Annotated in this window: 50 protein-coding genes (1 of these 50 cut by a window edge); 23 read left to right on the top strand and 27 right to left on the bottom strand. The window is 57.5% G+C overall.

Features of this window, described 5'->3' with window-relative positions; all coding sequences use genetic code 11:
- Positions 1-39, bottom strand: the start of a protein-coding gene (locus IEW65_RS15990) for an ATP-dependent zinc protease family protein (RefSeq protein WP_188640453.1). 402 nt of this gene lie to the left of the window's left edge; 39 of the gene's 441 nt are visible here — the first part of the coding sequence; it begins with the start codon at positions 37-39; its stop codon lies beyond the left edge, outside the window.
- 52 nt (positions 40-91) lie between these two features.
- Entirely contained in the window at positions 92-1,144 is a 1,053-nt protein-coding gene (locus IEW65_RS15985) for a DUF3549 family protein (RefSeq protein WP_188640452.1), read from the bottom strand.
- Positions 1,145-1,429: 285 nt separating this feature from the next.
- Between IEW65_RS15985 and IEW65_RS15980 the strand changes: the two genes are divergently transcribed.
- Positions 1,430-1,762, top strand: coding sequence for a YqcC family protein (locus tag IEW65_RS15980; RefSeq protein ID WP_188640451.1), 333 nt, complete (start codon positions 1,430-1,432; stop codon positions 1,760-1,762).
- A gap of 108 nt (positions 1,763-1,870) precedes the next feature.
- On the opposite strand, the gene IEW65_RS15975 is transcribed toward IEW65_RS15980, so the two are convergent.
- The 6 genes from IEW65_RS15975 to IEW65_RS15950 all read right to left on the bottom strand — a co-directional run bounded on the left by IEW65_RS15975 (position 1,871) and on the right by IEW65_RS15950 (position 9,924).
- Positions 1,871-2,497, bottom strand: a complete 627-nt coding sequence (locus IEW65_RS15975; RefSeq protein WP_188640450.1) for an OmpW/AlkL family protein — start codon at positions 2,495-2,497, stop codon at positions 1,871-1,873.
- Positions 2,498-2,706: 209 nt separating this feature from the next.
- Entirely contained in the window at positions 2,707-4,206 is a 1,500-nt protein-coding gene (gene putP / locus IEW65_RS15970) for a sodium/proline symporter PutP (RefSeq protein WP_188640449.1), read from the bottom strand.
- 345 nt (positions 4,207-4,551) lie between these two features.
- Positions 4,552-7,743, bottom strand: coding sequence for a bifunctional proline dehydrogenase/L-glutamate gamma-semialdehyde dehydrogenase PutA (putA, locus tag IEW65_RS15965; RefSeq protein ID WP_188640448.1), 3,192 nt, complete (start codon positions 7,741-7,743; stop codon positions 4,552-4,554).
- A gap of 260 nt (positions 7,744-8,003) precedes the next feature.
- Positions 8,004-8,867, bottom strand: a complete 864-nt coding sequence (locus IEW65_RS15960) for an AraC family transcriptional regulator (RefSeq protein ID WP_188640447.1) — start codon at positions 8,865-8,867, stop codon at positions 8,004-8,006.
- Between the two features lie 27 nt (positions 8,868-8,894).
- On the bottom strand, positions 8,895-9,254 hold the full coding sequence (locus IEW65_RS15955) for a hypothetical protein (RefSeq protein WP_188640446.1): 360 nt from the start codon (positions 9,252-9,254) through the stop codon (positions 8,895-8,897).
- A gap of 262 nt (positions 9,255-9,516) precedes the next feature.
- The gene (locus tag IEW65_RS15950) at positions 9,517-9,924 is read right to left on the bottom strand and encodes a CBS domain-containing protein (RefSeq protein ID WP_188640445.1); all 408 of its coding nucleotides are present in this window, start codon (positions 9,922-9,924) and stop codon (positions 9,517-9,519) included.
- Between the two features lie 145 nt (positions 9,925-10,069).
- Between IEW65_RS15950 and IEW65_RS15945 the strand changes: the two genes are divergently transcribed.
- The 8 genes from IEW65_RS15945 to IEW65_RS15910 all read left to right on the top strand — a co-directional run bounded on the left by IEW65_RS15945 (position 10,070) and on the right by IEW65_RS15910 (position 16,390).
- The gene (locus tag IEW65_RS15945) at positions 10,070-10,639 is read left to right on the top strand and encodes a YqaE/Pmp3 family membrane protein (RefSeq protein WP_188640444.1); all 570 of its coding nucleotides are present in this window, start codon (positions 10,070-10,072) and stop codon (positions 10,637-10,639) included.
- An 86-nt stretch (positions 10,640-10,725) separates the two neighbouring features.
- Complete coding sequence (locus IEW65_RS15940; RefSeq protein ID WP_188640443.1) at positions 10,726-11,595, top strand: carboxylate/amino acid/amine transporter; 870 nt, start codon at positions 10,726-10,728, stop codon at positions 11,593-11,595.
- Between the two features lie 112 nt (positions 11,596-11,707).
- The gene (locus IEW65_RS15935; protein ID WP_188640442.1) at positions 11,708-12,640 is read left to right on the top strand and encodes an NAD(+) kinase; all 933 of its coding nucleotides are present in this window, start codon (positions 11,708-11,710) and stop codon (positions 12,638-12,640) included.
- A 1-nt stretch (position 12,641) separates the two neighbouring features.
- Positions 12,642-13,628 carry a metallophosphoesterase gene (locus IEW65_RS15930; RefSeq protein WP_188640441.1) on the top strand — a complete coding sequence of 329 codons (987 nt, stop codon included), beginning with the start codon at positions 12,642-12,644 and terminating at the stop codon, positions 13,626-13,628.
- Positions 13,629-13,857: 229 nt separating this feature from the next.
- Complete coding sequence (locus tag IEW65_RS15925; protein WP_188640440.1) at positions 13,858-14,709, top strand: rhomboid family intramembrane serine protease; 852 nt, start codon at positions 13,858-13,860, stop codon at positions 14,707-14,709.
- A 41-nt stretch (positions 14,710-14,750) separates the two neighbouring features.
- On the top strand, positions 14,751-15,035 hold the full coding sequence (locus IEW65_RS15920; RefSeq protein WP_188640439.1) for a YeaC family protein: 285 nt from the start codon (positions 14,751-14,753) through the stop codon (positions 15,033-15,035).
- Positions 15,019-15,882: a DUF2797 domain-containing protein gene (locus IEW65_RS15915; protein WP_188640438.1), complete on the top strand. Its 864-nt coding sequence runs from the start codon at positions 15,019-15,021 to the stop codon at positions 15,880-15,882. Before IEW65_RS15920 ends, IEW65_RS15915 begins: the two co-directional genes overlap by 17 nt.
- Positions 15,883-15,964: 82 nt before the next feature.
- Positions 15,965-16,390, top strand: coding sequence for a CopD family protein (locus IEW65_RS15910; RefSeq protein WP_039179477.1), 426 nt, complete (start codon positions 15,965-15,967; stop codon positions 16,388-16,390).
- A 21-nt stretch (positions 16,391-16,411) separates the two neighbouring features.
- On the opposite strand, the gene IEW65_RS15905 is transcribed toward IEW65_RS15910, so the two are convergent.
- Positions 16,412-16,870 carry a DUF2231 domain-containing protein gene (locus tag IEW65_RS15905; protein ID WP_188640437.1) on the bottom strand — a complete coding sequence of 153 codons (459 nt, stop codon included), beginning with the start codon at positions 16,868-16,870 and terminating at the stop codon, positions 16,412-16,414.
- Between the two features lie 37 nt (positions 16,871-16,907).
- On the opposite strand from IEW65_RS15905, the gene coxB reads away from it, so the two are divergent.
- From coxB to IEW65_RS15885, 4 genes are all read left to right on the top strand, one after another.
- Positions 16,908-17,969 carry a cytochrome c oxidase subunit II gene (gene coxB, locus IEW65_RS15900; RefSeq protein ID WP_188640436.1) on the top strand — a complete coding sequence of 354 codons (1,062 nt, stop codon included), beginning with the start codon at positions 16,908-16,910 and terminating at the stop codon, positions 17,967-17,969.
- The gene (gene ctaD / locus IEW65_RS15895; RefSeq protein WP_188640435.1) at positions 17,966-20,491 is read left to right on the top strand and encodes a cytochrome c oxidase subunit I; all 2,526 of its coding nucleotides are present in this window, start codon (positions 17,966-17,968) and stop codon (positions 20,489-20,491) included. The genes coxB and ctaD overlap by 4 nt, the downstream gene beginning before the upstream one ends.
- Before the next feature lie 4 nt (positions 20,492-20,495).
- Positions 20,496-20,852 (top strand): hypothetical protein, encoded by a 357-nt coding sequence (locus tag IEW65_RS15890; protein ID WP_188640434.1) that lies wholly within the window; start codon positions 20,496-20,498, stop codon positions 20,850-20,852.
- A 79-nt stretch (positions 20,853-20,931) separates the two neighbouring features.
- Positions 20,932-23,157: a heavy metal translocating P-type ATPase gene (locus IEW65_RS15885; protein ID WP_229755599.1), complete on the top strand. Its 2,226-nt coding sequence runs from the start codon at positions 20,932-20,934 to the stop codon at positions 23,155-23,157.
- Here the strand turns inward: IEW65_RS15885 and IEW65_RS15880 are convergent.
- A complete protein-coding gene (locus tag IEW65_RS15880) occupies positions 23,075-23,371 on the bottom strand; it encodes a winged helix-turn-helix domain-containing protein (protein ID WP_188640432.1) in 297 nt (98 codons plus the stop codon). The genes IEW65_RS15885 and IEW65_RS15880 overlap by 83 nt on opposite strands.
- 39 nt (positions 23,372-23,410) lie before the next feature.
- Positions 23,411-24,490 (bottom strand): PA0069 family radical SAM protein, encoded by a 1,080-nt coding sequence (locus IEW65_RS15875; RefSeq protein ID WP_188640431.1) that lies wholly within the window; start codon positions 24,488-24,490, stop codon positions 23,411-23,413.
- 159 nt (positions 24,491-24,649) lie between these two features.
- Between IEW65_RS15875 and IEW65_RS15870 the strand changes: the two genes are divergently transcribed.
- Positions 24,650-25,213: a cysteine hydrolase family protein gene (locus IEW65_RS15870; protein ID WP_188640430.1), complete on the top strand. Its 564-nt coding sequence runs from the start codon at positions 24,650-24,652 to the stop codon at positions 25,211-25,213.
- Positions 25,214-25,219: 6 nt separating this feature from the next.
- On the opposite strand, the gene IEW65_RS15865 is transcribed toward IEW65_RS15870, so the two are convergent.
- The 7 genes from IEW65_RS15865 to ptsP form a co-directional block, all read right to left on the bottom strand.
- Positions 25,220-25,600: a gamma-glutamylcyclotransferase family protein gene (locus IEW65_RS15865; RefSeq protein ID WP_188640429.1), complete on the bottom strand. Its 381-nt coding sequence runs from the start codon at positions 25,598-25,600 to the stop codon at positions 25,220-25,222.
- A 45-nt stretch (positions 25,601-25,645) separates the two neighbouring features.
- A complete protein-coding gene (locus tag IEW65_RS15860) occupies positions 25,646-26,920 on the bottom strand; it encodes a type II toxin-antitoxin system HipA family toxin (RefSeq protein ID WP_188640428.1) in 1,275 nt (424 codons plus the stop codon).
- The gene (locus IEW65_RS15855) at positions 26,917-27,174 is read right to left on the bottom strand and encodes a helix-turn-helix domain-containing protein (RefSeq protein WP_074210730.1); all 258 of its coding nucleotides are present in this window, start codon (positions 27,172-27,174) and stop codon (positions 26,917-26,919) included. Before IEW65_RS15855 ends, IEW65_RS15860 begins: the two co-directional genes overlap by 4 nt.
- A 247-nt stretch (positions 27,175-27,421) precedes the next feature.
- A complete protein-coding gene (gene pgi, locus IEW65_RS15850; protein ID WP_188640427.1) occupies positions 27,422-29,089 on the bottom strand; it encodes a glucose-6-phosphate isomerase in 1,668 nt (555 codons plus the stop codon).
- Between the two features lie 230 nt (positions 29,090-29,319).
- Positions 29,320-31,056 carry a PTS fructose-like transporter subunit IIB gene (locus IEW65_RS15845; RefSeq protein ID WP_188640426.1) on the bottom strand — a complete coding sequence of 579 codons (1,737 nt, stop codon included), beginning with the start codon at positions 31,054-31,056 and terminating at the stop codon, positions 29,320-29,322.
- A complete protein-coding gene (pfkB, locus tag IEW65_RS15840; RefSeq protein ID WP_188640425.1) occupies positions 31,053-32,024 on the bottom strand; it encodes a 1-phosphofructokinase in 972 nt (323 codons plus the stop codon). Before pfkB ends, IEW65_RS15845 begins: the two co-directional genes overlap by 4 nt.
- Positions 32,024-34,894, bottom strand: a complete 2,871-nt coding sequence (gene ptsP, locus IEW65_RS15835) for a phosphoenolpyruvate--protein phosphotransferase (protein WP_188640424.1) — start codon at positions 34,892-34,894, stop codon at positions 32,024-32,026. The genes pfkB and ptsP overlap by 1 nt, the downstream gene beginning before the upstream one ends.
- A gap of 237 nt (positions 34,895-35,131) precedes the next feature.
- On the opposite strand from ptsP, the gene cra reads away from it, so the two are divergent.
- A complete protein-coding gene (gene cra, locus IEW65_RS15830; protein ID WP_188640423.1) occupies positions 35,132-36,106 on the top strand; it encodes a catabolite repressor/activator in 975 nt (324 codons plus the stop codon).
- A 17-nt stretch (positions 36,107-36,123) separates the two neighbouring features.
- Here cra and IEW65_RS15825 read toward each other — a convergent pair whose 3' ends face one another.
- Together IEW65_RS15825 and pyk are read right to left on the bottom strand one after the other, a co-directional pair.
- Positions 36,124-36,600 (bottom strand): methylglyoxal synthase, encoded by a 477-nt coding sequence (locus IEW65_RS15825; RefSeq protein WP_188640422.1) that lies wholly within the window; start codon positions 36,598-36,600, stop codon positions 36,124-36,126.
- Between the two features lie 54 nt (positions 36,601-36,654).
- Positions 36,655-38,121 carry a pyruvate kinase gene (pyk, locus tag IEW65_RS15820; RefSeq protein WP_188640421.1) on the bottom strand — a complete coding sequence of 489 codons (1,467 nt, stop codon included), beginning with the start codon at positions 38,119-38,121 and terminating at the stop codon, positions 36,655-36,657.
- 246 nt (positions 38,122-38,367) lie between these two features.
- Between pyk and gap the strand changes: the two genes are divergently transcribed.
- Positions 38,368-39,372: a type I glyceraldehyde-3-phosphate dehydrogenase gene (gap, locus tag IEW65_RS15815; protein ID WP_188640420.1), complete on the top strand. Its 1,005-nt coding sequence runs from the start codon at positions 38,368-38,370 to the stop codon at positions 39,370-39,372.
- Positions 39,373-39,397: 25 nt separating this feature from the next.
- Here gap and IEW65_RS15810 read toward each other — a convergent pair whose 3' ends face one another.
- The 6 genes from IEW65_RS15810 to IEW65_RS15785 form a co-directional block, all read right to left on the bottom strand.
- Positions 39,398-40,429 carry a LacI family DNA-binding transcriptional regulator gene (locus IEW65_RS15810; protein ID WP_188640489.1) on the bottom strand — a complete coding sequence of 344 codons (1,032 nt, stop codon included), beginning with the start codon at positions 40,427-40,429 and terminating at the stop codon, positions 39,398-39,400.
- A 198-nt stretch (positions 40,430-40,627) separates the two neighbouring features.
- Positions 40,628-41,734, bottom strand: coding sequence for an ABC transporter ATP-binding protein (locus tag IEW65_RS15805; RefSeq protein WP_188640419.1), 1,107 nt, complete (start codon positions 41,732-41,734; stop codon positions 40,628-40,630).
- 66 nt (positions 41,735-41,800) lie between these two features.
- Positions 41,801-43,417 carry an alpha-glucosidase family protein gene (locus IEW65_RS15800; RefSeq protein ID WP_188640418.1) on the bottom strand — a complete coding sequence of 539 codons (1,617 nt, stop codon included), beginning with the start codon at positions 43,415-43,417 and terminating at the stop codon, positions 41,801-41,803.
- A 65-nt stretch (positions 43,418-43,482) separates the two neighbouring features.
- Entirely contained in the window at positions 43,483-44,325 is an 843-nt protein-coding gene (locus tag IEW65_RS15795) for a carbohydrate ABC transporter permease (RefSeq protein ID WP_188640417.1), read from the bottom strand.
- Positions 44,325-45,320 (bottom strand): carbohydrate ABC transporter permease, encoded by a 996-nt coding sequence (locus IEW65_RS15790; RefSeq protein ID WP_422822624.1) that lies wholly within the window; start codon positions 45,318-45,320, stop codon positions 44,325-44,327. The genes IEW65_RS15795 and IEW65_RS15790 overlap by 1 nt, the downstream gene beginning before the upstream one ends.
- A 14-nt stretch (positions 45,321-45,334) precedes the next feature.
- Entirely contained in the window at positions 45,335-46,606 is a 1,272-nt protein-coding gene (locus IEW65_RS15785) for an ABC transporter substrate-binding protein (protein ID WP_188640416.1), read from the bottom strand.
- A 474-nt stretch (positions 46,607-47,080) separates the two neighbouring features.
- Between IEW65_RS15785 and IEW65_RS15780 the strand changes: the two genes are divergently transcribed.
- The 7 genes from IEW65_RS15780 (at position 47,081) to IEW65_RS15750 (ending at position 56,550) form a co-directional block, all read left to right on the top strand.
- Positions 47,081-48,613, top strand: a complete 1,533-nt coding sequence (locus IEW65_RS15780) for a carbohydrate porin (protein ID WP_188640415.1) — start codon at positions 47,081-47,083, stop codon at positions 48,611-48,613.
- Positions 48,614-48,737: 124 nt separating this feature from the next.
- The gene (gene malT / locus IEW65_RS15775; protein WP_188640414.1) at positions 48,738-51,443 is read left to right on the top strand and encodes an HTH-type transcriptional regulator MalT; all 2,706 of its coding nucleotides are present in this window, start codon (positions 48,738-48,740) and stop codon (positions 51,441-51,443) included.
- A 201-nt stretch (positions 51,444-51,644) separates the two neighbouring features.
- Entirely contained in the window at positions 51,645-53,336 is a 1,692-nt protein-coding gene (locus IEW65_RS15770) for an alpha-glucosidase (protein ID WP_188640413.1), read from the top strand.
- On the top strand, positions 53,324-54,439 hold the full coding sequence (gene ugpC, locus IEW65_RS15765; protein WP_188640412.1) for a sn-glycerol-3-phosphate ABC transporter ATP-binding protein UgpC: 1,116 nt from the start codon (positions 53,324-53,326) through the stop codon (positions 54,437-54,439). Before IEW65_RS15770 ends, ugpC begins: the two co-directional genes overlap by 13 nt.
- A gap of 106 nt (positions 54,440-54,545) precedes the next feature.
- Positions 54,546-55,067 carry a DUF3455 domain-containing protein gene (locus IEW65_RS15760; RefSeq protein ID WP_188640411.1) on the top strand — a complete coding sequence of 174 codons (522 nt, stop codon included), beginning with the start codon at positions 54,546-54,548 and terminating at the stop codon, positions 55,065-55,067.
- Positions 55,068-55,192: 125 nt separating this feature from the next.
- Positions 55,193-55,816 (top strand): sigma-70 family RNA polymerase sigma factor, encoded by a 624-nt coding sequence (locus IEW65_RS15755; protein WP_229755595.1) that lies wholly within the window; start codon positions 55,193-55,195, stop codon positions 55,814-55,816.
- Positions 55,813-56,550 (top strand): anti-sigma factor, encoded by a 738-nt coding sequence (locus IEW65_RS15750; protein WP_188640410.1) that lies wholly within the window; start codon positions 55,813-55,815, stop codon positions 56,548-56,550. The genes IEW65_RS15755 and IEW65_RS15750 overlap by 4 nt, the downstream gene beginning before the upstream one ends.
- Positions 56,551-56,593: 43 nt before the next feature.
- Here the strand turns inward: IEW65_RS15750 and trkA are convergent.
- Positions 56,594-57,538: Trk system potassium transporter TrkA (trkA, locus tag IEW65_RS15745; RefSeq protein ID WP_188640409.1), on the bottom strand; the 945-nt coding region annotated here is incomplete at its 5' end.

The following is a 57,538-nucleotide window of genomic DNA, read 5'->3' as shown; positions in this document are numbered from 1 at the left end:
GCCGATGACAGCTTTGGCCTGATAGGGTAATTCCTTCACAGCGCACTCCTGACGGTATAAGAGAAACAAGACATAGTGATGACGGTTCCCGCTAGCCCTTTGGGTGGGGCTGCATGGACGACAAACGTACTTGAATGGCTGAGCCTGCCGCGGCATCACGCAGGGTCAGCATAACGGGTAGGCGCAGTCGAGGAATCAACGCAATATCCCGCACAACGGCGGCAAAGTGGCTGCGCTCATCCTCTGCCAACCGTTGTAAAAATAGTGGTAAGCGCTCGGCATCTTCCAGTAACGGCCAGCCGCGACCGGCGATGGCAGCCATTAAATCGGGTCCGCAGGCAGCAGGGTCGTTTAGCAAGTTGGTGTACCAGTCGCCAGCCAATGCCGCAGGAGAACTGCCGACTGCTCGCACGCAGGCACACAGTGTCTCTAAATCACCGCGACTAGCAGCCTGCTCGCCTCGTGCCCGCAATGCCTCTACCAGAGCTTCAGAAAGCGCCTGATGTTCAAGACAGTAGCAGAGCGAGTGAAGAACGCTTGTTGGCAGATCGGCAAGACGCATTGCCAGCGCATCGGCTGTCGGTGTGTCTAAACGGACGACATAATCTGCAATGCCCTGCAGCCCAAGCGCTTGCCAGTCGATTTCCTGTTGGCTGCTTAAGTAAGCTTCTACAGGCTCTAGATGCTGGCTGGCGGGCAAACCACTGGAATGGGTAGCTCGAGCATTGAGCATAGCCTGAAAGGTAATATCAGGCGTAAAGGCCAGCGGATTATCCTTCATTAAATGGTCTACGTCTGCTGTTTCTGTGCCGCTGAGCGCATTTGGGTCGGACGCCGCCGCATTGCGCCCTAGCGTTTCAAGCAAACGGTTGATAAAACCATCTCGTTGAGCGGGCGACAGCATGCCCTGCTCATCCAGCGGTAGTGCTAAAAACCAGATAGCAGGCTCTTCCATTGCCCCCAGGCGAAAGACGATGCCCAGGCGTGCTTGGCCTTGCCAAGGTTCTGGCCAGGCCTGTTCAGCGTTTTCAAACGCGCGCAACGTTTCCCTGGAGCAGGCAGTGACTCTGCGCCCCATATGGTAAAGCGACACCTCAGCGCCGCTGCGTGTAAAAAACTCATCAAGGGTGTTAATTGGTTGCATGACATCCTTCCGCATTTCAAGCCTGCACTCTACCTTGCTGCTTTGCCACTGTCAGCCGCAACCGCTGATTAATCCATGCTTTATTGCCTAAGTGGTTAAAAATTGAGCAACTTTGCGTAAGCCACGTGAGACTAGCGGTGGCGACACCTTTCCATAGTTTATCCACAGCCTCTTGCAGGTTTTCTGTGAATCGGTGAATAACTTCATTGAGCACGCCTGTGAGTGGCAACTTACCCACAGAGTTGGGATAATGAACGCTCACTATGACCAATCAATAAGGTGTTTATGAGCGTCCATCAACAGCTTCAAACCGCGCTTCTTGAGCTTGAAGCCGCCATGAAGGCCGCCGATCTGTGGCGTACGCCCACCCCGGAAGCGGCTGCTTTTGCCAGCCAGCAGCCTTTTTGTATCGATACGATGTCGTTGCCCCAGTGGGTGCGCTACGTTTTTGTTGCCCGTCTGAATGCGCTCATTGATGCGGACGCTGAGCTGCCCGCCAAATGTGACGTTGCCCCCGCGATGGCGGCGTATTTGATGCAGGAGAAAGTGCGAGCAAGCGACCAGCTGCTGGTAGTGAGAGCCGTGGAGCGCGTCGACAAGTTGGTTACCGAGAATTAATCAACGCCGTTGAGGTGTGGCCATACAACAATGCCCAGGGCGTGAGCACTGGGCATTGTTGTATGAGCGAGAGTAAGGGCTAAGAATAGTAGGGGTTAAGAGTAGGGGCTAGAAGCGGTAACTCAAGCCTGCCATGACGATCAAAGGGTCAATCGCAACGGTGCCAGCGGCTGCACCATTGATCGTGGCATCGGTATCAATATCTAAATACCAAGCAGCGGCATTAAGTGCCCAGCGGTCATCAATCAGTAAATCAACGCCCACCTGGGCGGCGGCACCCCAGGAGTCGTCTAGCTCAAGTTCGCCAATGGCTAAGCTCTCATCAGAAAAACGGGTGTAATTAATACCCGCGCCCACATAGGGTTGTACTTGTGAGGCAGTGCCGCCGAGGGGGTAGTACTGCAGTGTTAAGGTGGGCGGCAGGTGCTTTGTTGAGGCTAAGTTGTCACCGTTGAGCGCTATGTCATGTTCAAAAGGGAGGGCAGCCAGCAGTTCGACACCCACTTTGTCATGGAAGCGGTAGCCCAGGGTGAAAGCGAAGTCGGTTTTATCCTGAACGTCTACCGCGAAGGCACCGCCTGCTAGCGAGCCGTTGTCGCTTTTCGGTGCCACTTTGGCAACGCCCACGCGGGTAAAGAAATCGCCTGCGCCATAAGCAATGGCTTGGCTGCTGGCTGCCAAGGTGGCAGCGGCAAGCCCAGTGGCGAGTAGGGTGGGTAGTGATAAAAGGCGCATAGCGTCGCTCCTGACCGATAACGTGATGGGAAAAGGTTGCAGTGAACAACCATGCATCCAGTGTACCGAGCCAAAGAGTGGGCATTATTGACCTGGGGCAATAGGTGGTAGCCCTGCGATTCAGATGATTAGAAAACACGAGGAAGGCCGCGCATAAAAAAGGGCTCAGCGGTATTTCTCCGCTGAGCCCTTTGCATCACGCCGTTGTATTACGCTTCTTTGCGGTCAATATGCTTATATTCACCCGCGTCGGCGGTCATGCTGCTCACGACCAGAATGGCAATGAAGGAAGCGATGAAGCCAGGGATGATTTCGTAAATGCCTGGTCCACCCATGAAGGAGCCATTCCAGCCCAGGGTGATCCAGATCATCACGGTAACAGCACCGACTACCATACCGGCTAGCGCGCCAGCACCGTTGGTGCGCGGCCACATCAGCGACAAGATGATCAGCGGGCCGAAGGCAGCGCCAAAGCCTGCCCAGGCGTTACTGACCAGTCCCAGCACCTGGGAGTTTTCGTCAGAGGCAATAAAGGCTGCCACAATACCGACCAGCACTACGCATACGCGGCCTACCGCTACACACTGCTGCTCGGTGGCATTTTTGTGCAAAAACAAGCGGTAGAAATCTTCTGTCAGCGATGAGGAAGACACTAGCAGCTGGCTAGAGATGGTGCTCATGATGGCGGCCAGCAAGGCTGCATACAGGAAGCCGGTAATCAACGGATGGAAGAGCAGGTTGGCCAGAATGATAAAGATGGTTTCTGGATCCTGAACGTCAAGGCCATTGCGTACAGCGAAGGCCCGACCTGCTAAGCCTAGAGACACCGCCCCAATGAGTGATACCAGCATCCAGCCCATGCCAATGTTGCGCGCCATGGGTACATCCTTCTGCGAACGGATGGCCATAAAACGCACAATGATATGCGGCTGGCCAAAATAGCCAAGGCCCCATGTGACCGCTGACAGCCAGCCGATAAAGGTCAAGCCCGTTGTCCAGGAGAGCAGGGTGGGGTCAACGCTATTAAGCGTTTCGGAAGCTTGAGAGAAACCGCCGCCGCCTTCACCAAACAGCACGACTGCTGGCATGATGATCAGTGCCAGCATCATGATGCAGCCCTGCACGAAGTCGGTCATGCTCACGGCCAAAAAGCCGCCCACCACGGTGTAGATAAGTACGACACCCAAGGTGATGATAACGCCCATGGCGTAGTTGCTCATATCGCCAAAGTTATAGACGCCGGTGAACGCACTTTCAAACAGCTTGCCGCCCGCGACGAGGCCTGACGCGGTATAGACCGCGAAAAAGATGACGATCACGATCGCTGAGACCGTGCGAAGCGACAGCGCACGAGTCGGGAAGCGGTTAGCCAAAAAGGCCGGAATGGTAATGGCATTGCCGTAGTGAATGGTTTGTTCACGTAGGCGCGGTGCCACTAACAGCCAGTTAAAGAATGCACCTACCAGTAGACCAATACCGATCCAGGCAGATCCTAGGCCAGAGACGAACATCGCCCCCGGTAAGCCGAGCAACAGCCAGCCGCTCATATCCGACGCACCCGCTGAAAGAGCGGCTACTTGTGGGCTGAGGGTACGGCCACCCAGCATGTAGTCTTCGGAAGAAGACGTTGATTTGCGCATGGCATAAACGCCAATGGCGATCATGAGCGCAAAGTAACCAAATAAGCTAATCCAAACACCTGTAGCCATGAAACTTCTCCAGTTTGTTAGTACGGGCTACGCTACGTACAAAAGCGTCTGCGCTTGCTGACTTTTTTGTACAAGGCGAGCTCCGACAGGCTCTGCGCTGGCCGGTCTGCAGCGACCATGCGCAGCCTTGTTGTTGTTAACCCTGAGTCTTTATTCCACCGGCTGTGCGAGCGAAGTATCGCTAGTAAAGCCGTTAGAGAAGTAGTGGGTACGTGTGTGTGCAATGTTCCCTGTGCCCAAGTTGCGGCCTAAACAGGCCGCAAGTGTCAGGGCGATTGCTCTATTATTGTCAACCATGAGACGGTTCCTTTTCAGGAGTTCAGGTTAGTTGTGTTGATGAGCCGTTCACTCATCCCCTAGCGCCAGAAGCGACGCGTTGCCACCCAGAGCGGCGGTGTTGTTAGTAATCGTTTTTTCGGTCACAAACCGCTGCAGGTAGTGCGGCCCACCTGCTTTAGGACCGGTGCCAGATAAGCCTTGTCCACCAAACGGTTGAACGCCAACAACGGCACCGATGATATTACGGTTGATATACACATTGCCTACTCGAATTTTCTGCGCTATTTCAGCGGCAAAGGATTCGTTACGGCTATGCACCCCAAACGTCAGGCCATAACCCCGGCCGTTAATATCGTTGATGACCTTGTCAAGTTCGCGGGCTTTGAAGCGCACAATGTGTAACACCGGGCCAAACTGCTCGCGCGTCAGGGCATCAATGCTGTCGATGGTAAAGGCGACCGGCGGTACGAAGGTACCGTGCTGGGTGTGCTCGGCAGACATCGGCGTTTCGGCTACTAAGCGGTTCTCGCCTTTCAGCTTCTCGATATGCGCCATCAAGCCTTTGCGTGCGTCTTCATCAATGACGGGCCCCACGTCGGTACCCAGATCGCGGGGGTCGCCAATGCGCAGCTCGCTCATGGCTCCCTTGAGAATTTCAATCACGCGGTCGGCAACGTCATCTTGAAGGTAAAGCACCCGCAGCGCAGAGCAGCGCTGGCCAGCACTTTGGAACGCTGACTGAATGACATCAACCACGACCTGCTCGGGTAGGGCCGTGGAGTCCACGATCATCGCGTTCATGCCGCCGGTTTCCGCAATCAGCGTTGGCAGCGGCGCGTTATCGCGAGCGGCGAGGGCACGGTTAATGATTTGCGCTGTGTCGGTACCGCCGGTAAACACGACGCCTGTGATGCGCGGGTCAGAGGTCAGTACGCTACCGACAGTGGGGCCGTCACCCGGCAGCAGCTGCACCACATCACGGGGCATGCCCGCTTCATACAGCAGCTCAATGACGCGGTGAGCGACAATCGAGGTCTGTTCGGCAGGCTTCGCCAGTACCGTGTTACCTGCGACGGCGGCGGCAACAATCTGACCGCAGAAGATGGCTACCGGGAAGTTCCAAGGGCTAATGGCGGCAAAAACACCTTTACCGCCCATCATTAAACGGTTGGATTCACCGGTGGGGCCAGGCAGCTCAATCGGCTCGCCAAACGACTCTTCTGCGCGCATGGCGTAGTAACGGCAGAAGTCGACCGCTTCTTTGATTTCATCGACGCCATCGGTGAGCAGCTTGCCGCCTTCGCGAGAGCAGAGCGTCATCAGCTCCGCCATGTGCTCTTCCATTAAATCGCCTAACCGGCGCAGAATCGCTGCGCGCTCGGCAACCGGCGTGGCGTCCCAGCGGGGGAAGGCTTCCCAGGCAGCGTCGAGGGCTTTAGCTGCTTGCTCTTTGCTGGTCCACTGTACGCTACCAACAGTTTGGCGACGGTCAAAGGGCGAGGTGACACTATGCGTATTGGCGCTGTCATCAGCCACATCGAAGGCCAGCAGCGGTTTGGTGGGGTATTGCTTGTCCATAAACCCGCCCATCTTGTCCATCAGCGGGTAGTAGTGACTGCGGATGTTTAAGTTAACCCCACGGGAGTTACGGCGTTTCGGGCCATAAATGTCTTTAGGCAGCGGAATACGCTTGTTGTAGAACGTTTTTTGCTGGCGCAGAGTATCGATGGGGTGCTGGCACAGTGACTCTACCGGCACGTCTGGGTCGACAATCTGGTGAACGAAGGAGGAGTTAGCGCCGTTTTCCAGCAGGCGACGTACCAAGTAGGGGAGTAGATCCTTGTGGGCACCCACCGGGGCGTAAATACGGCAGTAAGTGCCTTTGGGAGCGCGCTCAAGGGCCGCGTCATAAAGCGCTTCGCCCATACCGTGCAGGCGCTGGAATTCAAACGGGCGGCTGTCGTGGTTCGCCAGTTCCAAAATGGTGGTGACGGTGTGAGCGTTGTGCGTGGCAAACTGCGGGAAGATCCGGCCACGGGTGTCGTCAGACAGCAGGAACTGCGCGCAGGCCAAGTAAGCCACATCGGTACACGCCTTGCGGGTATAGACCGGATAGCCATCGATACCCAGCTGCTGAGACTCTTTGATTTCGCTATCCCAGTACGCACCTTTTACTAGGCGTAGCGGGATTTCATCGCCCTGTTCATCGGCTAAACGATTGAGGTAGTGCAGTACCGGCAGCGCGCGCTTGGAGTACGCCTGAACGACCAAGCCAAAGTGGCCCCAACCCTTGACCGCGTCGCTTTGGTAAATCGCACGGAAGACTTCCAAAGAAAGCTCTAGGCGGTCCACTTCTTCCGCATCGATGGTAACGGCTACATCCAGCTCACGCGCTTTGGTGACCAGTTGAATAACGGTGTCTACCAGCTCCGCTAGCACTTGTTCGCGGCGGCCAAACTCATAGCGGGGGTGCAGGGCAGAGAGCTTGATAGAGACTGACGGCGCGGGGGTTTTGTCGCCCAGCGATTTGCACGCTTTGCCCACTTGCTCAATCGCACGAGCGTAGTCGTCAAAGTAGCGTTTGGCATCGGCGCGGGTGCGTGCGGCTTCGCCTAGCATGTCGTAAGAGTAGGTGTAGCCTTTGTTGAACAGCGGCTTGGAACGTTTCAGGGCTTCGTTGATATCACGGCCAAGCACGAACTGCTTACCCATGATTTTCATTGCTTCCATCATCGCACGGCGAATCACTGGCTCGCCCATACGATTAACCATGCGGTTAATAAAGTGAGCGGGCTGGCCCTCTTTAGGGTGGTCAAGCTTCAGCACGCGGCCGGTCATTAACAGGCCCCAGGTAGAGGCGTTGACCATCCACGATTCACTTTTACCCACGTGTGACTGCCAGTCGGCGGGGCCCAGCTTATCTTCGATTAAAGCATCGGCAGTGGCTTTATCTGGAATGCGCAGCATGGCTTCTGCGAGGCACATCAGCATCAGGCCTTCATGGGTATCCAGGCTGTACTGCTGCAGCAGCTCGTCGATGGTATCAACGGCGGTATCCATATTGCGCACGTCGCGCACCAGGGCTGCCGTGTTGGCCTCAATGCGCGAAAAATCGTCGTGATCAGCGTCCAGCAGTTTGATCAGTTCACTGACGTAAGTGTCTTCATTGACGATATAGTGTTCGCTAACACGCTGCATCAGCGTATCAAGGTCGGTTTGCCAGGTGGCAGAATCACGCATTTGTTTAGCATTGAGCATTGAGGCCCCCGTAAGACAGGTCTGAAACGAGCAACTTGAACGAATAGCTGAGTCAGCTAACGTTAAAAAAGTGATGGCAGGGCAAGTGCCCAGGCTGACGTTTGAATGTAGAGCTAGCCGTCGTTAGGTGTATGTCGTTTCCATGGCAAAACGTGTCAATTTCACGGCAAGCTATTGCTAATTACGACTTTAGTAGAGTTAAGAAGGCACCGCTAGCGGCAAACGGGAAGACTTTTTTACGTATCTTCGTTAGCGCGGCACTATTGAGATGAGAGCACGCCAGCACCCACGGGGGATGTGGCCGAGGATAACGCCGTTGAATGAGGCGTTGAACGACTGTTGGCATCTAACGAGGGGGTCACAAAGCCTTGGCGAAGCTGACGCGGTGAAGCCCCGTAACTGCGGCGAAATGCGTGAGACAGCGCGCTCTGATTGGCAAACCCGGTTTGAATCGCAATATCGGTCAGCGGTAAGCGGCTCTGCATCACTAGTTGGCGCGCTGCGTGCAGCCGTTGCCTGCGCACATACTGCCAGGGCGAGAGCCCGGTTTGCGCTCTAAAGCGTTCAGAAAAGTGTGCTTCACTTAGGCAAGCAAGCTTGGCTAGGTCCGCCACGCGCAGCTCATCGGCTAAGTGGCGGCGGATGAAGCGATCAATTTGAGTCAGGTCGATACGCCGTTGGGCTGTGCATCCTGATGCGCCCAAGCGCGCTTTTAATGAGCCTAATAGCGTGGCTGCTAAACGGTCTTGTTGGAAAGACGTCGTCGAGTTGTCAAATCCGCGGGCCAGTTCGCTTTCGACAAACGTCAAGTAGTGGCGTAGCGGGCTGTCTAAAGCAAAGAAACGCGGCGCATCAAAGAGTGCGACCAACTCCCGATGTTCACCCGTTAGGGCCGGAGCATCTTCTGGAAGGTCTAAAATAAGCTGGCGGTTATGACCATTTCCAGAGTAGTAGTGCTCATGGTTGGCTGGCACGATGCAGCCAGAAAAGGCGTTCACCCGGCCTCCAAGCCCCTCAATTTCAAACTCAGAAGAGCCACAGAGCGTAATCACAATTTGATGAAAATCATGGGAGTGATGCTTGGTAGCGCTTTCCAAGGGGATTTGACGAATAGTGCTTGGCATAGGGTTCTCCTCGTCGCTGCTGCTCTGTCAGCGCTGACGAAGCGCTGTGTGGGCCGCTAGATGGTCGCGCAGTGCTTTTAACTCTGCATAACCCTCTTGGTTGAGTAGCGGCTTGCCTTGAGCAATCTGCCAGCGTCGCCCATGAGTATCCATAAGATGCGAGGCACGACGGCGGACGTTGTCTAAATACTCATCATGACGAATAGGGTAGCCAATCAGTGTGTTCCACTCCGTCTCGCTGACCTTACTCTCCAGGGCTTTATCAAACAGCGAAATCAGATCCTTGGGTTCCGTGCGGTAGCGCGGTGTTCCTGCGCTCATGAGCACTAACAGCACGGCTCCCATTACCAGCACACAGACGCCAAACACCAGTAAGTAAAGTGCCATGTAAAGCTCCCAGCCGCATCAGGTTAGACGCCCGTTTACACGTCTATTGGAGAGTGGCTGTCTAGTATACGCCTGAGCCCGCAAAGACGAAAATTTTAACCTTTTGCGAACTTTTTCTGTGCGGAGTGTCTGAGAGTGTACAGGCAACATCGCGATAGCAGTCGCTAATAGTGTTGTTCTGGCTATTGTTTTCGATCCCTTGCTTCCGCTGCTTTTTCAAGCAGCGGTTTTTTTTGCCCGTGTGTTGAGCAGGTAAAGGGGGTTAATGGCGGCGGATGGTGAGCAGTGCTATCAAAATATCGCGCCGGGTGACGATACCCACCAGGCGCTGCTGTTCTACGACAGGGTAAATTTTGGGCTTAGCCCCCAGCATTTCTTGGGCCAAATCGGTAATGCTCTTATTAGGGGACGTTGTCAGGACATCTTGACGCATCAGCTCTCTGACGAGCGGTGCTTCGTCGTCATGATAGATGCTGTCCAGCACGCGACCCAAGACATCTTGTTCAGAGATAAAGCCAATTAAGCGGTCAGCCATATCCACCACTGGCGCACCCGGTAATCGGTGTAGGGCGAGCCCTTGCGCAAGGGTAGTGATGGATGTTTCTCCAGAAACACGGTAGCAGTCGCGGGACATAATATCGCGCACGGTATCCGGGATTTTTTTATTCATTGGAGCGCTCCTTAGCATGGTCGACAGGCCACAGCCGATTCTCTTACTGTAGGTGATTTAACTGACCCTGCTCTGCCCCCATACTGACGTTATTCAACGCTTTTCTGCTTTTTTAAACTCGCCTCAAACGTTGAGAGGAACCGTAATGGACGCTCGTGAATATTTAAATCGTAAAGGCGTGGGCATAGAACGAGACCCTGACAGGCCGAATACGCTAGAAGAGAAAGCCTGGGAGCGTGCTCGTGGCTCTGGTCATCAACGCCCTAAATCAGGAACACCCCACGATTGGGAAGATTGGGAACGCCACCACGATGACTTGGCAGAGGGCGCAGAGACCCTAGAGCAAAAAATAGACAAAGAAGCCCATCGCAAGGCGCTAGAGCGCGAAAAAGCCCAGGCTGCCCAGGCGAAGGCTGCCGTTGAACACTATACGCCACCGCCAATACAGGCTGACACCGCAGTGAATGCTGCAGAAGCAGAAGAAGTAACAGCCGTAGAAGACAAGACACCGTCATCTTCAAGGGCAGCTACAGAGCTTGCGGCAGAACCCGACACGCTTAAGCTCGCTTATCGCGCATTGGCCGTATTGCTGCCGCCTTTAGCGGTGGGCTTAACCGAAGGCGGTGCTCAGCGCGTGCTCATCAGTGCTGTATTAACGCTAATCGGCTGGTTACCCGGCGTTATTTACGCGTTCATTTGGCTGAAAAAACGCTAAAGGCCATCGGAGACGTTTGGCCCATTGGCAGAGGGCGTTAAAGGCGTATAATTCCCGTCAACTATCTTATTTCCTGAGGTTTACTGATGGGCTACTTGGTCGGCGTCACGGCGCTCTGGGCGTTCTCCTTCTCTTTAATTGGTGTTTATTTGGCGGGGCAGGTAGACAGTTACTTTGCCGTGCTGGTGCGCGTTACGTTAGCGATGCTAGTGTTTCTGCCTTTTTTACGTCCAAGCCTGCTGCGCGGGAAGCAGCGGCTGGCATTGATGGCACTGGGTGCGATTCAGTTAGGCGTCATGTACACCTTCTTTTATCACTCGTTTTTACTGCTCTCTGTGCCGGAAGTGCTGCTATTTACCATCTTTACACCCGTGTATATCGCGCTGCTTGATGACCTGATGTTTAAACGTTTCACGCCTATTTATCTTATCACCGCCATTTTGGCGGTGATTGGTGCTGGGGTGATTCGCTATGACGGGATTGATAGCGGCTTTTGGTTAGGCTTTATGGTCGTGCAGGGCGCTAACCTGTGCTTTGCCATCGGCCAAGTCGGCTACCGGCGTCTCGCGGCAGACCTACCGCCCACCTTGGCATGGCATAGTGTTTTTGGCTGGTTCTTTATTGGTGCCATGCTGGTGGCGTTGCCCGCGTTCTTGCTGTTTGGTAACAGCGCTGCGTTACCCTCCACGTCGGTGCAGTGGGGCGTGCTTGCGTGGCTGGGGCTGGTCGCCTCCGGCGTGGGTTATTTCGCCTGGAACCAAGGAGCGACTAAGGTGGATGCGGGCACCTTGGCCATTATGAATAATGCGCTGGTGCCAGCGGGTTTGGTGGTGAACCTAGTGATTTGGAACCGCGATGCGGATATAGGGAAACTCCTGCTGGGGGCGGCCATTATGGGCGCGTCGCTTTGGTTGAACCATTGGTGGCTGCAACGCCGTAAGGCGGCGGTCGCCTAAGTTAAGCCGCTGATTTTTACCGGCGCGTTAGGCTCAGCTCTACCGCGCCGGGTGATTTGCTCGATACCGCCTTCCTCTCCATAATGTGGGCTAACGCTAGCGAGAGTCGCCCATGTCTAACAATTCATCGCCAGGCTCCACCTCCGGCAGCCTTCGTCAACCAGCCAAGCCTTTCAAGACGATTGGCTTGATTGGCCGCTTAGGCAGCGACAAAGTTGTCGACTCGCTCAAACGATTGGTTCGTTATTTAACGGAACATGACTACAAGGTCCTCATTGAAGACCGCACCGCCACTGCGCTGCCCCAGCACGGATTGCCTGAAGCAAGTCGCCGAATGCTAGGCGAACTGTGTGATTTGGTGATTGTGGTGGGAGGGGATGGCAGCCTGTTAGGTGCTGCTCGTACGCTATGCCGCAGCGGTACGCTTATTTTAGGCGTTAACCGTGGGCGGCTGGGGTTTTTGACCGATATCTCTCCTGATGAACTAGAGACCCGGGTCGGTGAAGTATTGGCCGGGGAGTTTGAGGTTGAAGAGCGCTTTTTGCTAGATGCAGTGCTTTATCGCAATGGGGTCGCCGTAGGCAGTGGCGATGCGCTGAACGAAGTCGTTGTGCATCCTGGTAAAGCGGTGCGCATGATTGAGTTTGAGCTGTTTATAGATGGGCAGTTTGTCTATAGCCAGCGCAGCGATGGGCTAATTGTGGCCACCCCCACCGGCTCCACGGCCTATGCGCTCTCTGGTGGTGGGCCGATTATGCACCCTAAGCTGGATGTAGTGACGCTGGTGCCCATGTTCCCGCATACGCTCTCTAGTCGCCCCATTGTGATTGATGCGGCCAGCGAAATACGTATTCATATCGGCGAAACCAACCAGACCTACCCTCATATTAGTTGTGATGGACAAACCCGAGCGGTCGCTAAACCAGATGATGTGCTCGTCATTACCCGTAAGCCGGAGCGCGTTCAGCTTGTGCACCCTATAGGGCACAACTTCTACGATGTGCTGCGCAGTAAACTCGGCTGGAGCCATCGGCTAGGGGATTGATATGGAGGGGTATGATTTAATTGGTGATATTCATGGCTGCGGCGCTACTTTAGCCGCGCTGCTGGAAAAATTAGGCTATCACCAGCGAGGAGGTGTTTATCGCCACCCGCGACGCAAAGTGATTTTTTTAGGCGACCTGATTGATCGCGGGCCGCGTATTCGCTTAGCCGTCACCATCGCACGGCGTATGGTGGAGGCGGGCGAAGCGCATATTGTGATGGGTAACCACGAGTATAATGCGCTGGCCTATACCCATCCTGCGCCCGCTGGCAGTGGAAAGCGCTGGCTGCGAGAACATACACCACGCCACAACCGCATTATTCAAGATACGCTCGATCAGTACCGTGACCATACCAACGAGTGGGAAGATACGCTGGCCTGGTTTAAGACTATCCCACTCTTTTTAGAGCTGGACGGCATTCGAGTGGTACATGCCTGCTGGGATGATGCGCTGATAGGACAGCTCAAACAGCGTGCGCCAACTGCGCAGATGGATAATCAGTTTTTGGTGGAATCCACCGATCCCACCTCCGAAGCCTATCGAATCCTTGATCGACTCACTCGGGGCCCCCACATCCCGTTACCGAAAGGTGTGGCCATTCACTCTGGAGATGGCTTTACGCGGCAAAGCTTTCGTGCCCATTTTTGGTCAGCGAACCCGCAACAGTGGGGCGATGTTGTCTTTCAGCCGGATAACCTACCCGGTGATTTAGAAACGCGCCCACTCACGGACGTTGAGCGTCAGCGGCTTAGTTATTACGGCCCGGAGCAGCCACCGCTATTTATTGGCCACTACTGGTGCGAAGGAATTCCTGCCCTGCCCGCCGTTAATATTGCTTGTTTGGATTATAGCGCCGTTAAGTTTGGCCGCTTAGTGGCTTACCGTTGGAGTGGAGAGGCTCAGCTTAACGCCGATCATTTCGTCTGGATTCAAGTACCTAAAGAGGAGCGCGCGCTTCCAAAGCCGTGGGAAATTGACTTTGACTAAATGCGTTTCGATAAAATTACATATGGTTACATAATTTTTGCAAAACTGCTGAACTAACCCTGTTGCCGGCTATCAGAGTAAGTGTTCCCTTGAATGATCCCTTGCTTTTATCCGGCGGCCCCCTCCGCCGGATTTTTTTGTTTATCCGTTGGCAAAACGGCGCTTACGCGCACTACCACGTGGTGCGATATAACGTGGCGCACCCAAACTTGGATAAAAGGGAGATGCCATGCATCCAGTCATGCTCTTGCCCACGGGCGCAGATACGCAGTCACTGCGCAAAGCATTATGGCACTACCGCATTGGCCACCGGATCACTGACGAAACGGACGGCCAGCTGCTCTGGGTGGCCGACCCTCGTCAGCATGACGAATTACGTGCTTTGGTTGGCCGCTGGGAGCGCGGTGAGCCATTGATTCTCGATGAAGCTAGGCCCCAACGGCCTCGCGCAAGCCACAGCCTTGCTGCCAACCTACGCCGAGTGCCAGTGACGGCGCTCATGATAGTGATTAGTGTGGGTGTGTTTGCGTTAACCGGTGTTTTTGGTGATCTGTTAATCGTGGCACTGACCATCGTGCCGGTGGGGATTGCTGGCGGCCAGTTGGTGTATGGCTCGCTGGCAGACACCGTGATGGGAGGGCAGGTGTGGCGGCTGTTATCGCCTGCATTTCTACATTTCGGTTGGATGCACCTGATCTTCAACCTGATGTGGGTGTGGTACTTCGGGCAGCAAATCGAGCTGCGTCAAGGCAGTAAAATGATGCTGCTGCTACTTTTGGTGGCCGGTATTGGCGCGAACGTTGCTCAATATGTTACTGGCACGGTGCTATTTGGTGGTATGTCTGGCGTAGTGTATGCGCTGTTAGCGCACGTGTGGCTGATGTCGCGTCGCGCCCCGCAGAGCGGCTTCTTTGTGCCACAAATGCTGGTGATTTTTATGCTGGGGTGGATGGTCTTCACCATGACCGATATTGCTGGCACGGTCGGATTTGGCAATGTTGCTAACGAAGCCCACTTGGGCGGGCTGCTCGTGGGGCTTGCCACAGGCTGGTATTATTCTTCCAAACGCCGCAAAGCCTAATGCCACTAATTGAAAAGCAGCCAACGTGAGAGGTGCTAACCGTGAGCGATATGACCTTCGATAAAATGATCAATCAGATGACGCCTGCCATTTACGAAAGCCTGAAGCAGGCAGTCTCGCTGCGTAAATGGCCCGATGGCCGACGCCTAACGCCGGAGCAAACCGAGCTGTGCTTAGAAGCGGTCATGCGCTATGAAGCCGAGAACAATGTGCCTGAAGAGAGCCGCGTCGGATATTTAGAGCGGCGCACCTGTGGGGCCGGTGCAACGGGAGCTGGCGTTAGCCCTGAAATGGCGGGCCTGGCCCGGGATGCGACGCGTGACTGATTTGTTTTCGCCAACGTTAACCCCGGTGAAAGGTTGTCTGCAAAAAATGGCGACAGCGCTGCCCAGCCGCCAAGAGGGTCAGGTGGTTTACCATCTGCGCGCCGGCGAGCATCGGGTGGAGCTGAATGCACGTATTGGCTCACCGATGCGCCTCTTATGGAGCGGTGCCATTGCCTGCACACACTGTGGGCGGGCAACCAAAAAGAGCTTTGCGCAAGGCTATTGCTACCCGTGTTTTAAGCGCTTGGCTCAGTGCGATACCTGCATCATGAAGCCTGAGACGTGCCACTACTACCAAGGCACCTGCCGCGAGCCAGAGTGGGGAGAAACCCACTGTTTTCAGCCCCATATCGTCTATCTTGCCAACTCTTCGGGGCTGAAGGTGGGCATCACCCGCAAAACGCAGATGCCTACCCGCTGGTTGGACCAGGGCGCTATTCAGGCGTTGCCCATTCTGGAGGTCAATACGCGGCAGCAGTCAGGCATGGTCGAAATGTTGTTCAAGGAGCAGGTCGCCGACCGCACCAACTGGCGGGCCATGCTGAAAGGCGATGTGGCCACACTGGACCTCTGTGCTGAGCGCGACCGTCTATTGAGCGCACTGGCCGATGGGCTGGCGCAGCTGCGCCAGGTGCACGGTGAGGATGCCATTCGTGAACTGGATGAAACGCCTCACCACTTCCACTACCCAGTAGAGACGTTTCCACGCAAAGTGGTGTCGCACAATTTTGATAAGCAACCACAGGTAGAGGGTATCTTGCAGGGCGTGAAAGGGCAGTACTTGATACTGGATACCGGCGTGATAAATCTTCGTAAATTCACGGGTTACGAGATTATCGTTAGCTAAACGCCTAGCCAGAGTGGCCAGTGTTGTCTAAGGTTAACGGAGTTATTTCTCCCCCTGCCCAATGCAACGCAAGGAAGCCGCAATGCCCTGGCTAAAATTGCTTCATATTGCCGCACTGGTTATCTGGTGCGGTTCGCTGCTTTACTTACCTGCGCTGCTGAGTCACGCCCTTCAGCTGCGCAAGGACGCTGGTTTTGCGCAGGGTTCACCGCCCATGCCGCGCTACTTCTACAACTCCGTTGCCACCCCTGCCGCGCTACTGGCCATTGCGTCGGGCACGCTACTGTTTCTGCTCCACGGGCTAATGGGTGGCTGGCTGATCTTCAAGCTGGCCGCGGTGGTGGCTATGGTGGCCGCTCACGGCTGTTTTGGCTGGCTGATTCTGCGTCTGGAAATGGGCATCTATCGCGGTGTGAAACCCGCCAACCTGCTGGCGTTGCTGCTGGCAGTGGCGGGTATTCTGGCCGTGCTGGGCTTCGTGCTGGCCAAACCACTTGATTGGAGTTAGCCGATGCCCATGCGCAGGTGGTTAGTCGACATCCACGCCCACGGCGTGCTCGTAAACCAGTTGGCCGCCCAGCCAGCCGGCCAGCGCAATCAACCCCCCCGTAAGCAGCGATACCGCCAACCCCCAGGGCAGGATTGCTTCGGGTTCGTTGAAGCGCAGCAGCCAGTTGAACGACGCCAGCGAAAGCATCACCACCGCCACGATGGCGTGGCTCCAACCGGTAATCAGGCGTCGTATGCGCGACACCGTCACCAGATCGATGATGCCGGCTATCGAGGCGATCCAGCCGCCAAAGGCGCCGACGCCCGCCAGCCACAGGCCGCTGCGTATCCAGAAGGGGTCCTCGGTATACCAGTAGGCAAAGTCGCTTGCTACCAGGGCCATCAGGGCAGCAACAGGGAAGTGAATCATCACGGGGTGCAGCGGGTGGCCAGCCAAAGAGGCTCGGCTTTTGATCGAACGTTGGGGAGTTGGCGCCATGGTCACTTCCTGTGGGCAGACTAAAGGGAAACAGCAGATGAGGGAACGTAACAGCAATATAGCCTCGCCCAACATTCAACGCGCAACGGGTCGGCGGGTCAACCGAATAGCCGTTTTGGCGGTGCTGGGGCTGGCCTTGTTGACCGCCGGCTGTGCGGGCGATAAGTCCATTCTAGACCCCGCTGGGCAAGCTGCACGAGATGTTGCCTTGATTTGGTGGATCATGTTGACCTTCAGTGCCGTGGTGCTGACGGTGCTCACGGGGCTTTGGCTGTTTGCCTTCAGGCCCAGGGACGTCACCCGCACGCCTTCTCAGGAGCGGCGGGTGGCTCGCCACTGGATTCTGGGGGGCGGTATCCTGCTGCCCGTGGTCAGCATCGTGGCGCTGCTCGCCTTTGGTGTGCCTGCCGGTCAGCGCATGCTGGCCATTGGCGAACCCGGCGAGGTGATCGAAGTCATCGGCCATCAGTGGTGGTTCGAAGTGCGCTATCCCAATGCCGAAGGCGGCGAGGTAGTCACCGCCAACCATCTGGTGATGCCGGTCGGCGAGCCAGTGGATTTCCACGTCACCAGCGCCGATGTCATCCATGGGTTCTGGATTCCGCGCCTGGGTGGCAAGGTTGACATGATTCCCGGCCGGGAAAACCGCATTCGTCTGCAGGCAGACATTCCCGCCGTCTTTGGTGCCCAGTGCGCCGAGCTGTGTGGCGTGGCGCATGCCCATATGCATCTATTCGTCGAAGCCTTGCCCCGGGAAGAGTATGACGCCTGGCTGGCCGAGCGGCAGCGAGACGCTCTGGCAACAATGGCGACGGCCAATGCTACCGATGACGAGGCGCGCAGCGCGTTCATGACCCACTGTGCCAGCTGCCATTCGGTGGCCGGGGTCAGTGATGGCACGCTGGGGCCCGACCTTTCCGACGTGGGCAGCCGAGCAACGCTGGGCGCTGGCGTGATGGCCATGGACGATGGCGCCATCAGCCAATGGCTGCACCATCATCAGACGTTGAAGCCCGGTAACCTGATGCCGTCCCACGCTGATATCGACACGGACACCCTGGACAGCCTGGGTGCTTGGTTGGAGACCTTGAACCCATGAGTAGCGTTAGCCAAAAAGCCATTGAGCAGGACCCGCAGCAGTTGCATGAAGACCTGCACGATATTTGGGGTAATCCCAAAGGGTGGAAGGCACTGACTATCGTCAACCATACGACGCTGGGCCTGCGCTTCATGATCACCGGGATGGTGTTTTTCCTGATCGGCGGCATCCTGGCCATGCTGGTGCGTACCCAGCTGGCCATGCCCGATCAGGACTTCATGTCGCCGGATATCTACAATCAGGTCACGACCATGCATGGCACGGTCATGATGTTCCTGTTCGCCATTCCCATGCTGGAGGGGTTGGCGATCTACATGATCCCCAAGATGATCGGCGCACGGGACCTAGTGTGCCCCCGGCTCACCTCGCTGGGCTACTGGTGTTACCTGTTTGGCGGCATCATTCTGACCTCCAGCCTTATTCTGGAAATGGCTCCTTCCAGTGGCTGGTTCATGTATACGCCGCTCAGTAGCAGTGAGTTCTCCCCTGACCTTGGCCCTGATTTCTGGCTGTTGGGTATTACTTTCGTGGAAATCTCGGCACTTTCTGCCGGGGTGGAAATCGTCGTCTCTATCTTGCGCACACGTACACAGGGCATGGCGCTGCATAAAATGCCGCTGTTTGCTTGGTACATCCTCGCCATGGCGCTGATGATCGTGGTGGGCTTCCCGCCGCTGATTCTGGCCAGTGTCATGCTGGAGCTGGAGCGCGCCGTCGGCATGCCGTTTTTTGAAGTCGCTGGCGGAGGTGACCCGATCCTATGGCAGCATTTGTTCTGGCTGTTCGGGCACCCTGAGGTCTACATCATTTTCCTGCCTGCGGCGGGGATCATCTCGACGCTGATTCCTGTCTTTGCCGGAAGGCCCATCGTGGGCTATGGCTGGGTAGTCTTTGCCATTATTGTCACGGGGTTCATCAGCTTCGGCCTGTGGGTTCACCACATGTTCACGGTGGGCATTCCCCAGCTGGCGCAGGCCTTCTTCTCGGCGGCCAGTATGCTGGTGGCGGTGCCCACGGCCATTCAGGTGTTCGTGTGGCTGGCCACGCTATGGCTGGGCAAGCCTAAAATGAAGCTGCCCATGTTGTGGGTGCTGGGCTTTCTGATCATCTTTGTCTGCGGTGGTTTAACCGGCGTCATGCTGGCGCTGGTGCCGTTCAACTGGCAGGTTCACGATACCCACTTCGTGGTGGCGCACATGCACTACGTGCTGGTGGGGGGCATGTTCTTCCCGCTGATTGCCGGGCTCTACTATTGGCTGCCGCTGTTTTCCGGACGCATGCCCTCTGAGAATTTGGGCCGCTGGGGTTTTTGGCTGACATTTTTGGGCTTCAACGGCACCTTCTTGATCATGCACTGGACCGGGCTTCTGGGGATGCCGCGCCGCGTCTACACCTACGACACCGGCATGGGCTGGGATATCTATAACCTGCTTTCGTCGGTCAGCAGTTTTGTCATGTCTGCAGGTATTGCCATGGTGCTGCTGGATATTGCGTTACATTTCCGCTTTGGCAAACCCGCCAAGCAGAACCCCTGGAACGCCGATACGCTGGAGTGGGCCAACACCATGCCACCCAGTGCTTACAACTTCGTCAGCCTGCCCAAGATCGAAACCCGTCACCCCTTGTGGGATGACCCGAACCTACCTGTCACCATGGCGGAAGGGAAGCACTCGCTGGCGGTCGCCACCCACGGGCGGCGTGAGATGTGGGGCACCGACCCTATCTCCGGCAAGGTGCGTGAAATCATTCACCTGCCGGGTAACTCCTGGTGGCCTCTGTTTGCTGCCATGGCGCTGGCGGTGGTGTGTATCAGCCTGCTGGTGCGGGTCTATGCGCTGGCCGGTGTCTTCGTGCTGATTGCCGGGGTGTTCCTGCTGCGCTGGTCCTGGGAGAACGGCGCGCACCCTAAGGCCGCGCCGGATGCCAATGTGTCGCCCGGTGACCCGCCGCTGCACTCTCGCACCATGGATGGCCCGGGTGTGTGGGCCATGGGCACTTTTTTGATTGCCAACGGCTCGTTCTTTCTTTCTTACCTGTTCGGCTGGTTCTACCTGTGGACCGTCTCCCCGGAGTGGAGCATGCCTGACGTGTCGCCGCTCTCGCTGTCGGGCCTTGTGGCCGCAGGCTTGGCCATCACGGCAGGCTATATGGTGATGGTTAAGCTGATCCGTGGGCTGCGCCGCCAGCAGGATGCCGGGCTTGCCAGCGGCTTTTATCTAGCCGGTACGCTGGGGGCCGTGCAGGTCGCCCTGACCACCTGGGTGATGCTGGCCGCCGATTTGGCCCCCACCGAGACCACCCACGATGCCGTGCTGCTGTTGGGTCTGATTTATGCCCTGTTCCACGGCGGGCTTGCGGTCGTACTGACGGTCATGCAGGCGCTGCGGGTGCGCTATGGCTACGTGGGCGCCCATGCGCCGTTCGAACCTGCTGTGGTGGTACAGCTGTGGCGCTACAACGCCGTGGTCTTCTGGATCCTGGTGGGCTCGCTCGCTGTGTTGCCCCGCGTGATAGGAGGTTAATGCCATGTCACCTTTACTCGAGCGCTTGAGGTTGACGCATCCTATCCACTTCGTGGTGGGCTTGACCGTGTGGTGCATTTGGTTCATCGCCGTTTATGGAGGCCACGCCGTGGCCTGTGAGGTGGCGGCCCCTGCTACGGAGCGTGGCGTGTTCACGCTGCTCAATGGCTGGATGCTGCTGCTGAGTATTGTCACAACCGCTCTGCTGGCGGCGCTTACCTGGTGGTGCTGGCAAGCTGGCCAGCTCCACCAGGGGCGCGCACGTTTCAATGCCGTGGTCTCGGCGGGGCTGTATCTGTTCTCGGCGCTCAGCGTCGTGTTCGTGGCGCTGCCGATCATAGGCATTCCGCCTTGCGTGTAACGTGGCCTTGAGCGACGCATCGACCGCGCATGCGGCCCAACCTGACGGCCCGGAAGCACCGCTGTATACGCTGCACGGCATGTGGTGCACCAGCTGTGCGCTGGCGGTGGAAGGCGCGCTGAGGCAGCAGCCAGGCGTGCGGGACGTTAGCGTTCACTACCCGACTGCCACCGTGTGGGTGAAGGGTGAACCTGAGGCGACGGCGCTGGAAGCGCTGTCGCCCAAAGTGGCGAGGCTGGGCTATCGCCTAGCGCCGCTGGAAGACCTGCAGGACGCCCATGCTCGGCTGGAGCAGGAAAGCCGTTATTTGACTCTGCGCTTGATCGTCGGCTCGGTGTTTGGCATGTGGACCATGCTGGCCTCGCTGCTGATCTACGCTGGGGCCATGCCCACGGCCGCGCTGGAGAGCGTGCTGGCCTGGGTGTCGGGTGCCTTTGCGATACCCGTGGTGAGCTATGCCGGGCTGCCTTTTTACCGGGCGGGCTGGCGCACATTGCGGGCAAGGCGGCCCGGCATGGACGTGCTGGTGAGCCTGGGCGTCCTGGGGGCCGTGGTGGTATCGCTGAGCCTTCTGTGGCGTGGCTCGGTAGAGGTCTATTTCGATACGGCGGTGATGCTGATCGTTCTGCTATTAGTAGGGCGTCTGGTCGAAACGCTGTGCCGTCAGCGTGGTTTGAAAGCCTTCGACGCGCTGGCGCTGCCCGATACGTCGGTGTGGATACTGCATCAGGGGCAGGCCCAGGAAACCGCCATCGAGGAGGTCACGCTGGGCCAGCGCATCGCCGTGGCACCGGGCGACGTGTTGCCGCTGGATGGCACTCTGGACACCGACGGCTGGCTGGACACCGCCACGCTTTCCGGTGAAAGCCAGCCGCGCTTCGTGCGCGCCGGGCAGCCAGCGTATGCAGGCTGTCGCTTTATCGGAAGTGGCGGGCAGGGCGGCTCGCTGGAACTGACCGTGACCGCCACGGCGGGCCAGCGGCGAATGGACAAGCTGTGTGACCAGATGCGTCGCTTTCAAACGCAAAAAGGCGAGCTGCACACACTGGCCGAGCGGTTTGCCGCCTGGCTGAGCCCCGCAGCGCTGGTGTTGGCGGCATTGACCCTCCCAATTGCCTGGCTGATGGGCGTGGGGTGGGACGAGGCGAGCGTGCGCGCGCTCTCGGTGCTGGTAGTGGCCTGCCCCTGCGCCGTGGGCCTGGCCGTGCCGCTGGCAAGCCTGGCGGGCAGTAGCCAGGCCACCCAGCAGGGTATTGCGCTGCGCGACCCTGCCGCGCTGGAAGTGTTGGCCAAGGTGCGCTCGGTGGCGTTCGACAAGACCGGCACCTTGACCCAAGGGCAGCATCGCGTATTGCATGCGATGCTGCGTGATGGGGAAGACGAGGAACCGTTCCGCCAACAGCTGGCCGTGGCGGTCAGGCAGAGTGAGCATCCGCTGGCGAACGGACTGCGCCACTGGGCAAGCGGTGCCTCGCAGGCTCAGGTGGAGGTGCATGAAACGCCGGGGGCCGGGCAAACCGTCACCTTCGCCGATGGCCACACCTGGTGGCTGGGCAGCGCAGCGTGGCTAGCCCAGCAGGGCAACGAGATTCCTGGCGATGCACAGCACCCGGCGTATGGCTTTGCGTCTGAGGTGTTGGTGGCCGATGAACAAGGATGGCTGGCCACCCTGTACCTGGCCGACCAGCCTGTGCCGGATGCTCAGGCCACGCTTGCCCAGTTACAGGGTGCCGGTTACGTGTTGGCGCTGATCAGCGGAGATCGCCAGGGCCCCGTGCAGTGGCTGGGCCAGCGCGTTGGGCTACCGCGGGAAGCTTGCTATGCCCAGCGCTCCCCCGAGGCCAAGGCACGTTTGCTAGAGGCGCTGCCATCACCCACGCTGTACGTGGGCGATGGGGTCAACGACACGCTGAGCCTCGCGGCGGCGGCGGTGGGTGTGGCCCCGCTGCACGCCAGCGACGCTGCCCGGGAAGGGGCTGCTGCTCAGCTGCTATCACCTGGTATTGCGGGTGTCGCCAGGCTGTTGAGCGTTGCCCAGCGAACCCGTCGCATCATGGTACAAAACCTGCTGCTATCGGCGCTCTATAACACGCTGGCGCTGGGGTTGGTGGTCACCATGGCTATTCCCCCGCTGGTCGCCGTGCTGGCCATGGCCGCTAGCTCCCTTAGCGTCACACTCAACGCAGCGAGGCTGACCTGGGCCGAACCTGCTGCATCATGGCCTACTCACGATAGCCCAACGCCTCACCCAGCCGCTGAGCATGTTGCGTCACCCAGCGTGGGTCAATCGCGCCCCACTGCTTGATCACGTAGTGGCCGATGTTATGGCGCTCGCCGTCGCCTTTCTCGAACACGCACTCAATATCCAATTCCCCCAGCGATGTAATGGTGTCCTGGGCGGTGCGCCTTGGCATGCCGGTGGCGTCAATCAGGGCGGGCACGCTGGCCACGCCTTGGTCAATCAAGTAAGCCACATATAAACGGCGATAAAAGCTGGATTTTGTTTTGCTGAGCGACATAGAGAGGGCGTCTTCTTAGAGGGTTTGTATTCCAGCAGTCTAATCAAATAAATCCCTCTGTGCCCGGGGCGGGCGAAAATCGCGGGTATTCAGCCCCTGCTCTGTGCGGGGTTGCATGTTCCACTGGCGGCTAGCACGCTGAAACCGCTGCGCGATTAAGTCAGCAAATACCCCTTCTCCGCGAAAGCGCTTACCAAAGGCCGCATCGTAGGTTTTACCGCCCCGACACTGACGCATCAAGCTCATCACCTTGGCAGCGCGCTCGGGGTAGTGAGCCTCTAGCCACGCTTCAAACAGCGGCGCGACCTCGTGGGGCAGCCGCAGCAGCATCCAGGTCGCGGTGCGCGCCCCGGCACGGCTGGCGGCTTCCAGAATACGTTCGATCTCATGGTCGGTCAGGCCAGGAATAATCGGTGATATCAGCGTGCCCACCGGTATTCCTGCCGTATTCAGCTCACGAATCACTTTCAAGCGTGCCTGAGGCGATGCCGCACGGGGTTCCAGCGTGCGTTTTAGGCTGGCGTCTAGGCTGGTTAAGCTCACAAATACCCGCACCAATCGATGTTCTGCCATTTCTGCCAGTAGATCGATATCCCGCAAAATCAGCGTACTTTTCGTCACTAACGTCACCGGGTGGCGGCAAGCCAGCAGTAATTCCAGCAAACGACGGGTGGTTTGGTAGGTGGCTTCTAGCGGCTGGTAACAGTCAGTATTGCCGGAGAGGTTAATGGGGCGACAAACGTATTGGGGGTGGCAAAGCTCCTCTTTTAAATGCTCCACCAGCCCGCGGCGGGCGATCAATTTGGTTTCAAAATCCAGCCCTGGCGACAAATCCCAATAGGCGTGGGAGGGGCGCGCATAGCAGTAGACACAGCCATGCTCACAGCCGCGATAGGGATTAAGCGAACGATCAAAAGGTAAATCTGGCGAATTGTTCCAAGAGAGTGCGCTTTTACTGGCTTCCTCGCGTACTTCTGTTGCCAGTGAGGTAGAGGCTTCTTCCTGCCACCAGCCGTCATCCTCCGCCACGCTGCGGGTAGGGGCAAAGCGGTTATGCGGGTCGTAGGTTGCACCGCGCCCTTTATGCACGGTAGCGCGAGAGGGATCCAGTGATGTCATCTGCTACCTCGTACGTAGTATCAAGATATATGTTCATAAATACAGTATATGAGGTTTGCACAGTACCGCAACCAAGCGGGCAGTACAGCCACGACAGCGCTAATGGTATGTTGGGAAAAGAGGGAAGACTTACTCGGATGATTTCAGGGGAGGGCAGGTATGTCCGCGACGACGAATCAGCGTGCGGCACTGATCATTATCGACATGCAGCAGGGCATGGCGACTGTAGAGGCAGGAGAGCGCAATAACCGGCATGCAGAAGCCAACATTCAGCGGCTGCTAGCCACTTGGCGGCAAAGCCAGCAGCCAGTGGTTCATGTGCGTCATCTCTCTCGCTCACCCGAATCGCCCTTTTGGCCTGGGCAGAGCGGCGTGCTGTTCCAGCCTGCGCTTGAGCCACTCGCCACCGAGCCTATCGTCGATAAAAACGTCCCCGATGCGTTTACGCACTCGGGGTTAGAGCGCTGGCTACACGCCCGTAGCATCCATCAGCTGGTCATTGTGGGCGTCAGTACCAGTAACTCGGTTGAAGCCACCGTGCGTTCGGCGGGGAATTTAGGCTTCGATACTTATATGGTGAGCGATGCCACCTTCACGTTCGCAAAACGAGATTACGCCGGTACCTATCGCACTGCCGACGAGGTGCATGCGATGTCGCTGGCGAATTTAGACGGGGAGTATGCGGAGGTTGTGAGTACAGAAGAGGCATTGGCCCTTCTGTAGATCGTTTTACCACTCTCCGCTCTTGACCAACGACGTTGCCTCAACCGTTGGATTGTAGATATAGCACCAAACATCGCCATACTGTGTTGCCAACACAGTCCTGTCGTACATCCCTTCTGCGGGGGAATGATGCAGGTAATCTTCTAGCTCATCCAGCCGCGCTAGCTGTTCAGCGTTAATGGCATACACCTCCACAGTAACGCCTGTAGAAGGCATGAGCTTAGCGCCTGGGTAGGGGCCAAGGTCGTAAAGCGTGATCTCTGTTAAACGGTCTTGGCCCAACATGTCAGCGCCGTTTAACCAATGATGATTGCGATGGCCGTGCTTTAATGTGCCGTATACCGCTACTCGCGGGCAGCGTTGGATGGCTTGGTGAAGGTGTTTCATTCGGTTGCTCATCTTGATTATCGAGTGTCTTGCAAGAGGGTGACGTTACCAGAGCGCCGCTTTCTTGCACTGTTTTACAATGTGGTGGCGCTGTTGTTGCAAGCGTAACCAAGCATGATCGGGTAATCCTGCCTCTAGCAGTGCTTGCTGCATCTCTTTTGAGCTGGCAAATCGAAGCAGTAACTCTTGTAGATGTTTAATCTCTCGCTTGATGAACGGATAGCTAAGCTGGCTCTGCTCAGCTAGCAGTTTCCAGTCACGAGATAAAAGCTGCATGGCGTTATTTTGGTTGCCGATAGAGAATGCCAGCCTCGGGTCATACCCTAAAACAACGGTACCTACCAAATCGTAAGCGGGAGCAATACGCCATTTGCCTTTTGCGTCTTGTAGTAGTGATACGTTTTTTGCGTGGCCATCACTATTACCCACTAGCACGTTAAAAATTTGCCAGCGGAGTAGCTGTTGTAATGAGTGTGCAGGAGGCTTACATACATCACGTAACAGCTGAAAACAGTCGGCTAGAGTTGGTCCACCGTGCTCTTGATACTTTTGCGTACGTGACATACCCATTGCTTGGCATAAATCTTCCTGGTGGATGCGCTGTAGTGAGTCGTTTACCCATGCTCTATCGTAACGCTCTACAACCAGTAGGGGATGCCGCCCTGCATAACGTACTGAGGTGGAGGGACACTCAATACCGACGAGCGTTGCCAGCGTGTTGAGGTAGAGTTCGTTAAAAATAACGTGGTCGCGCCCATCTACTGCAAACTTAACGATATGTGAGGAAGGAGCAGTGCCTTGAGGCAAATAAAAAGTCTCATCACGCCAGATGACGGGTATTTTGTCCTGTGCGCCCGCCAGTGAAAGACGTGGCTTGGGTGCTTGTTGTGACTCTGCAAATAGCGCATAGCGTTGCTTAAAAGCCGCCCACTCATTAAGCCTTTCTTGTGAAAGGGGCGTATCACAATCCTGGCGATTAGAAGGTTCTGGTGTTTGATGAGGCGGCAGGATCGATAGTGCTCCAGCGCAATCCCCACCAATAGCGGCAAGCAGAGAGAAGTCGTCATCAGGAATGCCTAGTTGGCGAATAATAGCAGCGCGCGCCTGCTCTTCAGGCAGCAAGTTGCCAAACCAGTGATGGGCGGTCAGCGTTTCGGGCAGCCATGTTCGTTGGCTTAAAGGAAGGCTATTGGAAATTGCTTGTCCGCTAGCTTGCCACTCCTCGTCATATTCAAAGCCCATGAGACGGCCATCTAAACCGCGCCAGAGAGTGCCTACTCGCTGATGGTTTTGCCAAACGATAAGTTGATCAGCTGTCATAGATCACTATCCATTGGCTGGGCGAGAAGCTCAATGCCAAGTGTTTCTAACACGCGTAATACTCTTCCTATGCCACATGTATCACGGCCGTTTTCTAGTTCACTTAAAAAACGGATGCTGACACCGCAAAGTCCAGCCACCGTCTCTAGTGTCAGGTGTTGGCGTTTGCGGGCTTGACGAATTAACAAGCCGAGACTCTTGGCGGATTCAATCGAGTGAAGGGGCGTTTCCGTCGTTGCTGGCAGGGTACGCATACGCGCTCCATTTTCCCCATAAGGAAAATTTCAGGATTAAAACAGATATACTAGCTGATCTTTCCCTATAGGGAAAATAATGCGTAGGACGATCGAAAAGAGAGGTCTTTATCCCTATAGGGAAATAATGAGCAGGTAGATGTTTGCTACTCACCCGCCGAGTTTTGAAGTGAAGCTAGGGAAGCCAAGGTGCAAAAAAGGTACCCCCACAGCAGTGGGGGCTCCGACTAGCTAATATTGCGTTAATCTAACGCTTCTTCCGCACCGGTTTTTTATCACTGCTCGCTGGCTCTGAATGTTGGGTTTGATGCGCCGTGCTGGGAAAGTGGGCGCGCACCAGTTCCAGAAGCCCCTGGGTGGAAGCGTCGAAGTCGGCGGCGTTGGCGTCGATGCGCTCGCTGATTTCACCGGCGATGCGCTTGCCTAGCTGCACGCCCCACTGGTCGAACGAGTTGATGTTCCAAATCACGCCCTGCACGAACACTTTGTGCTCGTAGAGCGCAATCAGTGCGCCCAGGTTTTTCGGCGTTAGCTCGTCGAGCAGTAGGGTGCTGGAGGGGCGGTTGCCGGGGCAGCTGTAGGGGTCGAGCTGGCTAAGCTCTTTGCTGTCGCCTTGGCTGCCTTCCATAAAGGCGTTGGCTTGGGCCAGCATGTTGGTGAGCAAGGCGAAGTGGTGGTCTTCCACACCCGGTTCCGGCTTGAGCGAGGCGATAAAATCGATCGGCACATAGCGGGTGCCCTGGTGCAGCAGCTGGAAGAAGGCGTGCTGGCCGTTGGAGCCGGTTTGGCCCCACACAATCGGGCCGGTTTTGTAGTTCACCGGGTGGCCGAAAATATCCACCGACTTGCCGTTAGACTCCATATCCAATTGCTGCAGGAAAGAGGGCAACTGGTTGAGCGCTTGGTCGTAGGGCACGATGGCCTGAGTTTCTGCGCCGATAAAGTTGATGTACCAGATGCCGATCAGCGCCATGAGGACCGGCATGTTTTGAGCGAAAGGCGCTTCGATAAAGTGGCGGTCCATCTCATGGGCGCCTTCCAGCAGCTCGATAAAGCCTTCAAAGCCAATCGAGAGCGCAATGGGCAAACCGATGGAAGACCACATGGAGTAGCGGCCGCCCACCCAGGCCCAAAACTCGAACACATTCTCTTCGCGAATGCCGAACTCCATCGCCGCTTTGCGGTTAGTAGAAGCGGCAATAAAGTGCGCGCCCACATCCGCGTCTTCTCCGGCGTTTTCCAGGAACCAGCGCCGCGCGGTCTTGGCGTTGAGCAGGGTTTCCTGGGTGGAGAAGGTTTTGGTAGAGACGATAAACAGCGTGGTGGCAGGGTCTAACCGCGACAGCACTTTCTGAATATGGGTGCCATCCACGTTAGAAACAAAGTGGAAGTGCAGCTCCGGGTGGCGGTATTTCAACAGCGCACGCACTGCCATGTTGGGGCCAAGGTCCGAGCCGCCAATGCCGATGTTGACTACGTCTTTAATGCGCTGGCCGTTATAGCCTTTCCACTCGCCGCTACGCACCGCTTCCGAGAACAGCTTGATCTGCTCGCGGGTGCGGGTGATTTCTGGCATCACGTCTTCGCCGTCCACATACACCGGCTCGTCGCCCAAATGGCGCAGGGCGGTGTGGAGCACCGGGCGGTTCTCGGTCACGTTGATAATATCGCCCGAGAACATCTGAGCGCGGCGCTGCACCAGGGCGGAGTGGTCGGCTAGCTCAATCAGCTTGGCCAGCACTTCATCCGATACCTGATGCTTGGAGTAATCCAGAAAGAGGCCGCCGACGCGCAGGCTCATTTTTTCAAAGCGCTGTGGGTCACTCGTAAAATAGTCACGAATGCGGTCGTTGGCGGTTTTATCGCGCAGGCGTTCTAGGGCCTGCCAGGTAACGCTGCGAGTGAGTTGAAACATAACGGGCGGTCCTATTGTTTTTACATCGTTATCACTGACGAGGGTCAGGGCACTGCCCCTTTCGTCGCTGTTATTTATGTAAAAATACTACATATTGAGCTGCTTGAAACAATAATCAGCGATTAATGGCAAGAAAATTAGTTAATAAAACAGCGAGGTGGTAGGCAGCTCAGAGTGGCTGCCCAGCAAAAGCAAAAGGGCGAGATTGCCTCGCCCTTAGTGTGCAGCGTTTAGCTGGCAACGGCTACTTGGGCAGCACCACGTTTGATAAACGCGTAGCCCAAGCCGGTGATCAAAGAGCCCACAATGATCGCGCCGAGATAGAGCAGGGCAGGCGTGATGGCATTGGGGATCAGGAGCACAAAGATGCCGCCATGAGGGGCCATGAGCTGGGCGCCAATCAGCATAGAGAGCGCACCGGTCACGGCACCCCCAGCAATACAAGCAGGAATCACGCGTAGCGGGTCTTTCGCTGCAAAGGGAATCGCCCCTTCACTGATAAAGCACAGGCCCAGCACAAACGAGGCTTTGCCAGCTTCCCGCTCGGGGGCAGAAAACTTGTTGCGGGCTACAAAGCTGGCAATGCCCATGCCAATGGCCGGTACCATGCCCGCTGCCATAATAGCCGCCATGGGCGCATAGGTTTGTGATGCCAGCAGGCCCACGCCAAAGGTGTAAGCCGCTTTGTTCACTGGGCCACCTAGGTCAAAGCACATCATGGCACCCAGTAGAATCCCCAGCAGCACCGCATTGGTAGACCCCATAGAGGAGAGGAAGCCAGTCAGGGCGGCCATAATGGCAGCCACGGGTTCCCCAATCACGTAGATCATGGTCAGGCCTGTGACTAGGCTGGCCACAAAGGGAATAATCAGAATGGGCTTGAGGGATTCGATGCTCGCGGGCAGCTTAACGTACCGAGTCACGGCCAGTGCCACGTAGCCGGCCAAGAAGCCGGCCAAAATACCGCCGATAAAACCAGCATCAATATTGGCGGCCAGCATGCCGCCAATCATACCGGGAGCGATACCGGGGCGGTCGGCAATGGAGTAGGCGATGTAGCCCGCCAGCACGGGAATCATCAGGGCAAACGCGGTACCACCACCAATTTGCATCAGCGCGGCGGCAAGCGTTCCCTCTTCCTGGAACGCTTCGATACCAAACACGAACGAGAGGGCAATTAACAAGCCGCCCGCCACCACCATGGGCAGCATAAAGGAAACGCCGGTTAGCAGGTGTTTATAGACGCCTTTCTCTTTCATGCCTTTCTTGGCCGATGCGCCATTGGCAGCGCTAGTGCCATCCTCCACTACAGCGTCGGTAAAGGCGGCTTCAAGCGTCGGGCGCGGCTTTTTTAGGGCGTTACTGGTAGACGTACGATAAATACGCTTACCCGCAAAACGAGAGGGGTCCACTTCGATATCGCAGGCCAATACGACTACGTCAGCGGCGGCGATCTCATCTTCAGTGAGTTTGTTTTGCGCACCCACCGAACCCTGGGTTTCCACGCGAATTTGGTGGCCCATCGCTTTGCCCGCTTCGGCTAGCGCTTCTGCGGCCATAAAGGTGTGGGCAACGCCGGTGGGGCAGGCGGTGACGGCAACAATCTTTTTAACGCCTGCGCTGCTTGCCGGGGTAGCCGCTGTGGCTGCCGGAGCGCTGAAAATCGGCGCTTCCCGCTTGGCCTGGCTTAAAAAGGCGCTGGGGTCGGGCAGGGCGCTGGCAATGGGGGCCTGGAACAGCCGCTTACCTTCGAAACGTTCTGGAGCGGGCACGTGGTCGGCGGCTACAACGATCAAGTCGGCGTTAGCAATCTGCTCGGCGCTGGCGGCTTGCAGCGGCGCAATCTCGCCGTGCATTTCCACATGAACGTTCCAGCCTAGCCGAGTGGCGGCTTGTTCTAAGCGCTTGGCGGCCAGGAAAGTGGTCGCCATGCCGCTGGGGCAGGCGGTAATCAGGATTAGGTTCATCGCGTGGCTCCCTCGGTGTGGGTGTCGTCAAGACGCCGTACCCGGGTCTGTTGTTGGAGTGAGTCAAAATCATCGGCGTGGGAAGTGCCCACACCAACATGGCGTACCGCTTCGGAAGACAGCGCCGTCGCGAAGCGAAGCGTTTCTTCAGGCGAGTGTTGGCTTAGCAGCCCATGGAGCATGCCCGCCACAAAGGTGTCACCCGCGCAAACGGTATTGGTGGCGGTGACGGTGGGTGGCGTGGATTGCCAAGTACCGTGCTGGCTCACCCATAGAACGCCTTCTGCACCTGCTGAAATTAGCGCGTGTTCGATACCGCTGGCGTGCAGCCGTTTGGCGGCAGCTTGGCGCTGCTGGTCGCTATCAAGCGCGCTGCCCGCCCAGTCGGCCAGCTCGGTTTCGTTCGGTTTCACGGCAGCAGGCTGCGCGGCAATCGCCGTGAGCAGCGCCGGGCCGCTGGTGTCTACCCAGAGTGGTACTCTGAAACCTTTTACGAAGGTGAGCAGCTCGCCAAAGGTGGGCTGGTCGATGCCGGGAGGCAGGCTGCCTGCGACCACCACGGCTTGAGGCGGCGCGCTACTTTCAAACAGGCCGCTGAGCGTGGTACGTAAAGCAGCCAGGTGGGAAGCTTCGATGGGCATGCCGGGGCCGTTGATATCGGTCACGCGGCCGCTCTGCTCGGCGAGTTTTGCGTTGATGCGCGTATTGCCCGGCACCCGTACAAAGGCATCTTCAACGCCGTAACGGGGGAAGGCGAGGCTGAAAGGAGCGTCATTCTCTTCGCCTAAAAAGCCGCTCACGATCACCTCGTGGCCCAGGCTTGCCAATACCCGCGCGACGTTCACCCCTTTACCTGCGGCTTCCAGCTGCGCGCCGGTGGGGCGGTTGACGTGCCCCAGCGTCAGCGCATCCAGGTTGAAAGCGAGATCCAGCGCTGGGTTCAGCGTAATGCAGACCACACGTGCCATTAGCTGGCCTCCAGAGCATCGCGGACTTCGTCGCTGGTGGCTTTGCTCAGCGCTAGCTGGGCGCTGGCCTGGGCTTGGGCAAGATCAAACTCGCGCAGGCGGGCTTTGACCAGCGGGATTTGGCGTGCGCTCACCGAGAGTTCATCGACACCTAAGCCCACTAGAACCGGCACGGCCATGGCATCAGAAGCCAGCTCGCCACACACACCGACCCATTTGCCTTGTGCGTGGGCGGCTTCGACGGTCATTTGAATCAACCGCAGTACCGCCGGGTGCAGGCCATCGGCTTGGGCAGAAAGCTCCGGGTGGCCGCGATCAATCGCGAGGGTGTACTGCGTTAAGTCGTTGGTACCCACTGAGAAGAAGTCGACTTCGGCGGCCAACGTGGGCGCTAACAAGGCGCTGGAAGGCACCTCAATCATCACGCCAAGCTGTACGTCAGTGGCTCGCTGCTGGGGGGCGATCTCTTTGAGCAGACGGTCATAGATCGCCTTCGCCGCGCGGAACTCGGCCACGTCTTTAACCATCGGCAGCATGATGCGCAACGGTTTACCCACGGCGGCCATCAGCAGGGCGCGAATCTGGGTTTCCAGTACTTCTGGTTGGGTCAGCGCTAAGCGAATACCGCGCAGGCCCAGGAAGGGGTTGTCCTCCTGGGGTACCGGCCAGTAGGGCAGCGGCTTGTCGCCGCCCACGTCCAGGGTGCGGGCGACGAGCGGGCGACCATTAAGCGCATCGGTGGCTTCACGGTATTCGGCGATTTGCGTAGCGAGATCCGGAGCGCTGGAGTAGGCCATGAACAAGAACTCGGTGCGCAGCAGGCCGACCCCTTCCGCACCGCGCTCTACCGCATCGGCGGCGTGGGCGGTGTTGCCGAGGTTGGCAGCCACTTCCACCTTGTGGCCGTCGCGGGTTTGCGCTTGCTCAAAGCGCAGCTCCCAGGCATCCGCTTCTCGCTGCTGCTGGTCGAGCAGCTGCTGTTCGGCTCGGCGCAGGCGCTCCTCGGAAGGTTGCGAGGTCACGCGGCCGCGTTCGCCATCCAGAATCATCATGCCGCCGTTATGCAGCGCCATCACTGCTTCACCGGCACCGACCACGGCAGGAATGCCCAGCGCACGGGCCAAGATGGCGCTGTGGGCGGTTGCACCGCCGCGAACAGTCAGCAGGCCGCGCACGCGGGAGGTGTCCAGGCGGGCCACATCAGAGGGGCCGATATCGTCCATTACCAGAATATAGGGATGGTCGGGCGGCTCGGGCAGGGTAACGTCGCAAAGCACGCCGAGCACGCGGCGGCCGACATCTCGCAGGTCGGCAGCGCGTTCGGCCAGCAGCCGGTCTGCCAGCATCTCTTGAGCGTGGGCGGCGGTGTCGATGGCTTCCCACCAGCCTGCTTCCGCCGAGCGCCCTTCGCGGATGGCGTCAATCGCCGCCTGGTGCAATTCGGGGTCGTCGAGCATCTCTTCATGCATGGAGAGAATGTCGGCTACTTCGCCGCCAGGGGCGTTGTGTACCAGCGCCTGCAGCTGGGCAGCACCCTCTTTGAGAGCGGCCTCTAAGCGTGCGATCTCTTGGGTGGGGTCGCTGGCATGCTCCGGGTAATCAAACTGCATCGGGCGAATAACAAATACCGGGGCAATCGCTAACCCTGGGGAGGCCGCCACGCCGGTGTGCGGCTTGTCGGCGGCCAGCGGCTCCACGGCAGGCTTGCTGGCGTTGGCGGCGGGCGTTGCATCGCGGCCACCGTCGAACGGGGTGACTTTTTCACCCAAGCCCTCTTCAACGGCGGCGGCAATGGCATCTAGCGCGGCGCTTGCCTGTTCGCCCTCGGCAGAGAAGATCAGCCACTGGCCGCGGCGTGCACCCAAACCAATCACTTTGGTCAGGCTGGCGGCGGATACCGTGGTGGCGCTGCCTTCTTCCAGGCGCACGTTGATCGGCATGGGCTGGGCACGGGCGATCTGTACCAGCTGTTTGGCCGGGCGAGCATGCAGGCCGTGAGGATTTAATACGCGCACGCGACGGGTTTGGGTGCTGGCGGTTTCGCCAGCCAGGGCCGCCAGGAGCTGGGCGCTGTTTTTGCCGACAAAGCTCTCGCTTTCACCGTTTTCTAGTACCGCCATGAGCTGCTCAAGCAGCGGCCTGTGGGCATCGCCGCTGGCGGCGAGGCAGAACAGCGCATGAACCGGATGGCCGCTATGCTCAAGCGAGGTGTCGGCGGGCGTCGCCACGCCCAGCGCGGGCTGGTTCACCCCTTGGGCGTGGCTGGCAAGCCATAGGCCTTTGCCCAGCCACTGGGGCTGGGCGCTGGCGACTGCACCGATAAAACCATTATCCACGCAGCCGCTTTGGCGCAGCCGCGCTGCCGCCGCCAGGGCCAGTTCCTGCGGGTCCCGGGCGGGAAAGTTAACACATAGCGTATCGGCATCCAGGCGCGGCGCTAATGACGGCTTCGAGAGCAGGCGGGCGACATCGGCGGCGGAGCTGGCGCTGGCCAGCTCAGTGGCTACGCCGTCGCGGTCAAGAACATGGGTCAGCTGGCGCAGAATGTCCAAGTGCTCGTCGTTTTGTGCCGCAATGGTGACCAGCACATGAACGGTATTGCCGTCGTGCCACTGTACCCCTTCAGGAAACTGCAGCACCCGCACGCCGGTGCGCTTAACGTGGTGGCGGCTTTCTGGGGTGCCGTGGGGAATCGCAATCGCGTTACCGAGGTAGGTAGAGGACTGCGCTTCGCGGGCGTGGAGGCCTTCGCGGTACTCGGCCGCCACCAAGCCAGCATCCGCCAGCGCGTTGGCGGCGCTATCGAGCGCAGCTTGCCAGTGGTCCGCATGGCGGTCGAGCAAGATGTCATCGGGGCCGAGTGTCAACATAGGGTTCTCCTGTAAACGCGGTCAGGCAACAGCAACGTCTGCGATTGGCGGCGAACATGCGCGCATAAAACGTTAGTCGTAGATCGTTGTGGTTAGCTGGATGAATCGTGTCACCTGTGTATAGTTGGCTATGCTGAATCGATTCACTTTTAGACACAAGGGTTGTCTTTTTAGACTTTGGTCTGAAGAGGGTAAAACGGCTGCTAAACTGCCGTCTTCATTTAGGGAGAAACCAGCATGACACTTGCCGATATTGCCCGGCTTGCCGGGGTTTCGCGCACCACGGCAAGCTATGTAATCAACGGCCAGGCTGAACAGCGGCGCATTAGTTCAGCCACCATCGACAAAGTCATGGCCGTGGTGCGTCAGCACCGTTATCACATTGACCCTCAGGCCGCTGCGCTGCGCCGTGGTGCTAGCCGCTTAATTGGCCTGATCGTGCCGGATTTGGAAAACATCAGCTATGCGCGCCTCGCTAAACGCTTGGAGCGCGGTGCTCGCGAGCGCGGCTACCAGCTGCTGGTGGTGAGTTCCGATGACTGCGCAGACAGCGAGCGCACGCTGGCCCTAGCGCTGCGGGCCCAGCGCTGCGAAGTGCTGATTACCGCCAGCTGCCTGCCAGAAAACGACACCTTTTACGCAGATTTAGCCGATGAAGGGTGGAGCGTGGTGGGCATGGACCGCGGCCTGACGCCCGAGCGCTTTGCCAGCGTGGTGAGCAATGATCATGAAGCGGCTTATGCGCTAACACGTTCGGTGATGGCGAATTCAACGCGATGCATTGCCTGGCTAGACGCCATGCCCGAACTCTCGGTTAGCCGAGAGCGCCGGGCGGGATTTTTTGCCGCGCTGGATGGGCTGGGAGTTGAGGCAGCCACTTTTAGTGGCGAGCGTTATGAGCGTGACGTAGGCGTTGAACTGGCTAAACAAGCCTTGGCGGTGGGTGAGGTTGATGCGTTGGTCACGGCCTCCTATGCGCTCATGGAGGGTGTGTTTGATGAGCTGCTCGCCCAGGGCGGGCTGCCAGAGACGCTGCGGTTAGCCACCTTTGGTGACCACCGCCTGTTAGATTTTTTGCCCCAGCCGGTCAATTCTGCGTTGCAGGATTATGACCGCATCGCAGAATTAACGCTGCAGTGCGCGCTGGGTGCGATGAACGGAAGCTACCAGTGCGGGCAGCAGGTGGTGGCGCGTCACCTGCGTACCCGCTAAGCGCAAGGCGCGCCCGGTTATACCGTGCGGGCCTGTGCCCAGGCGTTCGCGTCTGGAATCGACATATCGTAGCGCTCGCTTAAATAGGGCGAGGAGAGCAGAAAGTCGGCGCTAGCCGCATTACATGCCACCGGTACGTTCCATAGCGCCGCTAAACGCAGCAGCGCTTTTACATCCGGGTCGTGGGGCTGCGGTGCAAAGGGGTCCCAGAAGAAAATCAGCACGTCGAGCTGCTGCTCGGCAAGACGCGCCCCAATCTGCTGGTCGCCGCCCAGCGGCCCGCTCATTAAGCCTTCTACTTCTAGCCCCAGGGCGGTCTTCAGCCGCCCTGCGGTGGTGCCCGTACCAATCAGCGTGTGCTGGCTCAGCGTGTCTTGCCAGCGCGTCGCCCACTCCAGCATCTCGGTTTTTTTGCCATCGTGGGCAATCAGCGCAATACGCTTACGCGGTTGCAGCGTGCGCACGGCTTGGCGGGGTGGGTGGGCATCGTTCATGGCATGGCTCTCCTGGTCATTCGCTTATTATTGATAGTGCGGCGAGGCGGTTATTTACTCGGCGTCAACGGCCAGTACTTTCATGGTATTGGTGCCGCCGTGGGCATTCATATGGTCGCCGCGAGTAAGAATGACATGCTCACCTGGGTGTGCCAATCCATAGGCCTTCAGCAGTTTGATGGCTTCATGGTTCACCTCGGTGGGCTCCATGTGCGTGGTATCAAACGGAATCGAGACCACACCGCGATAGAGTGCCATACGGCGTTGGGCGATAGGGCTGTGGGCCAAGCCAACAATCGGCAAGCCTGAACGAATGCGCGAGGCAATCAGCGGCGTGTAGCCGGTGGAGGTCATGCAGGCAATAGCGCGCACGCCGGTCAGGTGGTTGGCAGCGTACATGGCAGAAAGTGCGATGGTTTCATCGATCCGCTCGAAGCCTTCATGAATACGGTGGCCGGAGGCTTGGGCGATGCGCTCGCGCTCGGCACCCAGGCAGACGCGGTTCATAGCCTCAACGGTTTCCACAGGATAGTCGCCCGCAGCGGTTTCGGCAGAGAGCATGACGGCATCGGTGGCGTCGAGAACGGCGTTAGCCACGTCGAACACTTCCGCACGGGTAGGTAGCGGCGACTCGATCATCGACTCCATCATCTGCGTAGCCGTAATCACCGCGCGATTCAGTGAGCGAGCATGCTTGATAATGCGCTTTTGTGTGCCAATCAGCGCTTCATCACCAATCTCTACGCCCAGGTCGCCACGGGCGACCATCACCGCTTCAGACGCTTCAATAATGGCGTCTAAGGTTTCATCGTTGGCTACGGCTTCTGCACGCTCCAGTTTGGCGACCAAGCCAATCTCTTTGCCTTCCTCGCCCAGTAGTGCGCGGGCTTCTTGCATATCGGCGGCGTGGCGTGGGAAGGAGACGGCTAAATAGTCCACGCCAATCTCAATGGCTGTTTTCAGGTCTTGCTTATCTTTATCGGTAAGCGCCGGTGCCGACAGGCCGCCGCCCTGTTTGTTGATGCCCTTATTGTTAGACAGCTTGCCACCCACGTGAACTTGGGTGTGCACTTCCTGCCCCACAATAGAGGTGACATCTAGCACTACGCGGCCATCGTCTAGCAGCAGCCGGTCACCGGGGGCAACGTCATCCACTAGCGCTTTATAGTCGCAGCCAACCCGCTCGGCGGTGCCGCTATTGGCATCCATTGCCATATCGAGCACAAACGCTTGCCCGATGTCTAAGTGGATGGCGCCTTCCTTAAAGCGGGAAATACGAATTTTGGGGCCTTGCAGGTCGCCGAGTGCCGCGACGCTGCGGCCTAAGCGCTGAGCGATCTCGCGCACCTCGGTCAGGCGGCGACGATGATCATCAGCGGAGCCGTGAGAGAAGTTCAGCCGCACCACGTCCACGCCTGCCTTAAGCATGGCTTCCAACACCCCAGGGCGGTCACTGGCAGGGCCAAGCGTGGCGACGATTTTGGTACGACGGAGGGGAGTGGGGGGAGCTGTGCGTGTCATGGTGGTGACTCCTGATGAGCAGCATGGGCTGAACAAAGCCCGGAAAAAAAGGGCCGATGAATCTTTGATTAAGTATTGGACTACGATAGCCTTTATATAGTAATTTTACTACATATTGGATAGTTATTAGCCTTTAGGGGCGGTTATGGCAGGTTAAAATCGGCCTATAGGTGCTTAAATACGTATTTTTAGTAATTTTTTTACTGGATACGCCATCTACGACCACTGCTTGATTGAGGTGCTACCATGACAATAAGAGTTGCCATTAACGGATTTGGACGGATTGGCCGTAACGTACTGCGCGCGCTGTACGAGAACGGCTACCGTGATCGCGTTCAGGTAGTTGCGATCAACGATCTGGGCGACCCTTCGCTAAACTCGCATCTGTTGCGTCATGACACGGTTCACGGTCACTTCCCGTTCGCGGTTGAACACGATGCAGAGAGCATCAGCGTGGATGGGGATCGTATTGCGATCTCTTCTGAGCGCGATCCGGCCAACTTGCCTTGGGCCTCTATGAACATTGACCTCGTCATGGAGTGTACCGGCCTGTTTACCAAGCGAGATGCGGCGGCCAAGCATATCGCTGCGGGCGCTAAGCGCGTGCTGATTTCTGCGCCCAGCCCGGATGCGGATGCCACCATCGTTTACGGTGTGAATGACGACATTCTGACCGCTGAGCACACCGTGGTATCGAATGCTTCGTGCACCACCAACTGCTTAGCCCCTGTTGCCAAAGCGCTGAACGATGCGGTCGGTATCGAGAATGGCCTAATGACCACCGTTCACGCTTACACTAACGACCAGAACCTGTCGGACGTTTATCACACAGACCCCTACCGTGCGCGTAGTGCTACCCACTCCATGATTCCGACCAAAACCGGCGCGGCGGCAGCCGTAGGCTTGGTATTGCCGGAGCTGGCGGGCAAGTTTGACGGCTTGGCCGTGCGCGTGCCGGTGATTAACGTTTCCCTGGTGGATCTAACCTTCACCGCGGGTCGTGACACCACCAAAGAAGAGATCAACGCGATTGTCGAGAAAGCGGCCGCGAACTCTCCGGTGCTGGCTGTTAACGCCCAGCCGCTGGTGTCTATCGACTTCAATCACGATGCGCACTCGTCCATCTTTGACGCCAACCACACCCGTGTAAACGGTCGTCTGGTGAAAATCATGGCGTGGTACGACAACGAGTGGGGCTTCTCCAACCGTATGTTAGATACCGCCATCGCGATGCAGAAAACCGCTAAATAACCCCTGCCACCATAGGGGCGGCTCTTTAAGGGCAGGTATCACCCAGCAGCAGCTCGGTTTTGAGCAGCTGCTGGGTTTTTGGTATTCGGCCCAAAATCATTTTGGCCGCTACGCGTCCTTTACCTGCGCTGTCCTGGCGTACGGTGGTTAAGCGTGGTGCCCGGTACTGCCCTTCGGCAATGCCGTCAAAGCCGGTAATTCGTAACTCCCCTGGGACGTGAATGCCGCGTTGCTCTGCTAGCGTTAGCGCGGTGAGCGCAATTCGGTCTGACATGCATAGCAAAAGGTCAGGGCGCTGCTCAGCGGGTAGGTCGATGATTTCGGTAATCACCGGCGAGCACACATCAAACACATTCTCTTCAATATTCCATAGCGGAATCGCGTCGGTATCAAAGCCATGCTCGGTGAGCGCCGCGTGAAACCCGGCTAGGCGCGCACGGCTAATGGTGCTGCTGTCCGGCAGCATCGTGTGCTCTTTGGTTACCCGGCCATTGCAGTGCTCTTTGGTTAAGCGCAGGTTGATAATGGCAGGCCGAAGAGGGCGCTGTTTAAGCGCATGGGTTGCCATCGCGTAGCTGGCGTCGCGGTCATCGATATGCACTGTAGGGCAGCCGTCAATATCAAAATCCACCGACACCAGCGGGCGCTGTGAAGGAAGCTCATTCAACAGCTTATTGTTGGGCATGAGCCCGTAAACGATAAAGCCATCGGCAATATTAGCTGAACCAGGTGGCTGGGAGGCGTGACCTCGACCGGGTAACAGCAGCATGGTGTGCCCGTGGGCATCGAGTACTTCGGCCACGCCAGAGAGAAACTCGCTGGCCACGGCATCGTTCAAGCTGTAGGTCAGGCTTTCGGCCAGAATTACCGCCACAATGCTAGACCGACCGGTGCGCAGGCTGCGGGCTTTGGCATCGGGGCCGCTATATCCTAGCCGCTTGGCTTCTTTGAGAATGCGGTCGCGCAGCAGCGGGGAGAGCTGGTCGGGGCGGTTGAAAGCGTTGGAAATCGTCGCGGTAGAGACGCCGAGTTCGAGCGCAAGGTCCTTTAGGGTCATTCGGCGAGGGGCGGTCACGGTGCTTCCTAAACAGGTGAAGAACGTTGGCAGAGAGAGTGCGTGCCTGCCTTATTTTATAGCGCAGGCTAATTATTTAATTGTCGCGCACAAGAATAACGGCCTTGGTGGTATGCCGACTACCCTCATCGTAAAGGTTGTCTCAACCGCCAAGGCCGCGCTGGGTCGTTCTTTGACTACTTACGCTGCTGAACGAGCATCTGAGAGCATGAGAGCAGCACCGCTCTCGTCAAAGAGGTGCACGTGCTCGGTATCCGGCACAAGCGATACCTGCTGGCCCTCTTTCCACTGGCTGGGGGCTTCGCTGCGGTGAATCAGTAGCGTTTTGCCCTCTTTCGGCTCTAGGTAAACGTATACCTCGTTGCCCAGGTACTCAACGTTCACGATATCAAAGCAGTTGTCACCCTGCGGCGCTTCCAAGCGCAGGTGCTCTGGGCGCACGCCGAGCGTCAGCGAGCTGCCTTGGGAGTAGCCATCGGCTGCTTGGGGCAGGGTTACGTCACCTAATCCTGCGACATTAACGCGACAGCCGTCAGTGGCACCGTTAAGCAGTTTGGCAGGCAGGAAATTCATGGTGGGCGAGCCAATAAAGCCTGCCACGAACTTAGTAGCCGGGCGTTGGTAGAGCTCGTGAGGGCTGCCTACCTGCTCAACATGGCCGCGGTTAAGTACCACGATTTTATCTGCCAGCGTCATGGCCTCTACCTGATCGTGGGTCACGTAAATCATGGTAGAACCAAGGCGGTTATGCAGACGGGCAATTTCGTTGCGCATCTGCACGCGCAGCGACGCGTCCAGGTTAGAGAGCGGCTCATCAAATAGCAGAATACGCGGCTCGCGGGCCATAGCGCGGCCCATGGCTACCCGCTGGCGCTGACCACCTGAAAGCGCTTTGGGTTTGCGGTGTAAGAGCTCTTCCAACTGGAGGATTTTAGCCGTGCTCATCACCCGCTCGTGGACAGTTTCTTTGTTGGTTTTAGCCAGCTTCAGGCCAAACGCCATGTTGTCGTAAACGGTCATGTGCGGGTAGAGCGCGTAGGACTGAAATACCATCCCCACGCCGCGTTCCCGAGGCGGTAACTCATTGACCACGGTGCCGCCAATGTTCAAATCGCCGTCGCTGATGGACTCCAGCCCGGCAATCAGACGCAGCAGGGTCGATTTACCGCAGCCGGAAGGGCCGACAAATACTACAAACTCGCCGTCGCCAATGGAGAGATCGACGTCTTTAATAATGTGATCTCGGCCAAATACCTTGTTGACCTTTTCAAGCGTAACACTTGCCATGGTAACTCCTTGCCGGCCTCAAGAGCGTCGCGGGCCGGCTATCGTTATTAACTGTTGTAGGCGGCTTTAGGCGACCTGCATAAAGGCGGCTTGATAAGCAGGCAGCGTGAGCGTGCTGCCATCTCGCGTAGCGGTAAAGTTGGCCACTGAGTGGTCACTGGCAACGTTAACCGGCAGCGTAGTGTGCTGCTCTTGCCCTGTCAGGTTGAAAACGCACAGTAGCGTTTCGTCGCCTTTTTGACGGGTGAAACCAAGCAGATCTTCACCCACATCCACCAGCGTTAAGTCACCATCAAACAGCGCTGGGTGGCTGCTGCGAAACGCCAGTAGAGCACGCACGCTATTGAGTGTGGCGTTGGGGTCGTCTTGCTGGCGGCTAACGGCCAAATCCAAATGGCGAGCTTCCATCGGCAGCCACGGCTCTACTGGGGAGAAGCCGCCTTGATCGACGTCGGTCCACGGCATGGGCGTGCGGCAGCCGTCACGGCCTTTGAATTCGGGCCACAGCACTTTGCCGTAGGGATCTTGAATGCGTTCAAAAGGAACATCGGCTTCTGGAAGGCCCAGCTCTTCACCCTGATAAAGGCACACGCTACCGCGTAGTGAGAACAGCATGGCCAGCATCACTTTCGGGTAGGCGTGGGGATCCTCTTCAGAGCCCCAGCGGGTCGCGCTGCGCACCACATCGTGGTTAGAGGTTGCCCAGCAGGGCCAAGCGTCGCCCGCCAAGCGCTGGAAGCGCTCAATCACTTCGCGCAGGTAACTGGCGGAGTGGGGCATGTTGAGCAAATCGAAGGTATACGCCATGTGCAGCTTATCGCCACCGGCGGTGTACTCGGCCATGCGCTCCAGCGGGTTGTCATCACCGATCTCACCTACCGTGGTGGTGCCGGGGTACTCATCCATCAGCGCGCGCAGGTCTTTCAGGAAGTCGAGGTTTTCCGGGCGGCTGAGGTCGTAGACGTGGCGCTGCCAGGTGTAAGGGTTCGCTTCCGGAGCGCCCAGGGTTTTGGCTTCGCCTTTGGGTACCGGCGGGTTGTCCCGCAGCTCGGCATCGTGGAAGTAGAAGTTGACCGTATCCAAGCGAAAGCCGTCGACGCCCAAATCCAGCCAGAAACGCATGTTGTCGAGCTGCGCCTGACGCGCTTCCGGGTTATGGAAGTTCACATCCGGCTGGCTGGTCAGGAAGTTGTGCAGGTAGTACTGCTGGCGGCGGGAGTCGAAGGTCCACGCTGAACCACCAAAAATCGACAGCCAGTTGTTGGGCGGCGTGCCGTCGGGTTTCGGGTCGGCCCATACAAACCAGTCGGCTTTCGGATTGGTGCGATCCTGGCGGCTCTCTTGAAACCAGGGGTGCTGATCGGAAGTGTGGCTAATCACCTGATCAATCATCACCTTCAGGCCCAGCGAGTGAGCTTTTTCCAGCAGCGCTTTGAAATCGTCCAGCGTGCCAAACATAGGGTCAACGTCGCAGTAATTGCTAACGTCGTAGCCGAAATCGAGCATCGGCGAGGTGAAGAAGGGCGATAGCCAAATACCGTCGACGTTCAACGACGCGACGTAATCCAGTTTCTCAGTGATGCCGTTCAGGTCGCCCACACCGTCGCCGCGGCTGTCTAAGAAGCTGCGCGGATAAATTTGATAAATAACGCCGCCGCGCCACCACATCATAGTGTCTTGCATGACTCATTCCTTAAAAAAGTGGCTGACGGATACACATCAGCCCATCAATATATTCGTTGCGTGGGTTAGCCTTTGACGGCACCCGCGGTCAGGCCCGACACAATGCGGCGCTGGAAAATAATCACCAAAATTACCAGTGGAACGGTGACCACCACGGAGGCGGCCATGATCGGCCCCCAGGGCAGCTCGTAGGCACTACCGCCAGACAGCAGCGCGATGGCAACCGGCACCGTACGCTGGGCATCGGTCAACGTGAACGTCAGGGCAAACAGAAACTCGTTCCAGGCAGCGATAAACGCCAGCAGCCCGGTGGTCGCCATGGCAGGCCACATCAGCGGCAGAAACACCTTGGTGATAGTGACCCAGGGCGTTGCGCCATCCATGATGGCGGCCTCTTCCAGCTCCATGGGCAGCTGCTTCATAAAGGTGGTGAGTACCCAGACCGTGAAGGGCAGGGTAAAGATGGTGTAGCTGAGAATCAGGCCCGCCGGGTTGTTGTAAAGATTCAGCGCGCGGATGACTTCAAACAACCCGGAAAGCACCGCCACCTGCGGGAACATCGAAACGCCCAGAATGACCAGCAGCACGGTAGAGCGGCCGCGAAAGCGTACCCGCCCTAGCGCATAAGAGGCGGTAATGCCTAACAGCAAAGCGATGAACACCACGCTGAACGCGACGATGATCGAGTTAAAAATCGCTCGCACAAAGCTCGATTGGCTGAAGATTTGCGCGTAGTTATCCAGGTTCCAGGTAGAGGGCCATAGCTCCACGCGGAACAGGTCACTGGAGGGTTTTACGGAGGTGATTACCGCGTAGTAAAACGGGAACACCGCATACACCATGATGACCGCGATAAGGGCCCAAAAACCAACGCGTTTAGCGATTTTGGCTAACTGACGACTATTCATCAGTCACCTCCCAATTGGATCTGTTTGCGGCCAAGGTAAAGGTACGCAATGGTGGCCAGGGCGATGATCAAGAACAGCAGCGTAGAGGCTGCGCTGCCGTAGCCGACATCCTGGAATTCCACCAACTGCTGGCGTGCATACACCGACATCGACATCGTGCTGGTGGAGTTGGAGGTCAAGACATAAATCACGTCGAACACCCGCAGGGCGTCCAGCAAGCGAAAGATCACCGCGACCATCAAAGCAGGGGTGATAAGCGGTAGGGTGACTTTGAAGAACACGCGTACCGGATGAATGCCATCCACTTCAGCGGCTTCGTAGCAATCTTTAGGCAGCATCTGGAGAGCGGCCAATACCAGCAGGGCAACGAACGGAATCGTCTTCCATACATCCACCATGATGACCGCCCACATCGAGTAGGTGGCGCTGGCGGTCCAGGCAATGGGGCTATCAATAATGCCAGCCACCATGAGGAGGTGGTTAATGATGCCGAACTGATCATTAAGCATCCATGCCCACATTTGGGCAGAAACAATCGTGGGGATTGCCCAGGGGATCAGTACCGCCGCACGAACAATCACGCGGCCTTTAAATTCAGCATTCAAAATAAGGGCGACAATGACACCGAAAACGACTTCTAAGGAAACCGATACCACTGCAAAGTAGACCGTGTTCCATACCGACTGCCACCACACTGAGTCGGCTAACACGCCAAACCAGCGGCCATCGTCGTAAACCAGATAGTTTTCAAAGCCAATCAGGTTCGCTGAGCCTAAGTCGGACAGCGACGCATCGGTAAAGCTAAGAAAGAAGGTCCGCATTAGCGGCCAGCCCGCCACCAGCGTTAAGGCAATGAGCATTGGAGCTAAAAATAGCCATGCCGCTTTAACCCGTTGGCGACGTACTTTGGTGCCACGCTGCCGCCGCACAGGCGGCATGGCGGCACGCGCCCCGAGGGGCGCGTCTTGGTGAGAGTGGTGAGAAGAGCTCGACATAGGTGTCTCCGCGTTTACCAGTTGCGACGCTTCAGGCGCAGCAGTTCGCCTTCAAGGTCGGCGACGGCTTGAGCGCCATCTTTAGTGCCGGACAGCACGTCATGGGAGGTGCTGAAGAAAGCGTTGCTGACGCGGCCATAAGCATCTCCCGTGGGGGCAGAGGGGCGTGCCACCGCATTCGTGAAGGTATCGTAGAGCGTGCCGAAGAAAGGCACGGCATCGAGCACTTCCTGATCTTGGTAGAGCGCATCAATGGTCGGGTTATAAGAGGCCTGAATAGCACGACGCTTCTGCTCTTCTTCGCCGGTCAGGTAAGCGACCAAGTCAGCGGCAATCTCGGGGTGTTCGCTGTAGCGAGAAACGGCCAGGTTCCAGCCGCCCAGGCCTGCAGCGCTTTGGCCCTCTTCACCGCCCGCTGGCAGTTGAATGACGCCGACCTTGCCACGTACATCACTGTCGTCGCTTTGTGCCAGCGACCACGCGTAGGGCCAGTTACGCATAAAGACCGCATTGCCGCCTTGGAAAACACCGCGGGCTTCTTCCTCGGTGTAGTTCAACACGCCTTCTGGGGAGATATCGCCAATCCAAGAAGCGGCGAGATCCAGCGCTTGTGCGGCGCGTTCGTTATTGATGGTCACTTCACCGTCGTTATCTACCACGGTGCCGCCGCCAAAGCTTGCAACCCACTCAAGAGCGTTAACGGTCAAGCCTTCGTAGGCGCGCCCCTGGAAAACAAAGCCCTGCATGCGGTCGTTGCCTGCTTCACGCTCGGCGTTTTGAATCTCGCGGGCAATCTCGGTGAGCTCTTGCCAGGTGCTGGGTGCCTCGTGACCGTGCTTTTCAAGCAAGTCTTCGCGGTAGTAAAGCACGCCCGCATCGGTAAACCAGGGCATGGCGACCAAGCGGTCATCAATGGTGTTGTTGGTGACGATGGTGTCGAAGTGACCAGCTGCTGCCTCTTCGCCGAGCACCTCACGCAGGTCGAGCAGGTGGTTGGCGAGCAGGCCCGGCCATACCACGTCAATTTGCATCACATCGATATCGCTGGAGTTAGCAGAAAGAATTTGTTGGTAGAGCGAGAGGCGCTCAGTAGACGAGTTAGGCGTTGAAACCACATCAACACTGTGGCCAGTTTTCTCTTCCCAAGCCCGTACGCCTTCTTGGCAAAGGGTTAACTCTGCGCCCACCGCGCCACAAGAAATAGTCAGTTCAGCCGCTTGGGCAGACCCAGTGGCGCTGGCAATACTGGCCAAAGCAATGGCGGACGTGAGTAGTGTCTTTTTCATAACGGCGTTCCTCGGCGTTTTTTTGTTGTGAGTGATGGGGTATCAAAGCGCTAATGGCGCCTACTTAAACGATTAAGTACGATGCCAGTTAGCCGTCTGTTGGCGTGAAGTTCAATAGCGACTTTTGTCTAACGTGTTTGATTGCGTTTTTTCTAAGATAAAGAAGGCTTTAGACATTGGTCGATAATTAGCAAAAGCTTGTTGGTTTACTAGCTCTTAATCGATTAAGTTTCACCTGTCACTCTCCTTGCAGGCGAAACGTAAGTTGCTTTGCAACACTCATTGTAAAACCCAAGGGAACAGGGCTTTGCCGGTTGAAGGTCTTGGGATTGTTAGGCGAGTGAAGTCACTGACACGGGTGGCAGTTCTGAAACGCTTGATGTTAACCATACGGAACTTACTTCAGATGGTTAAAAGAGGGTTCAGACGTACAGTACAAAAAACAATAGGATTCAACTCTAGGGTTTAAAAACAATGCACAAAATGACATTCAAGACACCATTAGCCATTGCCGTTGCAACTGCCAGTCTCGGTTTATGCGGTGCTGCCAACGCCAACATGACCATGGAAGAGCGCTTTGCCGAGCTGGAAGCACGCATCGCGGCCGCTGAGCAGCGCGCTGATGCGGCTGAGCGTCGTGCGGAGCTGGCTGAGCAAACCAGTACTGCCCCAGCGTCCAGCGCGCCAGCAGCCGTGACGAGCGACGCTGAGATTGAAGAGCGCCTAGCGCGCGTCGAACGTCAAGCCAGCGGTGAAGAAGGCTTCTCGTTTAACGTCTACGCCCGCTCTGGCCTGTTAATCGGCGAAGATGGCAAAAGCGCCCCAGGTGGTCCGTACCTAACACCGGCAGGTGGCAACGGTGGTGCCGTGGGTCGTTTGGGTAACGAGCCCGATACCTACTCTGAAGCTATTTTGAACTACCGCATGCAGTTTGATAACGGTGCTAAAGCCCGTTACACCACCATGTTGGCTCACGGCACTAACTCCAGTAACGATTGGGTAGGCGATGACACCAATCTAAACGTGCGCCAGGTGTATGCAGAATTCAGTGACCTGCCCAGCTTTACCGGGGCGTTTGAAAACGCATCCATCTGGGCCGGTAAGCGCTTTGACCGCAACAACTTCGACATCCACTGGCTCGACAGCGATGTGGTCTTCCTGGCCGGTACCGGTGGCGGTGTGTACGACGTACAGCTGGCGGATAACTGGAAAACTAACTTCTCGCTCTATGGCCGCAGCTTCAGCGAATTCCCGATTGTTAACCGCGAAAACCCCGGTTTAGACGGCGGAGATAGCAATACAGACAACCTGGTTCTAACCTCCAATAACTACTTCGGTAACTGGCAGGTCATGGTCAACGGTATGTCCGCTGCTGATAACGAGGAGCGCGATATTGGCGTAGGCCAAACGGCTGCTGATACTGGCTGGCACACCATGGTGGCTTACCACGGTGATAGCTTCTTCGGTATGGGCGAAGGTAACTTCAAAGCCGCCGTGCTGCATGGCCAAGGCTTAGGGGCTGAAGTGAAAGCCCTGGGTAGCAACGGCGATCTTACTGACGACGCCACGGCCACGCGTTTAGCCATTTATGGTACTACCTACATTGCTCCGCAATGGCGTATTGCCCCTGCTATTTTGGCAGAAACCAGCGACGATCGTTTTGCTAACGGTGACAGCTACGACTGGGCAACTCTGAACATTCGTTTAGCGAATGAGATTAACCAGAACTTTGAAATGCAGTATGAAGCCAGCTATCAGTGGATGGACTTTGAACCGCAGGGCTATGATGGCCGTAACGCTGTCGATGGCGATTACATGAAGTTCACCATCGCGCCGACCTTCAAGCCAGACGTGGGTGGTTTCTGGAAGCGTCCTGAAATTCGTCTGTTCACTACCTACAGCGATTGGGACGACAGCCTGAACAGCTACGGTGCTAGCTCGCTGGGTAGCGATGGCTTCACCGGTGGTGAGTTCACCTTTGGTGTCCAAACTGAGGTATGGTTCTAAGGGCGAGCTGCTCACTAGCAAGGCTGTTTTGATCTCGGTTTGCACTAACTATGTGTTTTGCCAATGCTGATTGCCCGCGATTCGTCGCGGGCTTTTTATTAGCAGTAAAGCAAGAGGAGGGGCCATGCCGCTGCTTCAGGAAAAGCTAAAAGCACCTGCGCTGCCGCTGAGTGTGGTGGCAAGGCCGCGTTTGAACGACTATTTCGCCCTCAATGAGCGGGTGCGTTTGTTAGTTGTGCAAGCGCCTGCTGGCTATGGCAAGACCACGCTGCTTGCCGAGCGCCTGCCTGCGTTGGAGCAAGAGGCAGCATGGTTAAGACTAGATCAGCGCGATAACCAGCCTGCGCGTTTTCTGAACTACTGGCAGGCAGCGATCAGTACGCTGTTGGGCGATCAAGCGACGCTGTCGCCGTTGTCCGACGCGGCAGACTGCGTTGAGCAACTAGAGCGCTGGCTGGGCGAGCTGCCCGAGCAGCATACTGCCTGCCGGCTGGTGGTCGATGAGTTTGAGCACCTGACGCATCCGGATATATTAGCCGGGCTTGCGCACTGGCTGCGCCACCAGCCGCGCTGGCTAACCCTCACTCTCACCAGCCGTTCACGACCTGCGTTGGGGCTTGCCAGCCTACGCTTACGCGGTGAGCTTGAAGAGATTGATTTGCGCGCGCTGGCGTTCGATAGCGAAGAAGCTCATACCCTGTGTGCAGAGCAACTTAGTTTTCCGCCGACTCGGGTAAGCCTAGAGAGAGCGCTGCGCAGAAGCAGTGGCTGGGTAATGGCGCTGAATTGGCTGGTAGAGCGCACCACCACACGGGCGGGGTTCGATGCCTTGGTGGAACGGTTAAATGGTGGGCATCCCGATTTTGTGGCGTGGTTTGATGAACTGCTGGCCCAGGTATTGCCGCCAGATGAGCGTGAACTGATGCTACAGCTGGGCGTGCTAGAGCGATTCTCGCCGGAGCTAATGGCGCGCTTATTAGAAGGTGAGCGCCTGACGCAGCGGTTTGAGGCCTTTGAGCAGGCGGGGCTGTTTATTGAACGCCCTGACCCTCACGCCCAGTGGTACCGCTTTCAGCGATTGTTTGGCGAGTACCTGCGCCATCGACGCCACGAGCTTAGCCTTGCTACCCAGCGCACGCTACACCAGCGCGCCAGTCAGGCGTGGCTGGCACTTAACGACCCGGTGATGGCGCTGCGCCAGGCTATTCTTGCCGAAACGCCTGACGATGTGGCCAGCCTGCTGGTATCGCAGGGGCCTGCGCTGTTGGCAAGCGGTGCCTATGCACTCGTAGCCCAAGGCCTTGCGCTGCAGGGAGAGCCTCAGATCTCAACATGCCCAGAGCTTGCGTTGCTCTACGGCTGGGTATCCCACGCGCAGTTTCAGTTTGATGTCACCGCGAGGGTGATTAGCTGGATCGAAGCGCAGCTGCAGGTGCCTGAATGGCAAGTATTGAGGGCGGAGTTTGCCACCCTGAGAGCGCAACTGGCGATCAATCAAGGCAACGCTGAACTCGCTGCTCCGCTCGCTGAGCAGGCACTAGCCGTGCCCGCCCGCTATTTAGCCTCTACGCCACTCACCGCGACGTCCATCCTGAGCGAGGCGCGCTTTGTGCTGGGCTATTTAGAGGAATCACTGCAGCGAGTGCGCGAAGTGGAGCGACAGGCCCGTCAGCGTGACGACCACCAGCGGCTGCTTTGGTCGTTTTGCCATCAGTCGGAGACCCTGGTCGCCCAAGGGCGCTTACAGGCCGCCTACGATATTCAGGAGCGCGCTTTTGCTCACTTAGAGCGCGCAGAGCTTGAACACCTGCCCGTGGCGGAGTTTCTTTACCGGATTCGCAGCCAAGTGCTCTGGGAGTGGCACCGCTTGGACGAAGCCGAGCAGGCCGCGCTGAAAGGCATCGCCGTGCTAGATAATCAAGGCGAGCGTTGGACGTTGCAGTGCCATATCCAACTGGCTAAAATCGCCCAAAGTCGTGGCGATCAGGCCCAGTGCGCCGACCATATTCGGCGGCTGCGTAAAATTCTGGCCGAAGGCGATTACCATATCGACTGGGTCGCCAATGCCCACGCGACGCTGCTTTCCTGGTGGCACTCTACTCAAGACTTAGACGCAGTGGAGCGCTGGCGTCAGGAAGCGCCTGCCCCGATGACCTCAGGGGCGACCAACCATTTCGCCCAGTGTAACGTGCGCAACCACGCCCGAGCGCTCACGCTGTTGGGCCGCTTTGGTGAAGCCCGCACGCTATTAGAGGCGCTTGAAGTGCACACCCAGCGGTTAGGCCTGGTGACCGACGCCAACCGCAATCAGCTCTGCCTTGCCGCCGTGGCGTGGCACGAAGGAAGCAAAGAGCACGCGCGCCAGCATATGCAGCAAGCGCTGAGCCTCGCGTCTCGTACGGCGCTGGTAGGCAGCTTCTTACGCTTGGGTAAACCTCTGGGGGAGCTACTCAATGGGTTGCTCACGAGCGGTATGTTGACCGGCTTAGAGCAGGCGAGGGCAGAACGGCTGTTGGCGCTGGCGGGCCGACAAAAAGACTTTGGCAGCGCCCGGCGCTTAATGCTGGATGAAACGGTGATTGCCGATATTGTTTCCCGGCCCGATGTGCCAGAGCTTATCCGCACCTCGCCGCTGACCCGCCGCGAATGGCAGATTCTTGGGTTGATTCACGCTGGGCTCTCTAATGAGCAGATCGCCGAGCAGCTCTCAGTGGCACCCACCACCATCAAAACCCATATCCGCAGCCTTTACCAAAAGCAGAACATTCGCCGCCGGGATGAAGCGATTGCCCTGGCCGGTCAGCTGTTAGCACACATACAGGGGGAGTAGTTCTTGCAAATTAGTTCTTGAAAGGTAGTTCTTGAAAGAGCCATACGGCGCTTGGCCGTCTCTAGACTGCTTTCTTACACCTCCTCCTCGCGTCTACGCCTAACGCTCCCCCCGGGGGAGGATTTTATCTCGCCGCGCAGCCTGCATCATGCCAACCATCGTTGATTAAAACGTCGGCAATAATAAAGATAAGGACTCACCATGATGCAGACACCGTCTACTTCTCACTACATCGGCAGCCAAGGTGCCGACTGGTGGCGCGGGGCCGTGATTTACCAAATTTATCCCCGTAGCTTTATGGATAGCCATAGCGATGGCACGGGTGAAGGGGTGGGTGATTTAAAGGGTGTGATTGAGAAGCTCGACTACATCGCCTCACTGAACGTCGATGCGATTTGGCTCTCACCGTTTTTCACTTCACCCATGAAAGACTTTGGCTACGACATCAGCAACTACCGCGATGTCGACCCGATGTTCGGTACGCTGGAAGACTTCGACCGCCTAGTCGAAGCGGCCCATGCGCGAGGCCTGAAGGTGACGATTGATCAGGTGATGTCCCACTCCTCAGACCAGCACGCCTGGTTTGAAGAGAGCCGCCAAAGCTGCGATAACCCTAAAGCCGACTGGTACGTGTGGGCCGACCCCAAGCCCGACGGCGCGCCGCCCACCAACTGGCAGTCGGTGTTTGGCGGCAGCGCCTGGCAGTGGGATACCCGCCGCTGCCAGTACTACCTGCACAACTTCCTGGCCAGCCAGCCGGACCTCAACTTCCGCACCCCAGCGGTGGTAGACGCCATGCTGGAAGAAGTGCGCTTTTGGTTAGAGCGCGGTGTAGACGGCTTCCGGCTGGACGCGGTGAATTTTTGCACCCACGGCGAGTTAAAAGATAACCCGCCGCGTCAGGAAATCACCGAGAGCTTTCTTGGCGTTCGCCCCGACAACCCCTACGGCTATCAGCTTCATCAATACGATAAAACCCAGCCGGAAAATCTGGTGTTTCTAGAGCGTCTGCGAGCGCTGCTGGATGAGTACCCCGGCACCACCAGCGTGGGCGAAGTGGGCGACGACGACGCCCTGGGCGTGATGGCGGAGTACTCCCAGGGTGGCAAGCGCCTGCACATGTGCTACTCGTTCAACCTGCTGACCGATAAAGCTGACCCCGGCTACCTGCACGAAACGCTCACCGAAATGGAAGCGCGCATTGGCGATGGCTGGCCCTGCTGGGCGCTGGGCAACCATGATGTGACGCGGCTGGCAACCCGCTGGCAGGCGGAAGGGCAGCTCGATAAGCTACGTCTGTATATGGTGTTTTTGCTCAGCCAGCGGGGCAGCGTGTGCCTCTATCAAGGCGAAGAGCTGGGCCTACCCGAAGCGCAGCTGACCTTTGAGCAGCTCGTTGACCCGGCCGGCATTACCTTCTGGCCCGCCTATAAAGGCCGTGATGGCTGCCGCACCCCACACCCCTGGCAAGCAGATGCCCCCCATGCAGGCTTTAGCCGCGCAACGCCTTGGCTGCCGGTGCCCGATTCCCACGCAAGCCTGGCGGTGGACCAACAAGAGCAGGATGCCGATTCGCTGCTTAACGCCTACCGTGCGTTTTTAGCGTTTCGGCGCACCCAGCCCGCGCTGGTTAAAGGTGACATGCGCTACCACCCGGTGCGCGATGACGTGCTCTGTTTTGAACGCACCTATCAACAAACGCGCTTGTTGGTAGCACTCAACTTTAGCGACCAGCCTATCACTCGTGCAGCTCCCGAGAGTGCAGCAGCATTAGCCGCTGCGCCTGCGTGGCTAAACGGTGAATGGCAGGCCGGTACGCTGACGCTGCCGCCGTTTGGGGTGGCCATTGCTCGCTGCCCGCAAGCACAGGAGGATGCGCCATGGGACGTTTAACCCTTAGCGGTATTGGTAAATCTTTTGGCGGTGTTGAGATTTCACGGGATATCGATCTCACCATTGAAGATGGCGAATTCGTCGTATTTGTTGGCCCCTCTGGCTGCGGTAAATCCACGCTGTTGCGCATGATTGCAGGGCTCGAGGATATTACCGAAGGGGATATGCAGTTAGATGGCCAGCGGATCAACGAGATTCCGCCCCAGGAACGGGACATCGGCATGGTGTTTCAATCCTACGCGCTCTATCCGCATATGAGCGTGGCCGAGAATATGGCGTTTGGCCTGAAGCTGGCGCGTACCGACAAAGCGGAAATTCGCCGCCGCGTGCAGCACGCCGCTGAAATGCTGCATTTGACAGAGCTTCTGGAGCGCAAGCCCAAAGACCTCTCCGGCGGCCAGCGCCAGCGGGTGGCCATTGGCCGCACGCTGGTGAAAGAGCCCGCTGTATTTCTGTTCGACGAGCCGCTCTCTAACTTGGATGCCGCGCTGCGCGTGGATATGCGGGTACAGATCGCCGCGCTGCATAAGCGCTTAAACGCCACCATGATTTATGTCACCCATGATCAGATCGAGGCGATGACCCTGGCGGATCGCATCGTGCTGCTCTCCAAGGGGCGCATTGCCCAGGTAGGCGCACCGCTATCGCTGTATCACTTTCCCAATACTCTGGAAGTGGCGGAGTTTATTGGCTCGCCGCGTATCAATACGCTGCCGGTGACGGTGGTCGACCCCGGCGAGCGCCAAACCGTGGTGCGCCTGCATAGCGGTGAAACGCTGGCAGTGGCGGTGAATGGCCAAAAGCTTCAAGCAGGCGATAGCGCTACGCTGGGCCTGCGCGCCGAAGATTTCGTCGCCCCAGAGCACGCGGATGCAACGCTGAGCGCGACGCTCATGGTGGCTGAAAAGCTGGGCTATGAAACCCTTGCCCACTGGCAGGTGGCGGGCATCGAGGCTCCCTTAACCCAACGCTTGGACGGCTTAACCCGGCTGGAAGAGAGGCAAGATTCCCGCTTGGGAATCGCGGGCCAGCGCTGCCATCTGTTTGACTCCAATGGCAACGCCTGCCCACGCCAAATCACGGTCGATGGTGTGAGCCGATAACGTTTTTAAATTTTTTTTAAAAAGAGTGCATCCAATCGGTCTCCTTGTGTGTATCCCCTATACAGCCACAGAAAAAGTGGTTGATACACAACCCAAGGAGACTGACATGACTATTCAACATCTAACGCGTGCTACCCTCGCTGCGACTCTGATTGCATCTTTCAGTCAAGCGGCGCTGGCCGATGTGCCTGCCGACATTCAAGTGCCCGATGGCCACAGCGTTGCTCTTGAAACGGTAGGGGTAGGCGCGATTACCTACATGTGTGAAGCCAAGGACGATGGTAGCCTGGGTTGGGTATTTAAAGGCCCTCACGCCGCGCTGAATGACCGCGAAGGCAATCAAGTAGGCAGCTACTACGGCCCGCCCGCTACCTGGGAAGCGCTGGACGGCTCTAAAGTGACTGCGACTCAGCTGGCCGTGTCACCTAACGGCGACGGCAACATTCCGCTGCAGCTAGTAGAAGCCAATCCAGCGGAAGGCGAGGGTGCCATGAATGGTGTGTCCTACATTCAGCGCCTGGATACTCAGGGCGGCGTTGCGCCTAACGTTGACTGTGGCACCGATAACGAAGGCGCCACCGCTGTGGTCACATATCAAGCTGACTATATCTTCTGGACCGCTAACTAAGCGTCCGTCAAATACTGACATTTGTTAAGTTCAGTAAGGCTAGGGACTCGTATCAAGGCTCCCTAGCCGCTATGCTAACTGGCAGTGCGACGACAGATATCGGCGCGTGACCAGGGAGTGAAGATGTGTCTGATAGTGATATGTCTGAAACAGGTAAGGTTCATAATATTAGCGCTGAGAGTGACGGCTCAAGGCCTACCCATGAATTCGATTACGCCGATGCGTTAGCCCGCTGTGCACGGGGTGAGCATGCAGCCCTTCACCAGCTCTATCAGTATGAAGGTTCCAAGCTGCTTGGCGTTGTTTACCGTATCGTAAAAGACCGTGGCATGGCCGAAGATATTGTCCACGATGCCTGCCTTAATATTTGGCAGCGTGCTGATAGTTTTGATCCTCACAAAGGGGCTGCCCGTACTTGGATTTTCAGCATTGCTCGCCACTTGGCGCTTAATGCGATCCGCGGGCGAGACCGCGAAGTGAGCGTTGACCTGAATGCCCCCCATGAACTCGATGACGACGACACCTTTCAACAGGCGTCGCGGGTGACGGATGCCTTTGATTGGCAAACCGGTCAGCGGATGGATGAGTGTTTGCAGCAGTTGGAAACCGAACGCCGTAACTGCGTGCTGCATGCTTATGTGGATGGCTTGAGCCACGCAGAGATTGCGGCTCACACCGGCGCGCCGCTAGGCACGGTAAAAGCCTGGATCAAGCGCAGCCTGCTTCGCTTACGGGAGTGCATGGCATGAGCCCTTCAAACAAACCCGATGATCTTCATGCGCTAGCGGGGGAGTACGTGCTGGGCACGTTGCCCATCGCTGAACGTGAAGCCTTTGAGGCGCGTTTAGCCAACGACCCCGAGCTACAAAAGGCAGTCGCCGCCTGGGAAGAACGCTTCTTTCCCTACACTGCGATAGTTGATCCCGTTACGCCCTCTGACTACCTCTGGCCGCGCATTGAGCGCAGCTTAAAAGCATCTGCTGCCGGTGCTCCGGCATCCGCGCCCACACGTGCTCCCAGGCCGAATGCACCGCGCCGCCGCTTAGTGCACAGCCTGCCGTTTTGGCGAGGGGTTGCTGGAGTGGGCTTAGCCGCTGCGCTAGCAATGGGCGTGATGCTGACAAACGTTGCCAATACGCCCGCCACGCCGGAGTACATGGTGGTGTTGTTAGCGCCGCAAACCCAATCGGCAGGGTGGGTGGTTCAAGCTGCCAACCGCCAGGAGATTCAGCTCATTCCGCTGGGCACCTTTGAAGTGCCAGAAGGCAAGGCGCTTGAGTTCTGGACCAAAGCCGATGATTGGCAAGCACCTGTCTCGCTAGGCTTGGTAGAACCAGGGCAGCCTCTGCGCCTGCGCTTAGATCAGCTTCCCCCGCTTGAGGATAACCAGCTGTTTGAGCTCACCTTGGAAGATGACTCCGGGTCGCCTACGGGTCTCCCCACCGGGCCTATAGAATTTATTGGCCGCGCGGTAGAGATTTAACGCCGCCACCGTGGTGGTGGGGCGTTTGTCACAACAGCGTTTGCTAAAAGAAGGTTAAACCGACTTGGAACAGACGCTCCACATCGCGAATTCGCCGCTTATCAATCAGGAACAGAATCAGGTGGTCGCCGCTTTCCACACGCACATCGCCGTGGGCAATCATCACCTCTTTACCTCGTACAATGGCACCGATGGTAGTGCCTTCAGGTAAGCCAATCTCATCGATGGTGCGTCCTACGACTTTTGATGACTGCTTATCCCCGTGGGCGATGGCCTCAATGGCTTCTGCCGCCCCCCGGCGCAGCGAGTGTACGTTGACGATATCGCCCCGGCGAACGTGAGTCAGCAGGCTGCCGATGGTGGCCTGCTGGGGGGAAATCGCAATATCGATATCGCCACCCTGGACCAAATCCACATAGGCAGCGTTGTTGATGAGGGTAAGCACCTTTTTCGCCCCCAGCCGTTTCGCCAGCAGCGACGACATAATATTCACTTCGTCGTCGTTGGTGAGCGCACAGAAGATATCGCAATCTTCAATGTTCTCCTCTTCCAGCAGCCGTTTGCTGGTGGCGCTGCCGTGGAGCACGACGGTGCGGTCTAGCCGCTCGGAAAGCGCGGTGCAACGCTCCAGGCTGTGCTCGATGATCTTGACCTGATGGCTGTGTTCTAAGTGTTCCGCCAGCCGCTCGCCAATGTTACCGCCCCCGGCAATCACCACCCGGCGAAAATCCCGCTCGACCTTGCGCAGCTCGCTCATCACCGCGCGAATATCCCGCCGGGCGGCCAGGAAAAACACCTCGTCGTCCGCTTCAATCACCGTGTCGCCACGGGGAATGATGGGCCGGTTGCGGCGGTAAATCGCCGCCACGCGGGTTTCCACGTTCGGCATATGCTTGCCCAAAAACGCCAAATCCTGCCCCACTAGCGGGCCGCCGTAGAAAGCTTTGACCGCCACCAGCTGCACCAACCCACCGGCAAACTCCAGCAC

It is taken from the genome of Vreelandella lutescens (assembly GCF_014640815.1).
GTDB classification, from domain to species: domain Bacteria; phylum Pseudomonadota; class Gammaproteobacteria; order Pseudomonadales; family Halomonadaceae; genus Vreelandella; species Vreelandella lutescens.
The sequence above is the reverse complement of the archived record's forward strand: the minus strand, read 5'-3'. Positions and strand labels throughout refer to the sequence as shown.

Coding starts and splice junctions, on each gene's coding strand:
- IEW65_RS15985 (WP_188640452.1), bottom strand. CDS start 1,144: ATGCAACCAATTAACACCCTTGATGAGTTTTTTACACGCAGCGGCGCT.
- IEW65_RS15980 (WP_188640451.1), top strand. CDS start 1,430: ATGAGCGTCCATCAACAGCTTCAAACCGCGCTTCTTGAGCTTGAAGCC.
- IEW65_RS15975 (WP_188640450.1), bottom strand. CDS start 2,497: ATGCGCCTTTTATCACTACCCACCCTACTCGCCACTGGGCTTGCCGCT.
- putP (WP_188640449.1), bottom strand. CDS start 4,206: ATGGCTACAGGTGTTTGGATTAGCTTATTTGGTTACTTTGCGCTCATG.
- putA (WP_188640448.1), bottom strand. CDS start 7,743: ATGCTCAATGCTAAACAAATGCGTGATTCTGCCACCTGGCAAACCGAC.
- IEW65_RS15960 (WP_188640447.1), bottom strand. CDS start 8,867: ATGCCAAGCACTATTCGTCAAATCCCCTTGGAAAGCGCTACCAAGCAT.
- IEW65_RS15955 (WP_188640446.1), bottom strand. CDS start 9,254: ATGGCACTTTACTTACTGGTGTTTGGCGTCTGTGTGCTGGTAATGGGA.
- IEW65_RS15950 (WP_188640445.1), bottom strand. CDS start 9,924: ATGAATAAAAAAATCCCGGATACCGTGCGCGATATTATGTCCCGCGAC.
- IEW65_RS15945 (WP_188640444.1), top strand. CDS start 10,070: ATGGACGCTCGTGAATATTTAAATCGTAAAGGCGTGGGCATAGAACGA.
- IEW65_RS15940 (WP_188640443.1), top strand. CDS start 10,726: ATGGGCTACTTGGTCGGCGTCACGGCGCTCTGGGCGTTCTCCTTCTCT.
- IEW65_RS15935 (WP_188640442.1), top strand. CDS start 11,708: ATGTCTAACAATTCATCGCCAGGCTCCACCTCCGGCAGCCTTCGTCAA.
- IEW65_RS15930 (WP_188640441.1), top strand. CDS start 12,642: ATGGAGGGGTATGATTTAATTGGTGATATTCATGGCTGCGGCGCTACT.
- IEW65_RS15925 (WP_188640440.1), top strand. CDS start 13,858: ATGCATCCAGTCATGCTCTTGCCCACGGGCGCAGATACGCAGTCACTG.
- IEW65_RS15915 (WP_188640438.1), top strand. CDS start 15,019: ATGCGACGCGTGACTGATTTGTTTTCGCCAACGTTAACCCCGGTGAAA.
- IEW65_RS15910 (WP_039179477.1), top strand. CDS start 15,965: ATGCCCTGGCTAAAATTGCTTCATATTGCCGCACTGGTTATCTGGTGC.
- IEW65_RS15905 (WP_188640437.1), bottom strand. CDS start 16,870: ATGGCGCCAACTCCCCAACGTTCGATCAAAAGCCGAGCCTCTTTGGCT.
- coxB (WP_188640436.1), top strand. CDS start 16,908: ATGAGGGAACGTAACAGCAATATAGCCTCGCCCAACATTCAACGCGCA.
- ctaD (WP_188640435.1), top strand. CDS start 17,966: ATGAGTAGCGTTAGCCAAAAAGCCATTGAGCAGGACCCGCAGCAGTTG.
- IEW65_RS15890 (WP_188640434.1), top strand. CDS start 20,496: ATGTCACCTTTACTCGAGCGCTTGAGGTTGACGCATCCTATCCACTTC.
- IEW65_RS15885 (WP_229755599.1), top strand. CDS start 20,932: ATGTGGTGCACCAGCTGTGCGCTGGCGGTGGAAGGCGCGCTGAGGCAG.
- IEW65_RS15880 (WP_188640432.1), bottom strand. CDS start 23,371: ATGTCGCTCAGCAAAACAAAATCCAGCTTTTATCGCCGTTTATATGTG.
- IEW65_RS15875 (WP_188640431.1), bottom strand. CDS start 24,490: ATGACATCACTGGATCCCTCTCGCGCTACCGTGCATAAAGGGCGCGGT.
- IEW65_RS15870 (WP_188640430.1), top strand. CDS start 24,650: ATGTCCGCGACGACGAATCAGCGTGCGGCACTGATCATTATCGACATG.
- IEW65_RS15865 (WP_188640429.1), bottom strand. CDS start 25,600: ATGAAACACCTTCACCAAGCCATCCAACGCTGCCCGCGAGTAGCGGTA.
- IEW65_RS15860 (WP_188640428.1), bottom strand. CDS start 26,920: ATGACAGCTGATCAACTTATCGTTTGGCAAAACCATCAGCGAGTAGGC.
- IEW65_RS15855 (WP_074210730.1), bottom strand. CDS start 27,174: ATGCGTACCCTGCCAGCAACGACGGAAACGCCCCTTCACTCGATTGAA.
- pgi (WP_188640427.1), bottom strand. CDS start 29,089: ATGTTTCAACTCACTCGCAGCGTTACCTGGCAGGCCCTAGAACGCCTG.
- IEW65_RS15845 (WP_188640426.1), bottom strand. CDS start 31,056: ATGAACCTAATCCTGATTACCGCCTGCCCCAGCGGCATGGCGACCACT.
- pfkB (WP_188640425.1), bottom strand. CDS start 32,024: ATGGCACGTGTGGTCTGCATTACGCTGAACCCAGCGCTGGATCTCGCT.
- ptsP (WP_188640424.1), bottom strand. CDS start 34,894: ATGTTGACACTCGGCCCCGATGACATCTTGCTCGACCGCCATGCGGAC.
- cra (WP_188640423.1), top strand. CDS start 35,132: ATGACACTTGCCGATATTGCCCGGCTTGCCGGGGTTTCGCGCACCACG.
- IEW65_RS15825 (WP_188640422.1), bottom strand. CDS start 36,600: ATGAACGATGCCCACCCACCCCGCCAAGCCGTGCGCACGCTGCAACCG.
- pyk (WP_188640421.1), bottom strand. CDS start 38,121: ATGACACGCACAGCTCCCCCCACTCCCCTCCGTCGTACCAAAATCGTC.
- gap (WP_188640420.1), top strand. CDS start 38,368: ATGACAATAAGAGTTGCCATTAACGGATTTGGACGGATTGGCCGTAAC.
- IEW65_RS15810 (WP_188640489.1), bottom strand. CDS start 40,429: ATGACCCTAAAGGACCTTGCGCTCGAACTCGGCGTCTCTACCGCGACG.
- IEW65_RS15805 (WP_188640419.1), bottom strand. CDS start 41,734: ATGGCAAGTGTTACGCTTGAAAAGGTCAACAAGGTATTTGGCCGAGAT.
- IEW65_RS15800 (WP_188640418.1), bottom strand. CDS start 43,417: ATGCAAGACACTATGATGTGGTGGCGCGGCGGCGTTATTTATCAAATT.
- IEW65_RS15795 (WP_188640417.1), bottom strand. CDS start 44,325: ATGAATAGTCGTCAGTTAGCCAAAATCGCTAAACGCGTTGGTTTTTGG.
- IEW65_RS15790 (WP_422822624.1), bottom strand. CDS start 45,320: ATGTCGAGCTCTTCTCACCACTCTCACCAAGACGCGCCCCTCGGGGCG.
- IEW65_RS15785 (WP_188640416.1), bottom strand. CDS start 46,606: ATGAAAAAGACACTACTCACGTCCGCCATTGCTTTGGCCAGTATTGCC.
- IEW65_RS15780 (WP_188640415.1), top strand. CDS start 47,081: ATGCACAAAATGACATTCAAGACACCATTAGCCATTGCCGTTGCAACT.
- malT (WP_188640414.1), top strand. CDS start 48,738: ATGCCGCTGCTTCAGGAAAAGCTAAAAGCACCTGCGCTGCCGCTGAGT.
- IEW65_RS15770 (WP_188640413.1), top strand. CDS start 51,645: ATGATGCAGACACCGTCTACTTCTCACTACATCGGCAGCCAAGGTGCC.
- ugpC (WP_188640412.1), top strand. CDS start 53,324: ATGGGACGTTTAACCCTTAGCGGTATTGGTAAATCTTTTGGCGGTGTT.
- IEW65_RS15760 (WP_188640411.1), top strand. CDS start 54,546: ATGACTATTCAACATCTAACGCGTGCTACCCTCGCTGCGACTCTGATT.
- IEW65_RS15750 (WP_188640410.1), top strand. CDS start 55,813: ATGAGCCCTTCAAACAAACCCGATGATCTTCATGCGCTAGCGGGGGAG.